This is a genomic window from Lentibacillus persicus, from assembly GCF_900112705.1.
Classification (GTDB): Bacteria; Bacillota; Bacilli; order Bacillales; family Amphibacillaceae; genus Lentibacillus; species Lentibacillus persicus.
The window spans coordinates 113,460-171,130 of the sequence record NZ_FOMR01000001.1; the positions used below are offsets into that span (position 1 = coordinate 113,460).

Sequence of the window (57,671 nt, forward strand, 5' to 3'; positions counted from 1 at the left end):
CATGTGTGATGACCGCTTTCGAGCTCGTGATAAATGTAATCTGCGCCTTTATTGTCCAACAGCTTATGCAAATGACGGTTAGGTTCCAGGAAGTCTGAAACACCCCCATCTGTTGTCTCCACAGCGGTTTCTTCTGTTCCGATGGTATGATATATGGCAATCGAGTGAAGATTTTTAGCTTCACGGACAGCCTCGATAACCGTATCATTTACGTATGGCGACTGCATGATGACTTTCCCGAAAGTGTGCGGGTATTTTAAAGCTGTGATGAGAGCCAGCGTACCTGCCAGCGAGTCACCGACAAGCGTACGGGACTGGCCCATATGATACGTCGGGAACAAATCATCGAGCAAGGGGGCGGCCTCATGCACAAGAAATTTGCTGTAGGCGATGCGCTGTTCACCATCAGGATGATACTTTCGGCGCCGGTCATGCTTATCCTGGTACTGAATGCCCACTAAAATCGTATTGGAAATCGTCGCGTTTTCATGGAGGCGGTCTGATAAGGTTGCAGCCCGCCCCAGCTGGTAATAGTCGTCGCCATCCTGCATAATACAAATCTGGTACTTATAGAGCGGTGAAAATGATTCCGGCTGATAAATTTTCAGTGTCATCGTTTCATTTAAATAGCTGCTGTTTAGCTGCTTTTCAAACATCGTCCCTTTGCGTCCGATTGTTTACACCTCATTTTCAAAAATTTATTATATTCATTTGCTATGCACGCTTTTTCAACTGTTCCTTGTATAAATTATAATACTTTCCGTGCTGGTGTATTAACGATTCATGCGATCCCTGTTCGATGATTTCGCCATTTTCCAGCATGATAATATTATCCGCTTCCTGGATTGTGTTGAGGCGATGGGCAATTACAAAACTTGTTCGGCCTTGCATAAGCCGCTTAAGCGCATCTTGAATCTGCAATTCCGTGACGGTATCGATGTTACTTGTCGCTTCATCCAAAACAAGAATGGAAGGATCTGCGAGAATCGCGCGTGCAATCGTGATCAGTTGTTTCTGTCCTTGACTGATGCCGCTGCCTTCCTGGTCAAGAACGGTGTTATACCCGCTGGGCAGCCGGTCGATAAACGAATGGGCGTTAGCATTTTTCGCGGCTTCGACAACCTCTTCATCTGTTGCATCAAGCCTGCCGTACCGTATATTTTCTTTGATCGTAGCATGGAACAGAAAGGCGTCCTGCAGTACAAACGCCATCTGTTTGCGGAGACTGTCCCGGGTTATAGATTTTAAATCGATGCCATCAAGAGTGATTGAGCCGCTGTCGTAATTGTAAAAACGTGAAATTAAATTGATGATCGTCGTTTTGCCTGCGCCGGTGTGACCGACAAACGCCACCGTCTGCCCCGGTTCTGTTGTAAAGTTGATATTTTTCAATATAGGTGTGTTTTCATAGGCAAATGAGACACTGTTAAAATCAACACGGCCATCTGTCGTTGTTATCGCGCGCGCATCTTTTTCATCCGTTTCTTCCTGTTCCTGATCAATAATGTTAAATACACGCTCAGCACCCGCCACAGCCGAAAGCAGAATATTGAACTGGTTTGACAACTCATTGAGCGGGCGGGTAAATTGCCGTGCATACTCGGTGAAAATGACGATGACACCGACTGTAATAACCCCTTGGATTGCAAGGATACCGCCGGCAAGTCCGATCAGACCAAAACTTAAAAAGTTCAGCATGTTCATGACTTTTGGAATAAAACCGGCAAACGTTTGCGCCCAGAATCCTGCGTGCTGAAGGTTCGCATTATGCTCGCGGAACTCTGAAATAACCCGTTTCTCCTGTGAAAACGTTTTGATAACGTGCTGGCCTGAGACCGTTTCTTCGACATAACCATTCAGATTGCCGAGGTGTTGCTGCTGCAATTTGTACAGCGGCCCGGTGCGATGTGTGATCCAGCGAATTGCCATAAACATCACTGGCACAATCCCCATCGTAATCAGGGTCAGTAATGGACTGAGAACAAGCATGACAACGACTGTGCCGGTTAAGGTCAGGATACTTGTGAAAATTTGGATAACCGACTGGTTCAGGGTGTTGTTAATGTTGTCAATATCGTTGGTGATCCGGCTCATCAACTCACCATGCTGCCGTTTATCGAAAAATGCAATCGGCAGTCTGTGGAATTGGCGAAACAGATCTTCTCTTAATGAGTAGACCGTATTTTGGGCAATGCCGATCATCCAATAGTTCTGGAAAAAAACAGCCAATGAATGCAGCACATAAATAACCAAAAGCCATATGAGCAGCATGCCAAGCCCGGATGGCTCCTGGGTCACGATAAAATCATCGATTGCCATACCAACCATGAATGGACCGGCCAGACTCATGGCTGAACTGAGAACAACCATGAGAATGACAAGAAGCAGCATCCCTTTTTCACGTGCCAAATAGGACCAAATGCGTTTCACTGTACCTGCTGTGTTGCGGGCACGATCGGTCTTATTTTCTTCCTGCTTGTTGCGGAGCTCGTCGATTGGTATCCTGTCGTATTGAAAAGGGGTTTTAACGTGTCTGGTCTGCATAGGTGTACTCCTTTCCGAACTGTGATGCGACAATCTCCTTGTAAAGATCAGATTCTTCTACAAGCATATCGTGTGATCCAATCGCAAGCGTCCGGCCATAGTTAAGCAGTAAAATTCGATCGGCGCTTATAGCAGTCGCAATTTTTTGCGTAATAATCAACGTTGTACAATTATATTGATGGATTGCTTCAAGCAGCTTTGCCTCAGTAGCGAGATCCAGTGCACTCGTGCTGTCATCAAGCATTAAAATTTTGGGCTTGCGGATTAAAGCTCGGGCAATTGAAATCCGCTGCTTCTGCCCGCCTGATAGGTTAACCCCTTTCTGACCGATTTTTGTTTCATAGCCATCCGGGAGATTCATGATCGTATCATGTATTTGGGCGTCTTTAGCTGCTTGAATGATTTCTTCTTTTGAAGCATTCGCTTTCCCCCAGGCGATGTTATCGGTGACAGATCCGGTGAATAGAAGCGGATTTTGCGGCACATAGCCTATGCCTTGTCTTAGGTTCTCCAATTTGTAATACTGAATCGGCGCCTCATCAATATAGACTGTGCCTTCATATGTATCATATAACCGCGGAATCAGCTGAAATAAAGACGTTTTGCCGGAACCGGTCGCGCCCATCACGGCCAATTTTTCACCGGGCTGAACGGTAAACGAGATGGATTCCAGCGCTTTGCCAGGCATCATAGGGTAACTGAATGAGACATTTTCAAACGTGATTTTTCCCTTCCGGACACGTGCGTGATCCCGGGCATCTTTGTTATCAGTCAGATCAGATTTCACATGCAGGACGTCTTCAAGCCGTTCGGCCGATGCTTTTGCCCGGGAGAAACCCATGATAATGAATGTAAACATCGAAATCGCCATGGACACGCGCATGGCGTAATTGACAATCGCCACCACATCACCGGTATTCGTTTCACCGGCAACCGACAACGTATTACCGTACCAAATAATGAAAATAAGACTAACGTTCATGACAAACAATAGTATCGGCATGGATGCTTCGATAAACCGAAACGTCTTACGCATCGTATTGGCCAGTGCTTCATTCGCATCCATAAAGCGCCTTTCTTCATGATCCCGCCTTAAAAAAGCTTTAATCAGCCGCATGCCTGCAAGGTTTTCCTGCATAACCTGGTTGACGTTATCAACATAGTGCTGGACCCGGTCGAACAGTCGGGTCGCCACTTTCAACACCCACAGAATGAAACCGACAAGCAGCGGCACCGTTACGAGAAATATAAGTGCCAGTCTGGGACTGACGATAAATGACATGATAACACCGCCGACAGCAATGAGCGGGGCCTTCGCCATAATTCTCAGTGCCATGAATATCGTGTTCTGCAGCTGCCGGACATCGTTGGAAAAGCGGGTGACAAGTCCTGACGCCGGAAATCGGTTTAAATTTGCAAACGAGAAATCCTGAATTTTATTAAACAGTTCTTTACGCATATCATAGGCAAACCCGAGGCCGGTATGGGCAGCATAAAAGGAGTTGACAATCCCTGCTATAAAAGCAACAAATGCCATTGCGATCATAATACCGCCCCACATGATGATGTTGTCCATATCCTGATTGGCAACGCCGTCATTAATCATTTTTCCGAGGAAAAACGGCAGCAGCAGTTCGACCATCAGTTCTATTAATGTTAGCGTATACGCTAGCGTGATGGGGATTTTATAGGGTTTTAAAAACGATAAAACATGCTTCAAGCCGGTGACCTCCGATGTTTATTTACAACGTTATAAATTAAACGTCGACATACGCTCCAAAATGAGTGAATGCCGAATTTTAAAAATTTCCTTCTATTATTATAAAGGCAACTAACGGATTAGCCAATGCATTTACTTCGGAAACAGAAATAATTGCCGGATGGCTCTGCGAATGTGACGTTTTGAGCCAAAAATTTGTGAACTTGAGCCGATTGTGTGACATCTTGAGCCGATTGTGTGACCATTTCAGCCAAATACCGGGACACCACTTATAAAGTGAATCTTCAATCAGTGGAGGATCTCCCCACTGATTGTTAGATGAACGAATCGGACATTTACTGGCAGTTGAACCCCACCTTATCACCATCGTATACTCGACCATTTGAGATGGGGTCATACTGCCAGTTACATGTGGGATAAATCCGATCAACAAGGAAGATACTATGGATAAAGTGAGGGGTTCTCATGCTGCTTTTCATAGGGAAAACACTTCTTTTATATTTTATTACGATTACCATTATTCGCCTCATGGGGAAGTCGGCATTTGCGCAGTTAACAGCACACGATTTGGCGGGGATCTTTTTTGTCATTACGCTTGCTTCGGGGCCAATCATTACAGACGACGTTGTCCGGACAGTGGCCGGTCTCGCTGTTGTTGTGTTGGCGCATATCGGCTTCTCGCGAATGATGCTTATTAATCGGTTAAGAAAAATGTTTATTGGTGAGCCGACGATTGTTATTAAGCACGGAAAAATTGTCAGAAAGAATTTAAAGCGAACGCATTTTACACTTTCCGAACTGTTATCTGAAGTGAGGGAGAAAGGGTATCCGGATATTTCGTCAATTGATTATGCTATCATTGAACCGAATGGCGGTATTGGTGTTGTGCCATCACAGGTACACGCTCCGGTAACACCTGAGCAGTTGCAAATAGACACATCTTACGCAGGGATACCTGTCGCAGTCATTATTGAGGGGAAAATAATGCAGCAGAATCTTAAACTTATAAATAAAGATGAGGGATGGCTGAAACGAAAGTTAGGTGAAGCCGGGTGCCCTGATCAAAACAGAATTTTTTATGCCGCTGTACGCGAGCGTGATTATTCGCTGATTATCGATACAGGCGAGGGGAGCATTCAAGATTGAGTGTTGCCCTCTTATAAAAAAAATCTATTGACATAACGCGTAAAATTTTATATAGTAATACTTGTCGAAAAAACATCTATAACTATACGATTCCGTAGCTCAGCTGGGAGAGCGCATGCTTGACAGGCATGAGGTCAGTGGTTCGAGCCCACTCGGAATCATTAAAAAAATGGCACCATGTTAAATGGTGTCATTTTTTTGCGTTGACCTCAAATTTTAAGTGACTGCACTGTATCGGTGATTAATGATTGCATAGATTACCTTTTTGGCGATACCTTTCATTTGCGAAGTTTCCCTGTATTGGACATAAACTTTGTTCGGGATATTGTCAATTTCAGTTATTTTTCTTACGGCTATCTCCGGTTTGCAGTAGTTATCGATTCCCAATCGAGGTATAATGCCAATGCCTATACCGTCCTCAACCGCTTTGAGGAGCATCTCGTTATTATCAACATCGACCCGTGTGATATTTTTGGCTCCGAGCAGTTGTTTATCAATCATACGCCATAACGTCGAATTGCGTTTATAGCTTAGCACTGTTTCGCCCTTCAAATCGCTTGTGGAAAGTATGTGTTTATTGCTTAGCCTGTGATCGCTTGGGAGGACGCATACAAGATTATTGTCAAACAGATATTCCGATGTGATATCAGGCGTGTTAGTCAGGATTTCACGTGTGAAAATTAAATCGATTTCGCCGGCCAGGGCTCTTTCATTCAGACTGACAGAGTCGTGGCCTTCAATTATTTGAATGTCGATATCTTTGACCGCTTGGATTGTTTTTAATACCTCAGTAATAAATGAATACGAATACCCCGGTGTGAACCCGATTTTTATACTTGGGTTTTTGAGCATTTTTGGGATTTCTCTTGAATAATCCATATAGCTTAAAATATTGTGCGCGTAATCCGTAAAGAGTTCGCCTTCCCTCGTGAGAATGATTTCATGGCCATTGCGCTCAAAAAGGCTGCAATCGAGAATTTCCTCTAATGTTTTTATACGTGAAGTGATTGTCGGCTGCGTGACTTCCAACATAATCGCAGCTTTGGAATAACTTTTGTATTGGGCGACAGTTAAAAAGGTTACTAACTGACTTTCATTCATTCAATTCCCTCCAGAATTTACGTGTATATGGTAAGCGGTTAATTAAGAAAACGTTTGCAAATAAATTTACATCTAATCTTAGTTCAATTGAAAACACTATGTCAATAGTGTTAATGCAAAAGTAAAAATATAAGATGTTTTCTGATATGTTATAAAAATATTTTTAGTATTAATAGGAAAATAAAAAAAATTCAATTGGAATCATAAAAAATACGCCTTTATAATACTTGTAAGCCTTTTCAGCCTAGGCAAATTTAAAATGGTGCAGACAGCAAGGAGATGATTCTTTCTTAGATGCTATTTGAAAGTGCTTACAAATGTTTGATGAAAAGGAAGGACAGACATGGAAGACAAAAGATTGAGTGAATCATTAAATGGAAAAGTTGCAATTGTAACAGGTTCTGCAAGAGGCATATAATGCTGCAAAAGGCGGCGTACATGCCATGACGACAGGACTGGCAAGAGAATTTGCAGCCCATGATATTACAGTTAATACCGTTGCGCCGCCTGCTGTTGACTGCGACGCATTGGATCGAATCCGGGAGCGGGATTCTGAAATGGTTGATAAGTATATCGATATCATTCCAAAAGGAAGAGCTGCTGAAGTGGAAGAGGTTGCGGACGCCATATGGTTCCTGTCAACAGAAGGTGCTTCGTTCATTACGGGACAGGTGGTCAGTGTAAACGGTGGAAGCAACATGCTTTAAACTTGCTATTAACTTTATGAAAATGGAGGGCTTGAAATGAATCGTTATATTCATGATGACATTGATAAAAATGAATTTTTGGTTCACCGAAGTGTATTTACCGATCGTGAAATCCTGGCAAGAGAACGTGCTGAAATTTTCAGCAAGTGCTGGCTGTTTATCGGGCACGAGTCAGAAGTCCCTGAAAAAGGCGATTTTAAACGGAAAAAAGTGGGTGGCCGAAATCTGGTGCTGGTTCATAGTCAGGATGGTGTCATAAGAGCGTTTTTTAACACCTGTCCGCACCGTGGCGCATTGCTTTGCAGGGATGATGAAGGCAACTCCAGAGTATTTCGCTGCTTTTATCATGCATGGACCTTTAAAAATGACGGCAGTTTAACCGGTATGCCGGGAAGAGACGGTTTTCCGGATGATTTTAATGATGATGGTTCAAAAGATATGAAAGCAGTTAATCGCCTGGAAAGCTATCGCGGGTTCATGTTTGTCAATTTTGATGATGATGCTATTTCGCTGTATGACTATTTGGCTGATGCAAAAGAGTATCTCGACCTGGTTGCCGACCAGAGCGAAACGGGCATGGAAGTGCTTGGAGGTGCACAGGAATACAGCGTCAGAGCTAATTGGAAGCTGCTGACGGAAAACAGTGCCGACCTTTATCATGGGCTGCCAACACATAAAACGTATTTTGACATTAAGAAACAGCAGGACCCTGATCTTAAAAAAGTCGGTCTTGACGGTGTCGGGAAATCCTTGGGGAACGGCCATGCAGTTGTCGAGTATACAGCACCATGGGGCAGACCTGTTGCACAGTGGACCCCAATCTGGGATGAAGATCTGAAACGGGATATGGAAAAAATGAAAGAAAGATTAACTGAACGGTTTGGCGAGGAACGCGCCGATCGGATCGCTAATCACAACAGGAACATCATCATTTTTCCGAATTTGGTCATTAACGACATTATGGCTGTCACGGCCAGAACGTATTATCCGACTTCACCCGGCTATCTCGAAGCGACGGCATATGCGCTAGCTCCGAAAGATGAAGATTTGGCGCATCGAATGGCGCGAAATAATAACTTCTTGGAGTTCCTTGGACCAGGCGGTTTCGCAACACCTGATGATAATGAGGCGCTGGAATTATGTCAGGAAGCCTATAACAACAATCAGGAAGTTGAATGGAACGATGTCTCCCGTGGAATGGTTCGCGGCGAAGAAAATGCATTGGGAACAGATGAGCTGCAAATGCGCAGTTTCTGGCGGGAGTTTGATGCACGGATGAGTAAGTCATTTGAGAAGGAGGTTGCACGGTCATGACGGTCAAAACGCTGGAGCGACAAGAGGTTGTCGATTTTCTGTATGAAGAAGCACTTTTGCTCGATGAATGGAAATTAATGGAGTGGGCGGAACTGTTCACAGATGATGCCACGTATAAGGTCCCGCCTTTGGGCGAGCCGGATGCGGATGCCCGGACATCCTTATTTTATATTCATGATGACAGAACCCGAATTCAAGACAGGGCGGAAAGGCTGCTGAAAAAAGAAGCCCATGTGGAATACCCGCATTCAACGACTGTACGAAACTATCATAATATCATGTTGAAAGATCTGGATTCGGACATCATCAAGGCAGCCTGTAATTTCACACTTCACCGTACTAAACGGGAAGTGGTCGATACCTTTATCGGCAGGCACACGTATGATTTAGTTCAGCAGGACGGCGAACTTCGTATTAAAAACAAAAAAGCCGTCTTAAAACTGGATAGTCTGAGACCGCACGGGAAAATCAGCCTGATTCTATAGCAGCTTTGCATTGGAGGTTTTGACGAATGAATTATAACAGCGACGTTTATGATATTACCATCATCGGCGGAGGACCGGTCGGTATGTTCACTGCTTTTTATGCAGGAATGCGGCAGATGAGCGTTAAAATAATTGAAAGCCTCCCGCATCTGGGCGGCCAGCTCGAAGCGTTATATCCAGAAAAATATGTCTATGATGTTGCCGGACTGCCGAAGATAACTGGAAGTGACCTGGTAAACGGGTTAGAGGAACAGATGAATCAATTTGAAAATGACGTCTGCCTGAATGAAGAAGTGCGGGAAGTAACAAAAGAAGACGGCATTTTCGAAATAACGACAAACGCACAGACGCATTACTCAAAAACAATTATCATAACCGCCGGCAATGGCGCTTTTAAGCCAAAAACTATGAAACTTGAAAATGAAGAACACTATGAAGGTAAAAATCTTCATTACAAGATTGAACGTCTTGAAGACTTTAAAAATAAAGATGTATGCGTGTTCGGGGGCGGTGATTCAGCGGTCGACTGGGCATTGATGCTGAAAGATATTGCGTCCAACGTCTCCATTATTCATCGTCGGGACAAGTTCAGGGCACACGATTACAGCGTTAAAATGATGCAGGAGTCATCGATTAACGTCCTGACCCCATATGTCCCTGTCGAGTTAAATGGAGAAAAACACATTGAAAACATCAAGCTCAAACAGCCAAAAGGTGAAGAAACACTGCACGTTGAGGCTGACGATTATATTGTCAATTACGGGTTTATTTCCAACCTTGGTCCGATTAATGATTGGGGTCTGGAAATCGAGAAAAATCAGATTGTTGTCAACTCAAAAGCCGAAACGAACATTCCGGGCATCTATGCGGTTGGCGATATTTCAACGTATGAGGGCAAGGTGCGCTTAATGGCAACAGGGTTTGGTGAAGCACCGATTGCCGTAAGCAGTGCAAAAGTATTTATCGATCCGAAAGCATCTTTCACCACCGCACACAGTACAACGATTATGGAAAAGAAAGCGAAGAAAGAAAAGAAAGCGAAAGAAGAAAAGAAAGAGAAAGTGGCTGCACAATAAACAGCTTGCGAGGCCGCTTATTGTGTCAATAGCGGCTTCGTCAGAACTAAAAATAAAATACAGATTCAACAGGAGGTTATGCAAGGTGTCAAAGGTTACAGAAGACGTGCAAACTAAACAAACCGTTCAAGAGAGATTGGAAGAACAGCTGCGGGCAGTGGCGCATATCGGCCACGTTGAAATTGGTGTTACTAAATTTGAAGATTCACTATGGTTTTATACAGACGTTTTGGGACTTGTTTTATCAGAAAAAGAAGAAGGCCGCGCCTATTTGCGCGCTTGGCAGGATTTTGATCATTATACCCTGGTTCTCCAGGAATCGGAGAAGTCTGAAGTGAATCGCATGAGCTGGCGTGTCGCCTCAGAGGAAGCCCTGGACTTATTCGAAAAGTACTTGAAAGATACAGGTATTGATGTTGAGCGCATCGAAGCCGGCCAAAAGAAAGCGCTGGGAGACACGCTTCATTTCAAATCACCATCAGGCTTGCCGATTGAATTATATTGGGAAAAAGAACTGTTTGAAACGGATGACCCTCAATTGAAGTCAAAATTACCAAGCCATCCGAGCAAATCACATCTTAAGGGTGTCTCACCGCGTCGCTTTGATCATGTTAATATCATGGTTAATGACGTTAAACAGGAACAGGAATGGTGGACTGATTTACTGGGGATTCACCATCGTTACTTTGTTCAGAACAAAGAAGATGAACGGTTGGGTTCATGGCTGAGCAAAACGAATATTGCGCATGAAGTCGCATTTATGCGGAATGCCAATCAGAATGGCGCGGCATTTCACCATTTGGCTTATTTTCTTGATTCCCCGGACGAATTAGTTCGTGCTGCCAACATAATGGCCGAAAATGGCATCGAGATTGAATGGGGTCCAGGTAAGCATGGCACAAGTGGGGCACAATTCATTTATGTATTTGAACCATCAGGACATCGTGTGGAACTATGGACCGGAGGCTTTCTTATTTTTTCCCCGGATTGGAAACCGATTGAATGGAAGTCAGATGTCGGTGAATTAGGTATGGAAATGTGGGGAAGCAACCCGCCCGAAACCTATTATACATACGGTGTTGATATCGGGGAGTGACGGCGTAAAAGGGGCTGGGGCATATATAAAAGGCGAACAATAATGAAGGTTAGCGAAGTATATTTCCGGAGCGGAGTATCACGCTCCCCTCTCAATAGTCGTTCGTCATTTCATTTACTATAAATCTTTTTGCCCCAACCCCATCAAACTATGAATGCTGGGAGAGTTCGTATTGACACAAAACTTAAAAGTGGATTTTCATACGCATGTGATATCAGAGGATTTTTTGAATTTAGCTGAAAAATATGGCGATGACCGCTGGCCCGTTTTGGAAAAAACGTGCGATTGCGGGGCGAATATCATGATAGCCGGCAAGAAATTCAGGGAAATTACCAATCATACGTGGGACCCTGAAGAACGCATCAAGGATATGGACGAAGAAGGCATTGATGTTCAAGTATTATCGCCGATCCCGGTAACATTCAGTTACTGGGCTGAGGCTGAACAAGGGCTGGAAATGGCCCGTTTTCAAAATGATTTTATCGCGACAACCGCCCGGAATTATCCAACCCGATTTGTTGGGTTAGGAACGGTCCCTCTGCAGGATGTTGACTCAGCCATTGAGGAAATGGACAGAGCAATCCATGAATTAGGGCTTAAAGGGATCGAACTGGGGAGTAATGTTAACGGTAATAATTTAGATGATCCATCATTACGGAAATTTTTCCAGTATGCTGAGCAATGGGAAGTGCCGTTGTTTATTCACCCATGGGCGACAGTTGGCCGTGAGCGTATGCCGCGTCATAATTTCATGTATATGGTTGGGATGCCTTCTGAAACGGCATTAGCGGCTGGAAGCATTATAATGAGCGGAATGCTGGATGAGTTTCCAGCTTTAAAAATATGTTTTGCACACGGTGGCGGTTCACTGCCATATTTGCTGCCACGCATGGATAAAGGCTGGAACGTCTGGCCGCACATTCGCAAGACCGAGCATCCGCCAAGTTATTACGCCAAACAACTCTATTATGATTCACTTGTTTACGAGCCGGAGAATTTACAGTTTATGGTGGACAAGTTTGGGGTGGATCAAATTATGGTCGGCACAGACTACCCGTTTTTATTACGCGAGGCTCCAGCTGGGGACATTGTCAGAAAAATGACGTCATTGAACAACGATGAACAAGATAAAATCAGAGGTTTAAATGCTTTGGAGTTTTTGAATCTCGATAAAGAACAATTTCAGCAAGAACCGGATGCGAGTAAACAACACTCGTAACATAAAGGAGGAGATTGACATGGCATTTGTTATTACATCACCTTGCCTGAATGAAAAGTCTGCAGAATGTGTTGAAGTTTGTCCCGTTGATTGTATAGAAGAAGGCAAAGACATGTTCTACATTGATCCTGATGTCTGTATCGACTGTGGTGCGTGTGAAGCTGCATGCCCGGTCGAAGCGATCTATATGGAAGAGGAAGTACCTGAAGAAGAAGAAAAATATATCGATCTGAATCGCCAGTTTTTTGGCTGACTTTGGATGAGCAGCCGTAACCCAACATTGGGTGCGGCTGCTCATGTTTTTGTTAATGGAGATAATTATTTAACATTACTTGTCTTCAGCGATTTTCTTTCGGTTTGGAGCCAATGGCGGCTGTTCAAGCCATTTATTCTTGGTCATTAAATTGAACCATTCCTTTTTAACCATCAGATTTTTTAAAATGATTTTTTCATAAGCGGTAACAAGGTCTGTCCGCATGGCAGATGCAAGTCCGGCCCCATGGTAGGACTGTGATGATTCTAATAAGAAACCGATATGATGCAACATCAGCTTGTCTGAAAAGGGGGTGCTCTGTGAATTGGTTACTTCGGTCTCCCATGAGGTTGGTACAGGTAAATTATCGCTTTTGAGTATTTTGGTTAATGATTGAATGTGCTTATCCGCCGTTTGCTGTGCTTTTCTCAAAAACTTCCGGCCCTCTTGTGACTGGGTTACTTGGCAGAACCCGATGATTAGCGATTTCTCCAATATTTTCTTTTTTATATTCATTGACAGTGCAATAATTTCCGTTGCGGCTAAAGGTCTGTTATCGCCAAGCTTGCTGTTGATGAATTGCTGCCCGGTGATAAATTCAGGGTTTTCCTCCGGGTAGAAGTAAGGGTCTCTTTGAAACATTCCTTTTTCAAGAAGCAAGTTGGTTGTCCGGTGGTACATCGACATTCCATCCCTGATGCAGGCATCATAAAAGTCTCTTAAATCTTGCCGTACAGAGGAACTGAGTGATGTAGTGTGGCCTAATAAACCGTGAAGCGTCATAATATGTAAATAATGCAAACAGAACGTATCTGTAAACAGTCTTTTGGCGTTGTTCGTAAGGTCTGACTCGTTAAAGCCGATAGGCAGCGGGAACGACTCGTTTTCAATGAACGCTCCAATCTGGCTTTTTTGCGCATTAAATATCTTGATGGCGTCGCTGAACAGTTCTTTAATGTTTTTATCTTCTATAATGGAAAGCATATATTTATTTACCATATCCACAGCAGTTCCATTGACATATTCGCCCCACAATGTCCCTATTTCAGAAGATGTGAGTTTTAATTTTTCTTTATCCATATTATCACCTCAAGTACATGTTTCCCTGGGGCGGGGCATTTTATTAGGGGAATCGTCCAGCAAAAATTTATGTTAAGCAGGTTAAGTAAGGCATAAATATGGGAAAAGACAGGCAAATGTTATTTAATTAACAACGAATTTGAACGGGGGAGGCGGGTTAAGATGAAAGAAATGACGGGTTTTATTTGTGACGAAAGCTATTTTTGGCATCAGACTGGAAATGGTGCGCTTAATTTGAGTTCGGGCGGCTGGATACAGGCGGACACACATGCGGAAAATCCGGAAACGAAGCGCCGTGTCAAAAATTTGCTTGAAGCTTCAAAATATATGGATGAATTACATCAGATTTCTCCGAGATCAGCATCCCGCACTGAAATAAGTATGAATCATGAAACGCATTATATTGACAAAATTAAAGAATTAAGCGATGCCGGCGGTGGTGATGCAGGTGTGCATGCGATTGTCGGACCGGATTCGTTTGAAATTGCTTTAAAATCAACCGGCGGTACATTGACGGCGGTTGAAGCGGTGATGGAAGAGAAAGTGCAAAATGCTTATGCGCTCGTCAGGCCGCCCGGTCATCATGCTGAACCGGAGGAAGGCATGGGCTTTTGTCTGTTCAATAATGTGGCGATTGCGGCAAAATACGCCCGTCAAAAGTATGGTCTGAAACGTATTGCGATTTTGGATTGGGACGTTCATCATGGGAACGGGACGGAAACCGCATTTGAAAACGATAATGACGTATTGTTTATATCGGTGCATCAGGAAAATATTTTCCCGAAAAATCGCGGCGACATAACGTTCACTGGAAAAGGTGACGGCGAAGGATATAATGTTAATGTTGAATTGCCGGCCGGAACTGGTGATGAAGGTTATTTGCATGCATTTGAAGAATTGATTGAGCCGATTATTGGCCAATTTGCGCCGGAATTGATTTTTATCTCTGCCGGACAGGACGCAAGCCGATTCGATCCGATTGGACGGATGCTGGTGACATCTAACGGCTATTTTGAGATGAGTCAGCGGATTAAAAAATTGGCTGAGAAGCATTGTGAAGGTCGGTTGATCGCTTGTCATGAAGGCGGATACAGTACGGCTTACGTACCATTTTGCACGCTGCGGATAATCGAAGCAATGCGCGGAAAAAATAGCCAGGTCAATGATCCGTTTAAACTCGGGTTTCATGAAGGGCCGATCTATCCTCACCAGCGGGAAGCCGTCAAACGAGCAGTTGATATTCAACGGTCTTATTGGGAATTGTAATTGGCAGTTTTGGCAAAGGCTATTAACTACATTTTGATGTTTTGCCTTCACAAATGGTGTGAAGTGCGACATAGAAAGTAAGTGCTATGACACAGCTCCGGAAATAAACGTGGGTGCTCGTCGTGTTGCCAGCTTTTCGGTGAAGCAGCACTCCTCACAGGTCGCAGCGGGTTCGGTGAGGACTTGCTTTTGTGCTCGTCGTGTTGCCACTTTTCGGTGAAGCAGCACTCCTCGCAGGTCGCAGTGGGTTCGGTGGATGTTTTACTCATCGCTTTCCGCGGGTATGCTCTCCGGCCCATATTTGTGCTTTCCGGCTCATTTTACCGTTCACCGGCTCATATTTCCGCTCTCCGGCCCATATTTCTGTTTTCAGGCCCATGTGTCCGCTTCTCCGGCTTTTTTCAGGTAGCGATCTGTCTATCCGTGAATATCATCGCAAGATATTTTGCAGTTTATTGATTTTGCCTTTTGTAAACGCAGTTAATAAATAACAATGCGCCAAACGCTTTAGGCTATTAAAAATTATGATACAATAAGACAATCAATGGATAATACTAACTAAACTGCTGGCAAAGGAGAAGTACGTTGAAGATAGGAATCGATAAAATAGGCTTTTATGCCCCCCACTTATACTTAGATATGACAAAACTGGCTGAAACCAGAAACGTAGACCCTGATAAATTCACAATCGGCATAGGTCAGGAAAAAATGGCGGTTCCGCCGATGACACAAGATGCTGTGACACTGGCGGCGAACGCAGCATTAAAAATACTCGATGAAGCGGATAAACAAGCGATCGACTTTGTCATATTTGGCACCGAAACGGGCGTTGACAGTTCCAAATCGGCTGCCGTCTATGTGCACGAGCTCCTTGGGTTAAATCCATACGCCCGGGCGATTGAAGTCAAGCAAGCCTGCTATGGCGCGACTGCAGGCATTCAAATGGCAAAAGGCCACATTGCAATGAATCCAGAGAGTAAGGTGCTTGTATTGGGTTCAGATATAGCCCGCTATGGACTCTCCACTCCGGGGGAAGCAACTCAAGGAGCAGGAGCCGCAGCACTCTTAATTAGCGCAGATCCCCATATCATGGCACTGGAAGACGAAAGTGTTTATTTTACTGCCGATGTTATGGATTTTTGGCGGCCGGTATACTCTGATGAGGCTTTTGCGGATGGAAAGCTTTCCAATGAACAATATATCGCCTTCTTTTCCGAAATCTGGAGCCGGTATAAAGAAAAATCCGGTCTCGATTTGAAGGATTTTGAGGCCATCACATTCCACCTGCCGTACACGAAAATGGGCAAAAAAGCACTCAAACCAGTCCTGGAAGAAGCCGATGCGAATATTCAGGAGCGGCTGAAGACAAACTATCAGGTTAGCACCGGATATAACAGGATTATCGGGAATGTTTACACCGGCTCGCTTTATTTAAGCCTGCTTTCGCTGCTTGAACAGCAAAATGATCTTGAAGCTGGTTCGCGAATCGGGATGTTTAGTTACGGTTCAGGCGCAGTGGGTGAGTTTTTCACCGGTATTCTGCAGGATGGTTTCAGAGAACACCTCCAGGTTAAGCAGCATCATGACATGTTCACGTCCCGAAAAGAAGTGACGGTCCCGGAGTATGAAGCCATTTTTGAAGAAAAGCTGCCGACAGACGGGTCAACCATTAAGCTGGATATTAATAATGATCCCGCAGCGATTTGTTTGGGAGGTATCAGTGATGATAAACGGCAATATGTGAACAAATTACAATAGAAGAAAGTCGAAGCGCCGCCAGTTTTTGTTCAGGAAAACTGGCGGTTATTTTACGTCTGAAAATAATCTTTAGTTCTTGTCATTTTGGACACACTATTTTCAGGTGATAATGATGAAAGCAAACGAGGTTGAAACAAAGCGTTTCGATAAAGCTCTGGATGAAATTCTTGATTTGTTTAATAATCTTGAAGATGATAAACCGGTTATCAACTTTAACACGGAAGTTTTGCAAAATATCGAACGCGCCAAACGGAAATATGGCAGCGGCATGGTTGATGAAAAGATTAATACGGTCGTTCATGAAATGCTCTCCTGGCTTGATCTTGAAGATGCCCCGACGCCTGATGAAGAAACAGAGGCGAAAGACGAGTAGAAGCTGATTCGGTTGCTTTTAACTGCAACAATGTGTCACGCTATACCTAATAATAAAAAGCAGGGGGCGTTAGCGATGAAAGGTATTCTTGTTAAAGAAGGTGAGAAACGGAACACGCTGGAATTGACCGATATGCCGAATCCTGATATTGGTGCCGGAGATCTACTGGTAAGGGTCGACCATGCGGCTGTGAATCGGACCGATATTTTGAACAGAGAAGGGAAGTCAGGCTATGCGGCGAACCCGATTTTGGGCGTGGAAGCAGCTGGGATTGTAGTTGATCCCAATGGTCATGAGTCCTTTTCGGATGGTGACCGAGTGATGGGGCTTGTCAATGGTGGCGGTTACGCTGAATACGTACCGATGCCGGCAGACCGTGCGATGAAGATTCCGTCAGCCCTCTCATTCGCTGATGCAGCTGCTATCCCGGAAGTTTTTTTGACAGCTTATCAGACGCTTTATTGGATCGGGAAGCTGCAGAAGCACGAAACGGTACTTATTCATGCCGGAGCCAGCGGTGTCGGGACAGCAGCCATTCAAATGGCAAATCAGCTATCTGAGGCTCAAGTCATTGTTACTGCGGGTTCAGCGCGGAAATTGACATTCTGCCAGGAGATTGGTGCTGATGTCGTGGTTAATTATAAAGAACAGGCGTTTGACGAAGAAGTGTTAAAAGCGACCGCTAATGAAGGTGTCGATCTCATTCTTGATTTCATCGGTGCCGATTATTGGGACAAAAATTTTAAGAGCATCAAAAAAGGCGGCCGCTGGGTGCTGATTGGTATGCTTGGCGGTGCCGAGTTGAAAAATTTCAATCTCATGACGCTTATGTCAAAGTATATTCAGCTGACAGGGACGTTGCTAACACCGCGAAGTGATGTATATAAAGCCGAATTAAGCAATGAATTTACCCAGGCTGTTATGCCGTATATGGAGGAAGGCAAAATTCGTCCAATTGTTGACACGGTCTTTCCGATTGAAAAAGCAAATGAGGCTCATGAACATATGGAAAACAACCGGAACATCGGAAAAATCTTGTTGAATATGAACAGGCAGTAAAATTGAATCGGTCTATTTGTAACAAGCTGTGAATCTTTTCTGGGTTCACAGCTTTTTTAAATAAAACAGGCGAACACCTGTTTTATTATTATTTAGTGTGGTATAATAAGAACAACAGTTCCTGTGGAGGGTGATCGATTTGGAGCGATTGCTATTAAAGGCAGTTCAAACGCGTCAAAAGATTGAAATGATTTATCTTAACAGCGATCAACGGGCAAGTCATCGAATTATTCGTGTGCTGAGTTTTAGTGAAACGATGGTGACAGCATTTTGTTTTAAACGCGGTCAAATAAGAACGTTTAAAAAAGACAGAATATTATCAATTCAACCATATTACGCAAGACGTCCCGGAGCTTAAAGGCCTAAAATAGAAGCATTCGGGCGTAATTCTTATCATATGCTCGCATAATAGCGTACAAGCTGTTTATTTTGAATAAACGCCCTGAATTTAAGTGAATACCAAATTTTCAAAATAATGTGTTTGCTGGTAATATTGTTTTATGTTAGATAAATAGAACTATTTTTAGGAGGGGACTTTTAGTGTTCAGAAGCAGATGGAAGCAACTTAGTATTGTATTATTTTTATTCGCTTTGATTGGCTTGCTTGCAGCTTGCGGCTCTGACGGCGGTGAGGCTGACGGTTCAAGTGACAGCGAAAGTGGCGGGAGCGGTGATGAATCAAGTGGCGAATTAAAAGATTCATATGTTCTTGCAACAGACTCTTCATTTGTTCCATTTGAATTCAAAGAAGATGGGGAGTATGTCGGGTTTGATATCGACTTGATTAACGCCATAGCTGATGAAGCAGGCTTTGACCTCGAAATGGAAGTAACCAACTTCGATGGTATTATCCCAGGGTTGCAGACAGGCTCTTTTGACCTTGCTATTGCCGGGATCGGTATTACAGAAGAACGTGCAAAAAAAATAGATTACAGTGATCCATATTTTGAATCCGGTCTGGCAATTGGTGTATCGGAAGACAATGAAGACATACAGGGGATTGAAGACCTTGAAGGGAAAACAATAGCCACCCGCCTTGGTTCAACAAGTGCAGCTTATATTGATGAAAATATCGATGGGGCAGAAGCAAGTCAATTCGAGCAGCTTGATCAGGCGTACTTAGCTGTTGAGAACGGCAGTGCGGATGCCATTCTGTATGATGATCCGAACGTCAGGTATTATATTCAGACGCAAGGTGACAGTCTGAAAGTCGTGGGTGACCTTTATCAGGCAGAAGATTATGGTATTGCCATTTCCAAAGGGAATGACGCACTTGTTTCCGCAATCAACGATGCATTGGCGGAAATTAGAGACAACGGTACGTACGATGAAATATACGCAAAATGGTTTGGTGAAAAAACTGAATAATACCAACCTCATCAATGAATATCAATTTTAAAAGAACTAAGGCTTATCGCCGTTAGGATTGATAGGCCTTAGTTCTTCTATTTTAGTGCACAAAAATTGTAAAAACAACTGTGGCCATCGCTGTCGGCATAGCGATGTGTCTCGTTTTAGAGGAAGGTGATAGTATGATCGGGCAGTTTGACTTTACATCTGTCGTCGAGTTTTTTCCGCAGTTATTTACCGGTTTATATTATACGCTATTGATATCGGTTGTCGGTCTCATCATTGGTTTTGTTCTTGGGGCCATTTTTGGTCTGGGACGGATATCACGAGTAAAAATAACACAGTATTTATCGATATTTTATATTGAAATTATTCGCGGCACACCGGTGCTTGTTCAAGCAATCTGGATTTACTTTGCCCTGCCGCTGATTATCCAGTTTGAGATTGAATCGATTGTAGCGGGTATTATTGTCATTGCACTTAATTCAGGCGCTTACATAGCAGAAATTGTGCGCGGCGCCGTTCAGTCGATTGACAAAGGACAAATGGAAGCAGGCCGCTCATTAGGGCTTAATCATAGGCAGACAATGCGTCACATTGTTTGGCCACAGGCGTTTAAACGCATGATTCCGCCACTTGGCAACCAGTTTATTATCAGTATTAAGGATACCTCGCTATTATCCGTTATCCTTGTGCCGGAGTTGATTTTTCAGGGGCGTCTGATTGCAGCGAACCATTTTAATGCCGTTGAAATTTATACAACGGTTGCTGTCTTTTATCTTGCTATAACATTGACGTTATCCTTAGTTCTGCAGCGGCTGGAAAGGAGACTGGATATCTGATGATTGAAGTAAAAGATTTACACAAAAGTTTTGGTGATACAGAAGTTCTTAAAGGCATCGATTGCATAATTGAGCCGTCTGAAGTGGTATGTGTTATCGGACCAAGTGGGTCTGGAAAAAGTACGTTCCTGCGCTGTTTAAACATGCTGGAGCCGATTACAGGCGGCGAAGTGATCGTAGACGGTTATAACCTGAGTGATCCGAAAACGGATATAAATATGGTCCGGACTGAAGTGGGCATGGTATTTCAGCAATTTAATCTTTTCCCGCACAAAAAAGTCATTGAAAATCTTATGCTCGCTCCTCAAAAGGTGCGTAAACTTTCTGCTGAGGAAGCGCGCGATCGCTGTATGAAATTGTTGGAAAAAGTCGGAATGGCTGAAAAAGCTGACCAGTACCCGCAGCAGTTATCCGGCGGCCAGCAGCAGCGCGTTGCCATTGCCCGTGCCTTAGCGATGGAACCTAAAATGATGCTGTTTGATGAACCGACATCAGCTCTCGATCCGGAACTCGTTGGCGAAGTGCTCGAGGTTATGAAACAGCTGGCCAATGAAGGTATGACGATGTTCGTTGTAACACACGAAATGGGTTTTGCCCGTGAAGTTGGTGACAGGGTTTTGTTTATGGATGATGGCGTAATTGTGGAAGAAAATAAGCCGGAAGAATTATTTTCCAATCCTCAGTCGGAGCGTACGCAGGAATTTTTAAATAAAATTTTGTAATTTTAATCATTGTGAAAGGCTTAAGGACAGGCTTTGAAGGCCTGTTCTTTTTCGTTGAACCACAAATGTTTTGAGTGCCTATATGTTTGAACGGCCGTCTATTTTGATTTATTCCGGAGCTTTTTTTAATTTAGTCGCTGTTTTATCACGCTAATACCAATTAAAGGTGATTAAATAGCGTTCATACTGATTAATCCATTTTGACGAATACTGGAATTCTCTTTATTCTTAATAAGAATGTTTTTTTAAAAACTTAGGAGGTGGAATCATCTTAAACGGCAATAGTAGTGTCATGACGAAAACGAGGGAACAAGAAGGGGTACATTATTTTCGCAAACCAACCAAAGAGGATGGCGCAGACGTTTGGGAGTTGATTAAACAGACAGGGGTATTGGATCTTAATTCATCATACAGCTACCTTATGTGGTGTGAGATATTTTCCGAGACATCAATCGTGGTTGAGCGTGAAGGTAATAAAGTTGGATTCATTTCAGGGTTTATCCACCCTGACCAGCCGGATACGCTGTTCATTTGGCAAGTAGCTGTCGATGAATCCGAACGTGGTAATGGATTGGCAACCCGTATGTTGTATCAACTGCTTAAACGGGAAGGTTGTGAAGAAGTTGACAATGTGGAAGCAACCGTCTCGCCTTCAAATAAAGCTTCACAGCAATTATTTAAAGGCCTTGCGAAAAAATTAAATACAAAATGTGTGATTCATGACTATTTTACATCTGATGATTTTCCAAAAGAAGGTCATGAAGATGAACTATTGTTTAAGATAGGACCAATTCAAAAAGATAAAATTACGGTGGAAGGGTGAAATGGTGACCACAACAGTATTAGAACATGACAAAATGAAGACTTTTGAGGAACTGGAATCAACAGTAAGGAGTTACAGCCGAGGCTGGCCGACTGTTTTTGAAAAAGGAAAAGGTTACAAAATCTGGGATACGGATGGAAAAGAATATATTGATTTCTTTGCGGGCGCAGGGGCTCTGAACTATGGCCATAATGATGATACGATTCAGGAAAAAATGATCGAATATATCCGTGATAATGGTATTATTCATAGTCTTGATATGGGAACGACTCCGCGAAAAGAGTTTCTTGAGACGTTCAAGAAAACGATTCTCTCACCGCGTAACCTTGATTATAAAGTCATGTTCCCGGGGCCAACAGGCACGAATTCGGTTGAAAGCGCACTGAAAATAGCCCGTAAAGTAACCGGGCGTGATTCGGTTATCAGCTTCACAAATGCGTTTCACGGCATGACAATTGGGTCGCTCTCTGTGACGGCTAACTCATTTAAGCGTCATGGTGCAGGTGTTCCGCTCCATCACTCAGTGTCCATGCCATTTGATGACTATGTTGAAGATCAGAATACGATTGCTTATCTGGAAAGATTTCTCGAAGACCGGGGAAGCGGTGTCGCGCTGCCGGCAGCGATTATCCTTGAAACAGTCCAGGGAGAAGGCGGCATTAATGCAGCGAGTATGGAATGGCTTAAAAAAGTAGAAGAACTTTGCAAGCAATGGGACATTCTTTTGATTATCGATGATGTTCAAGCTGGATGCGGCCGGACCGGCACATTCTTCAGCTTTGAACCGGCGGGTATCGATCCTGATATTGTCTGCTTGTCAAAATCAATCGGCGGTGCTGGCTTGCCAATGGCGCTGACACTTATTAAACCGGAATACGACCAGTGGGGACCGGGCGAGCATAATGGTACTTTCCGCGGTAACAATCTGGCGTTTATCGGTGCAACACAAGCACTGACATTTTGGGAAAACGATGAATTTTCCAAAGACGTTCTGGAAAAAGGTGACGTGCTGCGTAAACGAATCGAAGAACTGGTTGAAAAGTACCCTGAACTCGATGCGCACCATCGCGGAAGGGGGCTGATGCAAGGGATTGCCCTTGGCAAACACGAATTAACGGATGACATTTGTGCTGAAGCATTTGAGCGTGGCCTTATCGTTGAAACGTCAGGTCCGAACGATGAAGTCATCAAATTCCTGCCACCGCTTATTATCGATAAAGAAGGTCTCGACCAAGGGATGACAATCCTGGACGAGAGTATAAAGGCAGTTCTTGCCAAGTAGTAGACCATTTCAGCAGAGTTTTGCTCTGCTGAAATGAGCGTTTACATATAAGCTAGTATTTGTGTGTTTATAGACGTTTTTTCTTTACTAAAATGGGTAATTTAAAAATGTAACTTATACCAAGAAATGAAAGAGGGGCTAAAACATGATTGTAAAATCACTTGAAGATTTAATCGGAACAGAAGATGAAACGTATGATGAGAATTGGTCGAGCCGCCGCTTTATCCTGAAAAAAGACGGTGTAGGCTTCAGCATGAACGATACGATTATTAAAGCCGGAACCGAAAACTACTTCTGGTATAAGAATCATATTGAAGCTGTTTATTGCATTGAAGGCGAAGGAACACTGGAAAAAGTCGAAACCGGCGATGTTTATGATATTAAAGCAGGCACGATGTATTTGTTGGATGAACACGATAAACATATCCTCCGTGCCAAAACGCAAATGCGGATGGTCTGTGTGTTCAACCCGCCGCTTGTCGGTAGGGAAACACATAACGAAGAGGGCTATTACCCGCTATTGACTGAATAGGCAGGCTCATATACCCGGATTATGGTGATTATCCATAATCCGGGTTTTTTGGCAGTTAAGAAGAAGCTGGGACATAACTTATAATTTCAATATAAAAGACGAACTATACGGGGCTTAGCGGAGCAAATGTCTACAGCGGGGTATCCCGCCTCCTCTTGCTGATAATAGTTCGTCTTTTCATTTATCTAACTTTTTTTGTCCCTTACTGCATAAGTGCAACTTAGGCGTTCGCCATTATAACTTGGCGATACGTGAAGTTTTCTAATGAATGTATTTCATTTTGCGCTAGGAATCGCTGTAGTTTGCAGCGGTCAGCTGTAGTTAAGCGAATAATCGCTGTAGAATGCGCGGGAATCGCTGAAGAATGAAAGAGAATCGCTATAGTTTGGACCATAATCGCTATAGGTTTATAATAAAGCCTCTTATCGCCGTGGGGGGGTCGTTTTTGCGGTGGATTTTTTGTATTCGTGGTCGTATACGCTATTTCCGTCCAGTTCATTGAAGTGAAGTATGGGTTGCTTATCTGTTACAATAATGTTGAAAACGAAGCCAATAGAGGATACGGAAAAGTGATATAGAGGTGAATAAAGTGACAAAACATATACCTTTAAACGTGCTTGATCTTGTCAGCATATCAGAAGGACAAACAAAAAGTGAGGCGATTAACCAAGCTCTGGAAGCGGCTCAATTGATAGATAAACTTGGGTTTAAGCGGCTCTGGTTTGCAGAGCACCATAACTCGAAAAATTTGGCATCCATGGCAACTTCCATCCTTATTGCCCAGGCTGCAAAGGTGACGGAAAAAATTCGTGTTGGCTCCGGCGGTATTATGCTGCCCAACCATGCTCCGCTTCAGGTAGCTGAGAACTTTGGCACACTTGCACAATTGTTTCCTGACAGAATTGATTTAGGCCTCGGGCGGGCGCCGGGGACCGATGGCCGGACGGCTCAGCTGCTTACGCGTTCAGGTGGTGACCCGCAATCGTTTGCTAATTCTATTCTGGATCTCACTGGATGGTTCAGTGATGAGGGTTTGGCGCATAGTACACCAATAACTTCCAATGTAGGGACGGGAACGAATATACCAATGTGGGTCTTAGGTTCAAGTATGAATGGTGCCTCGATTGCCGGCCAGCTGGGTTTGCCTTTTTCGATTGCTTCACATTTTACCCCGGACAATTATAGAGAGAAGATTGATCTGTATCGTTCGACATTCAAATCGACCGCACCAACGGCACAAATTGAAGAGCCTTATGTCATGGCGGGGATTAACGTGGTTGTTGCGCCAACGGATGAGGAAGCACAGCGAATTTGGACCACGACACAGATGATGTTATTGGACTTGCAAACCGGGAAACAGCGATTAATGCAGCCGCCTGTGAATCCTGAAGAGCTTGGAACAGAACAGGAAAGAGCATTTATGGAGTCGATGTTCAGTGTCAAAGCGGTCGGTTCTCCGGAAACAGTGCGTAAGAAATTGGAAGAATTTACTGACCAGAGTGGGGCTGATGAACTGATTGTTATAACTTACGCTTACGATCCGGAAGACAGGAAGCGGTCGATGAAAATGCTCGCCGATCTCTGGTTCTAAGCCAGTGACCCACAAATTAGGTGATTTTTAATAGAAGCCTATTTATATCAAACAAAAATGACTATCGAATCAATCTATAATTTGATAGTCATTTTTGTTTGATGTTATAAACTGCTAGTCATCCGACCTAAGCCTTTTCCAGACCATACAAAATCCATGGCGACGGCAGCTCAAACTGGTGATTTTCGGGCAGGGTCTCCGCTTCCTCTTTCGTCAAGTCCATCCATATATATGTTTCGTCATCCGTCTGCGGTATGAGTTTCGTGTAGTCATTAGCGATCGTCTCCCACAACCCGGCCTGGGACACCATGTCGCTCCAAGGATACACAGTATGTAAATAATGATATTTTTTTTGATCGTGTTTGGTGAGGACGAAACGTGTTTTGTCCGCGTTTTCGAAAAAAGCCCACTGTTTCAGCTTATCTTCCGGGAACAAATCTGCTGAACCGGGGAATGGATAATAGCATTCGTATGGAAAAACCGCACCTGTCTGAATGTATGCTTCGTTCACCCATTCTTTTTTCCGTTCAAGGTCTGTAACAGGTGTCCACAGCTTATCCCCCGATTCGAGTGCTGAGGTGTCTTTTGTGAGAGCTCCGTGCAGTGTTATGTGTGGTGTAAGACCAATTTTCTCCAGAACTCGCTGAGCCGAGATATTATGCTCCTGTGTATTGGCCCCAACCCATTGGATACCATCGAGTTTCTGGACTTCCGACAATACATGATTCATCACGTCAGTGGAGAAGCCATTGCCGAGAAACCGGCAGTCGCTTCGCAATCGTCCCAGCATGGCATAGCTTTTGGCATAAATCGAATACCCGCCGACACTGACTAATTGGCCATCAAGGAATAAACCGTACAGTCGGTTGTTGCCGGAGGTCAGTCGGTCAAATATGCGTCCAACGTAATCAAACTCAATGCCGGTGTCCATCTGTTCATAATCGTAATAGTCGTTTTCATTCAAGATACGGATTGTCTTAGTCATCTGGTGCACACTCCCTGGTATTTTCTCAAATAACAGATTAACAGAATATTAGACGCTCGTTAAACATTTTATCCCAGAAACCTTCAGCTGAACCATTTTAGTATATGGCGGTGGGACATTTTTAACGCTTGTATCAATTTTCAAACAGAATGGGTTGCCACGTGTTTGATAGCGTTCTATAATGAAGGATATATTTATAATTGAGGAGATGGTGTCAGTTGCCAATTAATGTGCCACAGGAATTGCCTGCGAGCGATGCACTGAAGCAGGAGAAAATTTTTGTTATGGATGAGGACCGTGCCCGGACGCAGGATATCCGTCCTCTTAATATATTAATCTTGAATTTGATGCCGGAAAAAGAGCGCACGGAATTGCAGCTGCTGCGGTTATTGGGGAACACGCCGCTTCAGGTGAACATCAGCTTTCTCCGAACTGCAACACACCGTCCGACGCATGTGAGCCCGCATCATCTGGAAAATTTTTATACGACATTTGAAGACGTTAAAAATCGTCGTTATGATGGTTTGATTATTACCGGAGCGCCCATAGAGCATCTTGAATTTGAGGATGTTGCCTACTGGGATGAACTGACCGAAATTATGGACTGGGCCGATCGGAATGTGACGTCAACGTTCCATATTTGCTGGGGCGCACAAGCCGGGTTGTATTATCATTATGTTGTGGAAAAATTCGAGCTTCCGGAAAAGTGCTTTGGCATTTATGAGCATAATATTTCAGATCAGACGGTTAAACTGGTGCGCGGCTTTGATGACGTTTTTCAGGCACCGCACTCACGGTATACAACCGTCTCAAGAGAAGCGATTGAAGCCCGGCCCGATTTAACGCTTTTATCCGTGTCTGAGCAAGGGGCTCCGTTCATCATCATGTCTGAAGACGGTAAAAATATTATGATTACCGGCCATATGGAATATGACGCAGCAACACTTGCAGAGGAATATGAACGGGATCACAGCAAAGGGCTTGAAACGGCAATGCCGGAAAATTATTTTCCTGATGATGATGTGACAAAGGATCCACCTCATAAATGGCGTTCACACAGCCATTTGCTGTTTTCAAACTGGCTCAACTACTATGTTTATCAGGAGACCCCATTTGAATGGGATTAAATTGAAAATTGCTTTAAGCCCGTGAGTTGCGGGTTTACAGCAATTTGTTTATCTGATGGTCGTTGGTGTAACCGGTTTGCGCGTTAATCCAGTGACGATTCCAGCAGGATGCCTTTATCTTTAAGCATCTGACACGCTTTATCAAGTTGTTGTTCCGTCTCAGCTTCAATGGTATGCAAGTGAACGCCGGCGGTGAGCTTGGACAGCAGAGACGCCCCGGTTTGGTTTATCTTCTTGAGAAACGCGTCCACATCAAGCCGGTTTTTAATCATCAACGAGCCGGTTAAATCACCGTAAACCGGGTGCTCAACCATTACATTCCGGACGGTGACGCCATGATCCACAAGCGTATAAAGCTCATTTCCCGTTTCCTCGAATTTGTGCGATACGGCAATGACGCGGGAAAATTTCTGATTTTCATTGGTTTCCTCATAGTAAACATATCCGCGGGAGGTCGCGATAATCGGTTCACCTTTTGCTTTTAACAGCGAAATATCCTGAACAATTGCTTGCCGGCTCACATTCATTTGCCGTGCCAACATGCTGCCTGAGTGCGGGTCACTGCTCGCTTTCAGCACGTTCAATATTTTCTTGCGTCGCTTTTCGCCTAACACTTTGTTTCGTTCTTCCACATCCAGCACCTCAATGTAGCCTTTTGTTCATTATATCAAATCAGCATCATGGATACAGCATTCTATAAAAAAGTTCTTGATTTGTTCGGTTACATGTGTAATTATATGTGTAAAGACACATGTAAAGTTTTGTTTTTGGTGCGTTGTTATTTTAAAACACTTTACTATGTTCAATACCTCACAATTAAGGAGTGGAGAAATGGTATGGAAAAACAGGTGTCAAAATTTGGATGGGGGCTGCTGATTATCGCCTTAATTCTATCAGCTTATATTCTTCCATATACGATTCTATCAGACGTACAAGCCTGGTACGGCAGCTTTCTAGTATGGGGAATCATCGGTGTTTTAATTATCATAGCCAATATCATGATCACAAGGGATTGGGGGAAGTAGAATGAGTACGAATCTTGTAATATGGGGAATTATTATTTATTTTATTATCGCTTTAGGCATTGCGATCATGTCAAGAAAGGGCGATCGCTCGGATATGGCGGGTTTCTTTCTCGGCGGGCGGAACATGAATGGTATTCTGTCAGCACTTAGCTACAGCGCAACAACGTATAGCGCATTTATGATGGTTGGCCTTGCGGGGCTTACGTATCAGGGCGGTGTTGGGGCACTCGGTTTTGAGATCGTTTATTTTACCGGGGTCTCATTAGTTATTTTGTTCGGTCCGCGTTTTTGGCGGGCGGGTAAAAAATATGGCTATGTATCACCGTCGGAAATGATCGGCGGGCGGTATGAAAGCAAAACGGCGGCCGCAGCTGTGTCACTGGTCAGTTGTTTGTTTTTGATTCCATACAGTGCTGTACAGCTTGCCGGTGTTGGGTATCTGCTTCAGGGTATTACCAATAATGCGATACCATTTACAGCAGGTGTGGTGTTTGCAACCGTTATGGCGATTTTATTTTCCTATACGGCTGGCATTCGTTCTGTCATTTGGACCGATTCATTGCAGGCGATTATTATGATTATCACATCTACGATTGTTGTTATAATGGTTGTTCAGGGGCTTGGCGGATTTGGACAATTTTTTGGCAATCTTGAGATAAGCCGTCCGGAATCGCTCTCAGTACCGGGTAATGGTTATTTTGATTTTCTGACGTTCCTCGGGCTGACGCTGCCGTGGTTTTTCTTCAGTTTATCCAACCCGCAGGTGAGCCAGCGGTTGTTTATGCCAAAATCGCTGAAAGGGTTGCGGCAAATGCTGATCGGCTTTTTGATATTTGGTTTCATTTATACGTTCGTATCTGTCTTATGGGGCTTTTCGGCCATGCAGATGTTCCCGAATCTCGAAACAGCAGACCTGGCTACACCCCAGCTTTTATCGTCTGAACTGGTACCGCCGCTGCTTGGGGTTATCGTTATGATTGGTATTATTGCTGCAGCGGTATCAACAATTGATTCGATCATGCTGACTTTATCGTCAATGTTTGCCCGTGACGTGTACGGCAATACGAAAGGGAAGCCAAGTGATCGAAAGCAATTAAAGGTAGCCAAAATGGTTATTCCGGTTATTGCAGTATTGGCTTTCGCATTTGCCGAACTCGAGCTTAACCTTATTGCAGTGCTTTCTGTTGCTGCCTCATCCGGATTGATCGTGACGGTGCCGTCATTTTTCGGGACGTTTTTCTGGAAACGCGGCACCGCTGCAGGCGTTATCAGCAGTGTCTCAATCGGTGCGGTGCTTGTTCTGTTGATTGAGTTTTCATCTATCAAACCGCTGGGGCTTGCATCCGGTATATGGGGGCTTCTCGTATCGACGACGATTTTTGTCGTTGTCAGTTTGGCTACCAGGAAACCTAACGAAAATGCCGATGCGTTTATAAAAATAATGAAAGAAGAACGTAAAGCTTCATGAACCTGAGTATCACGCCAATTCGGAGAGGATCACGCGAAATTTTAAGGAGACCAATCGAAATCGGGGAAGAACCAACCGAAATTTCAAAGAGACCAACCGAATTCGGGACAGGACCACGCGAAATCCTCCACACACCACGCGAATGAGTGTCTGATTCGGGCTTGCCGTGTACAAAGCAGTCTGAAAAGCCATTAATATGGAAAAAGATCGGCCTTAAGCAGATTTTTAAAAAATTTGCTTAGGCCGATCTTTTTTGAATTCTCACTTGAAAATAACCGAATCGTATAAAAAGACGCATTATGAAACAACCTAAGATGTGTTCAACCAGCTGCAGCAGAAAGGATGCACCCGAATGAAAAATGGGCAAAAGGGGAGACTGCCACTGAAAAGAAGGCGGCTGAAACAGCAAAAAGCCAAACAAGCTGATAAAACTGCCAAGCTTGAACCGTCAGTTGACAGCAAGGCGCCGCTTTCTGACAGCTTACGTGCTAATGAGAACACATTTCGGTCGATATATGACAACAGTTCTGATGTAATATTCCGGCCGTTTTACATAGGCGAACAGGTTAAAGCGCTGCTTATTTATATCGAAGGTTTGTCAAATATTGAAGAAATCGATGACAGTGTGCTTTCCCCGCTCATCAAATCAAAAGCTGATGGTGACACGACTGTCGACACATTAATTAATAAAAAAGTGGCAGTCTCTGACGTGAAAAAAGTTACGACGTTTTCGGACAGTGTAAAAGAGATTGCATCCGGCAGTCCGGTAATCATTGTTGATCAGCAAACGAGCGGTTTTGCACTGGGGCTTTCCAAATGGGAAAATCGTTCGGTTGAGGAACCCCAGGCGGAAATGGTGGTCAGAGGACCGCGTGAAGGATTTGTTGAAACGATTGGTGTCAACACGTCACTTATTCGGCGGCGAATCAGAAGTCCTAAACTGAAAATGAAAGCGATGGAAGCCGGCGAATATACTAAGACAGCGATTAAAATTGCTTACATTGATGGCGTTGCAGATCAATCAGTCATAAAAGAAGCTGCAAGCCGAATAAACCGGATAGACGTGGACGGTATTCTGGATAGCGGCGTTTTGGAAGAGTATATCGAAGACCACCCACAGTCACCATTCCCACAGGTGTTGTCAACCGAACGCCCCGATATCGTTTCCGCAAACTTGCTGGAAGGCCGTGTCGCCATTTTGGTTGACGGGTCACCATTTGTCTTAATAGTTCCTGCGACCTTTTATTCATTGCTTCAGTCTAGTGAGGATTACTACGGACGTTTCTTAATCGGCACATCGATTCGCTGGCTGCGTTATTTTTTTCTTCTGATTTCGCTGTTTTTGCCTTCATTATATGTTGCATTGCTGACGTATCATCAGGAAATGGTGCCGACCACGCTATTATTCAGTATTGCAGCTTCACGCGCCCAGGTTCCCTTCCCGGCACTGATCGAAGCGCTCATGATGGAAATTACGTTTGAAGCGTTGCGCGAGGCCGGTCTGCGTCTGCCGAAACAAGTGGGCTCTGCTGTTAGTATTGTTGGCGCGCTGGTCATTGGAGAAGCAGCCGTTTCAGCAGGTATTGTGTCTGCCCCGATGGTGATTGTGGTTGCATTGACGGGCGTGGCATCATTTACGATACCGCGTTATTCAGCATCGGCCGCCGTTCGCATGCTCCGATTTCCAATGATTTTTCTTGCAGGAACACTCGGTCTTTTGGGGATTATGCTCGGAATTATTGGCATTATTGTCCATATGGCAACGATACGTTCATTCGGTGAACCTTATCTCAGTCCAATGGCCCCAATGAAATGGCGGGGCATGAAGGATGTTCTGATTCGTGCCCCTTGGTGGAAGCTGAACACAAGACCCCGCTTTACAGGGGAAACAAATGATTATCGGCAAGCTGATAATCAAAAACCATCACCGATAAGAGGTAAAGACTAATCGGCGGCTAAGATGGAGGTGACAAACGTGATTGAGAATGGAAGAATAAGTGTCTTGCAAATGGCGATTCTTGTTTATCCAACGATCATTGCCACAGCAATCCTGCTTCTTCCGGCCATAACAGGGGATCAGGCTAAACAGGATATGTGGCTGTCACCAATTTGGGCATCTGCTGCAGGTTTTTTGGCAGTCTTTCTTGCTATCAGGCTGAATAATCGCTTCCCTGACATGACAATTATTCAATACAGTGAAGTGATAGTGGGTAAATTTTTAGGAAAAGCAATCGGGCTGTTATTCATCCTTTTTTTAGCCCATAATTGCGGGGTTACTTTAAGAGAGTATGGTGAGTTTGTCAAAGGAAACTTTCTCGAAGATACTCCGCTCGCCGTTATTATTGGAAGCATGATTTTTATATGTGCACTTGCCGTAAGAGGCGGAATTGAAGTAATGGCCAGAAGCGCGCAAGTGTTTGTGCCTGTGGTGACCGTGTTATTTATCGTGGTCCTACTCTTACTCATACCGGATATAACCCCGGGCAATGTGCAGCCCGTCTTTAAAGATGGCATAATGCCTTCTTTAAAAGGTGCAACTGTGGCAGCAGGCTGGTTTCTTGAGTTTTTTGTGATAGCGTTTATGCTTCCTTTTCTGAGAAATCGGAAAAAAAGCGCGAAATGGAGCATCATTACGGTTGTTGCCGTTATAATTACCATGGTTGTTACCAATCTTGTGACGTTGTTTATCTTCGGTGCGCTCACCCCGACATTCACCTATCCCGTCATGGAAGCTGCCCGGTATATCAGCATCGCTGAATTTATTCAGCATATGGAATCGGTTGTTATGGCAATCTGGGTGGGCGGTATTTTTATAAAAATATCAGTGCTTTTGTATATCACCGTCTTGAGCACTGCACAATGGGTGAGGTTAAGCGATTATCGTCCGATTGTTTTTCCGTATGCGTTTATTATTGGCGTGCTCGGACATTGGTCTGCAGAAAATGTCCAGGAACTTGAGAAATTCCTGAAAGAAACGTTTCCAATATATGCACTTCTATTTCTGGCCCTCCTGCCAACAATGCTGTTGGTGACTGCAGCGGCAAGGGGATTGAGGTCACAAAACACCGATAATCGAACCAGCAGTGATGCCTCAGCAGGAAAGGACAGGTCTAAATGAGACGGCTTATGGTAATGAAAAAATGGCTGATAACACCCGTCGCTATTCTTCTGATGCTATTGCTTGCAGGGTGCTGGGATCGGACGGAAATAAATGATTTAGCGATTATTGTCGGTCTCGGCCTGCATGAAACAGAGGATGAAGAGGTTCAACTATCAGTGCAGATAGTTAATCCTAGTTCAATGGCAAGTGGGCAGAGCGGTAATAGCGGACAGCAAGGGACAGGTCAGCTGACAACAATGGAAAAAGAAGTCGGTAAAACAACTTTTGATGCCAGGTCAAAACTGCAGGAGAAAGTTTCACGAGAGTTGTTTTCCGGCCATAATAGAGTAGTGTTCATTAGTGAAAAATTAGCTGAAAAAGGAATACGCGATCATATCGATTTTCTCGCTCGCTATACCAGACCGCGCTTGAGATCGTATGTTTATGTTACAAAGGGTGTTCCGGCCGACTTCTTTAAAGTGATGCCTGATCTGGAATCCAGCTCGGCTGAAACAGCCCGGGAACTTGCAGATTTAAGAATCGGGATGAGTGTTGAAGTCAAAGAATTACTGCAAATGACAGCTGACGCGAGTGAGAATGCGGCACTGCCAATTATCACAATCGAGGGAGAACCGCCCCACTCGTATGGGTTAAGAGTCCAGGGAGCAGCTGTATTTAAACACGGAAAAATGGTTGGACAGCTGGATGACAGTGCTACGAGGGGTGTCATGTGGATTCGTGACGAAATTGAAGAAGCTACCATCATGGTGCAGCCCGAGGGCGAAACCGGTTATATTTCTTTCCTCGTTTTAGATGCAACGACGAAGCTTGTTCCCGAAATTAAGGGGGACAATTGGACAATGACCGTGCAAATTAATGCGATCGATGATGCGGTTGAAAATCACACCACGTTGGATTTAATGAAGCCGGATACGATAAAAAGACTTGAAAAACAATTGGAAGAAAAGGTCGAACAACGTATTCACATTGCGCTGGAACAAGTCCAGAAAGATATGAAGGCAGACATTCTTGGATTCGGTGAATCATTTGACAGCAAGTATCCGGATAAATGGGAAGCGGTTAAAGACAATTGGGATGAAAAGTTTTCCGAAGTAACCGTTAATATTGAAAGTGATGTGGAAATAAAACGGCCCGGCAGGTCCACATCACCACCGGCACTGCCAGAAGATGAGGTCACAAACGAATGAAAATAATAAGCATCATTTTAACGGCTGTGGTTGTTATTTTAATAACATTGTATGAATGGCCAAGCACAAATGAGGACATGAAAAAGGAGAGACGAACCTTTATCGTTTTAACAGGGGGCGGGTTTCTTCTGGCGGTTGTGCTGATCATTTTCCCGAATCTTTCCGGACCCACCGAATTTGTCAGTTGGCTGTTTAAATCGGTGGGCGGATGGATGACGGGGGAATGACCTTTTCAGGTTTTTCGCTTAAAAGACCAGCAAATCGGCTCAAAAAGAACTGAAATGGGCTCAAGTTGGTACGGATTTCGCTCAAGTCGACAAATTTTTCGCTGAAGTTGGTAGTCGTTGGGTCGCAGGCGTTTCCGCGGAGCAGCACTCCCCGTCGGTCGATACTGCTTCGATGCAGGAACGTTTTGTTGCTCACAAGTATTTCCGGATGCGCTGGAAGTTTTGCTAAGCGCTGGAGATTACAATTTGTGCGCCTCCGAATTAATCAAAAAAATTTTAAAGGATTTTGCCCAATCGTGTCGAATGTATTATTATGGTCGAAAATTTAATACGAAAGGTTGTGTGCTATTGTATGTTAAACCACTGACGTTTCCGCTCCACATCCACAAGGCGCTCGCTCTTGATAGGCGTATTGCTGCAACCCATCCGCAGAAACCTGCCATCAGTAAGGCCGCTGCCAATCTTCTCTCGGGCCACAGGGGTGAGGAATCCCTCCTCTACCATTTGAACTTTCTACCTGAAGATGACTTCCGAATCTACCACTACTTAAGAATTCCTGACGAGAACGGCCATTTTCAAATGGACTTCCTTCTTTTATCACTTTACTTTTTCCTGATTATTGAGGTTAAAAATATATATGATCACGTGAATTTTGACGAGATGGGACAGGCCTACCGTGAATCCGCGGATAAAGTGGAGGTCTTTGGAAATCCCGTAGATCAAGTTTATTTGCAACAAAGAAGGTTGTTATCATGGCTGCGTGCGGGGAATTTCCCCGCCGTGCCAATCGAAAAGGTTGTTGTTTTCAGCCAGGATAGTACGTATTTGAGAAATCTTACCAACAATTCAACGATTTCCGAGACGGTCATGCATCGTCATAAATTCCTTCCAATGATTGATTTGTTCAGCAAAAAATATACGATGAAATGCTTTTCTAATGATCAGTTAATAGAGCTGTCTCAATGTTTGCTTGAAGCTCACACACCTGAGGTTTATGGCGGGGTTGAAAAATTTGGAATAACAATGGAGGATCTCGTCAAAGGTGTGGCTTGTCCGGCGTGCAGCGGCGTCCCAATGCAGTGGAAAAGTGGTAAATGGGTGTGCATGGGTTGCCAATTTAAATCAAAAACAGCACACTGGCAGGCATTGACAGATTATCGCTTGCTGATTGGTGAGTCGATCAATAACCGGGAAGCCCGGGCCTTTTTGAAGCTTAATTCCAACAGTGTCACAAGGAAGTTGCTGCATTCGCAAGGGTTGAAAAAGTTTGGCACCGGGAGTGGGTTGCGCTATCGGCTGGGTGAAGAGTAACTATTAAAATAGCATTTTCGCTTAAAGGATCAGCGAATCGGCTTAAAAAGCTCTGAAATCGGCTCAAGTTCACGTGAATTTCGCTCAAGTCGACAAATTTTTCGCTGAAGTTAGTGCTCTCCGGGTGGCAGGCGTTTCCGCGGAGCACTTCTCGCCGGTTAATGCTGATACGGTGCCACTCACATATTTATAACCCACGATATACTTATTTTGTACTATAATAGAGAAAGATAGAATTTGCCGTAAAAGGGGAGAGCGGTATGAAATTATTCCATACGGCGGACTGGCACCTGGGGAAGCTTGTTCAGGGCGTCTATATGACGGAGGACCAGCGTTACGTGCTGGAACAGTTCGCACAAGCAGTAGAAGAGGAAAAGCCGGATGCGGTAATAATTGCCGGGGATTTATATGACCGGGCGGTGCCGCCGACTGAGGCAGTGCATTTGCTGGACGAGACGCTGAGTAAAATCGTGCTGGAGTTAAACATACCCGTGTTGGCGGTGGCAGGCAATCATGACAGTCCGGCGAGGCTTGATTTTGGCAGTAATATTATGAAGCAAAACGGGTTTTACATGGCAGGTCACTTCGATCCTGAATTTAAGCCTGTTGAACTCTTTGATGAACATGGACCGGTTCATTTCCACCTGGTGCCGTATTGTGATCCAAGTGTTGTGCGCACGATGACTGACGATGATACAATCCGCAGCCATAATGATGCAGCCCGGAAAATCACCGAAATCATTCAGCGGGAGATGGATCCTGACGCGCGGCATGTGTATATTGGTCATGCATTCGTCACACCATTCGGCGAGGAAGAAGCGAATACGAGTGAGTCGGAGCGCCCGCTGTCGATTGGCGGCGCCGAATATGTTGACGCGAGAAACTTTGACGCATTCGATTATACGGCGCTTGGGCATTTGCATCAGGGACACCACGTTAATCATGAAACCATCCGGTATTGCGGATCCATCCTAAAATATTCCATCTCTGAAGAACATCATCAGAAAGGCTATTCGGTTGTAGAACTGGATGAAGACGGCAATGTAACGATTGAAAAACGCACGCTTAAGCCAAAACGGAATATCAGAACGGTTGAAGCGACAATGGAAGAGTTATTAACCCATCCGGCCAGTGACGATTATGTATTTGTGCGGCTGTTGGATGAAGCGCCGGTATTATCGCCAATGGAGCGGATCAGGTCGATTTATCCAAATGCCATGCACGTTGAGCGCGTCAGTTTTAAGACGGCCCATGACCAGTCTGAATCATCGAGCAACACAAAACGCACGGAAATGAGCGATCTCGATTTATTCAGGAACTTTTATAAAGAAGTGAAGGGTTACGAAGCTTCAGCGGATACAGAGTCACTGTTTAAGGACATTCTCGACGAACGCTTAAAAGAAGAACGTGAATCGAAACCGTCCAAAGATATGGTAAAAAATTAGTAAGGGGGGGATAATCAATGCGTCCAATAAAACTGACGATGACAGCATTTGGACCATATAAGCAGACTGAATCGATTGATTTTAATGAGCTCGATGGCAATAATTTGTTTGTGATTGCCGGCAACACCGGGTCAGGTAAAACAACGATTTTCGATGCAATTTGTTTTGCATTATATGGCAGTGCCAGCGGAAGCGACAGAGAAGATAACCGGATGCTTCGGAGCGACTTTGCACCTGATGACACGCATACAGCAATTGAATTGGAATTTGAAATACATGGCCATTACTACCGCGTGCTCCGGCAGCTCGGTCATGTTAAAAAAGGAAATAAATCCAAGACCGGTGAACGATATGAATTTTATGAGAAAGTAGACGGTCAGGAAGTGCCGTGTGTCGACCGGCAGATTGTTTCGGAGATTGATCGTAAGTTAGAATCAATCATTGGGCTTACGCAGGATCAATTCAAGCAAATTGTGATGCTGCCACAGGGTGAATTTCGAAAGCTGTTGACCTCTGAAACGGAAAATAAAGAAGCGATACTGCGACGGCTGTTTAAAACGGAAAGTTATAATGCGATTAATCAACTTCTAAAAGACCGCAAAAGTCAGGCGCAGGAAGCATTTAGGCAGCTGCAGCAATCGCGGGATCATCATATAAACAGCTTACATACAGCACTGCCTGAACGGGAAGATGCTGAATTGTTTGATGTGCTCACGAGCGATTACTACAATACGAATCAGATTATCGATGGTCTTGATAAAGAAATAGCGTATTATACGGATAAAATATCGGCCGATGAGCAAGCGTATCAAACGGCATATCACAAACATGACAAAAAACAGACCGAGCTGAATGAGGCAAAGGCACTGAATAATCAATTCGCCGACCTCGATCAGAAAAAGACCGAATTGAATAATTTGGAGAAACAAGTACCGGCATTCAAGGAAAAAGAAAAACAGCTCGCAAACGCTGAACGGGCAAGTCATCTGGAAATCTATGAAAAGCAGGTCACTGAATGGCAAAACGATGAAAAAACGAAAAATACGGCCTTACAGCAAGCTGAAACGACGGATAGAGACGCACGGGTTAAACTTGATCAAGCCTCGAAGGTCTACCAGCAGGAGGAAGCGAAAAGCAATGAACGTGACGAGGCAGCACGCCAGCTTGAACGATTGAAAGGGTTCCTCCCGACCGTGAAAGAGCTTGATAAAAAGAAAAATGACCTCATAACGCTCGGCGAAAAAGGCAAGCAATCAGCCAAGGATCTTGAAAAAGTTAAATCTGAACACGCGAAACAGACAGAAACCGTCGAAAGCACTGAAAAACAAACGAGCGAACTTGACCAAGCTGTCAGTCAGCTCCCGGATAAACATCAGGCACTGATGGAAGCCCGCGAACAGTATAAAGCAGCACATGAATTTGCCGAACTTGAAACCAAACAATCCGCCTTAAAACAGGATTTGGAACAAAAAGAAAAAGCCTTTATGGCAGCCAAGCGAGCATACAACGCCAAAGAAGACGTCTGGCTGAACAATCAGGCCGTTGTGCTGGCAGGTCATCTGCATGACGGAGAATCCTGTCCTGTGTGCGGGAGTACAGAACATCCGAATAAAGCAAGCCAGCATGGTGAAATGGTTACGCGTGAGGTGCTTAATGCCCTGAAAAAAGACATGGAAGAAAACGAGAAGAATTTTCGCGCAGCCGAAGCTGAATACAAAACAAACGCCGATCATCTTGCACAGAAAAAGCAAGAGCTTGAGCAGTATGACATTCCTGCCGACAAGGCTTTAGAGGTCCGTGACCAGTTATTTGAAAAAGGAACCGGACTCAAGCAAGAAGTCGAATCACTGAAAAAACAACAGGAAAAACTGAAGCAGCAAAAAGAAAAGCTGGAAAAAGCCAGGGAAGCATTAAAAAATCTTGAATCGCAAAAAGATCAGCTCGATAAAGCGCATCAACAACTGCAGTCGGAGTATCAGTCAGCTCATGCTGTTTATAAAGAACAAGTGCGTAACATTCCTGAAGATGTCCAGAAACTTACGGCACTGGAAAAACGGATTACTGAAACGGAAGCGCACAAAGCGAATCTTGAAAAGGCTTGGGAACATGCACAACAAGCGCTCCAGCAGGCAAAAGAAACGGCCGCCAAAACACAAGCGGATTTGACCAACGCAAAAAATCAACTGAGTGAAACAAACGAAAAACGCAAGAAAGCTGAAAAAACATTCCATGAAGCATTGGAAAAGGCAGAGTTCGAATCAGAAGACGCCTACCGTCAGGCCAAAATGATGTCCTCAGCGCGTGAAGAACTGAAAGAGGCGATCAGGCAGTTTAATGACAATCTGACTGCCAAGAAACAGCAGGTACATGAGCTTGCTGAAACTTTGAAAGATCGAAAGCCCGCCGACCTCGAAGCGCTTGAAGAAGAACGGCAGACATTGAAAACGGCGTACGAAGCAGCATACCGAACGCTCAATCAGTCAAAGGATTACCGCGTGCAGGCGATGACGATAAAAGAAAATATTGAAACCGCACATGAACAGGCTGCCGAACGTGAAAAGGAATTCTCCGTTATCGCTGACTTGCATGATGTGCTGCGCGGCCAGAACGATCAGAAGATTTCGTTTGAACGGTATTTGCAGATTGAATATTTGGAGCAGATTATTGACGCTGCCAATATTCGATTAAAACGTTTGTCCAACGGGCAATTCTCATTGCGGCGAAGTGATCGTCAGGAAGCGCACGGGAAGCAAAGCGGCTTGGCACTCGATGTGGATGATGCATACACCGGGCAGCGGCGTGATGTTAAGACCTTATCAGGCGGTGAGAAGTTTAATGCATCGCTCTGTCTCGCCCTCGGTATGTCGGATGTCATCCAAAGTTTCCAAGGCAACGTCGTAATCGATACAATGTTTATCGATGAAGGTTTCGGCACACTTGATGAAGAATCGCTGAATAAAGCAATTGACACATTAATCGATTTGCAGCAGTCAGGCCGAATGATCGGTGTTATCTCACACGTGCAGGAGCTGAAGACCATCTTTCCGGCAATGCTGGAAGTTCAAAAGACAAAAGAAGGCCACAGCAGAACCGAATTTGTAGTAAAATAAAACCCGGCTTAAATGGAGAAGCACTGCTTCTCAGAAAACACTTGCCACACGACGAGCACCGTGGTAATTGTGAACTTTAAGGAAAATTGTGTAGATTTGAGCGGAAATCGTGTGAACTTGAGCCGATTTCACTGCTATTTGAGCCAAATCTGTGCCCGTTTGAGCCGATTCCGTTACATCATCAGCCAATCGAGTCGCTAACGAGCATGACGGCAGGAATCGGTGTACCGATCAACCCCCCTTTATGCTTTCACGCATAAAGGGGGTTTTTTGGTGTGTCAACCCTGTCTGATTTAAATAAATTACAAAAGTTTTGTGTTTTCTGATAAAATGAGGATATAGACTCAGAAAATAACCGCAATCCATGAAAAAAGAACGGCAACGATTAGCATTCCTTCATTTGACTGCAATAGTTTGTATACCCTGTTCGTTATGATGAAACTGAGCATGCTTGAATTGTTAAGTATTTGCTTTAAGGGGGTGGTTCCAATTGGTTATGTTAAGCACGATAATGTGCTGATTCACTGCCATTTTATTGAGTCTGAAGACCCGGAGGCGAGTGAAACGCTCATTCTGCTTCATGGGCTCGGACCGGATATGAACAGCTGGAATTTTATACTGCCTTATTTTCGTAAGCACTATCATGTTTTACTCTACGATCTTCGCGGGTTCGGTAAAAGTCAGACAAACGCTGAAAATGTTACATTGACGAAACAGGCTGATGACTTGGCGTTTCTGTTAAGCGAATTCAATATAGGCGATTATCACGTTATTGCCCAGGGTTTTTCGGGCTTTATCGGCGTCAAGCATGCCACTGACTATCAGAATGAAAACCTTCAAACACTGACGCTCATGACGGCACCTGTTTATTTCCCGACACAGCTGGGTAAAAAAATCATTCAGGAACGCAAAGCATTCGTTGATAATGCAGGCTCGCTTTACCCATTGGCAAAGCGGCTCATTGATCAAATTTGTTACCCGCTCACTGAAGAAAAAGCCTCAATTTTACTTGATGGGTATAAGCAAGTGGCGCCGGATGTTTATTTTCAACTGTTCCGGAACCATTTTGCAGGTAACGCAGCGGCGCAGTTAAACCGGATAAATGTTCCGACGCTACTTTTATCAGGTGCTGAAGATTATTTATATCTGCCCGAACTGTTTGGTGCAACGCTGCAATTTTACCGGAATGCGAGGCATTATGTTGTGCCTGATGCGGCGTTTATGATGCAGTTGGACCAGCCGGAGCTGACAGCGGATTGGATTCATAATTTTATCCAAAAAAGTAACGGGCAAACATCACCTGAGCGTGATCAATACCGAAAGACACTTGCCAGTGAACTGTATACGGAAATGCATGATCTTATCTCACAGCATACAACCGCACATCTCCACGTTAATGTAATGGATGGTTTCAGTGTCTATTTAAACGACGAGCGGATATATGGTTTGTGGGGAAAACGCAAAGCGAAACAGCTGCTCGTGTACCTCGCACTGCATCAATCGGCGACAAGAGAAGAATTGTGTGATTTATTCTGGCCGGACAGTGGGTTGCAAAGCGCGAAAAACAGTTTGCGCGTCGCGTTGCACCATTTGAAAAAAGCGTTGGAAGCGGGTAGTAATTATGGAATTCTAATAACTGAAAAAGACATGGTATTTATACGGGGAGAGGTCTCCTCGGATGTGGGCGAACTGATGGAGCAAATTGAAAATGCTCACCTGAACGAAAATGAAGCCGTGAAAACCGCTTTATACAGTCAACTGCTTCGGAATATCCCTGTTAACCCACTTCCCGGTCTGTATGAAGAATGGTTTTTAGAACTCCGAGGTGATCTTGAAAAAGAGTTTGGAATGATGGCGCTGTTTCTCGCAGACTATTATGTGAATCAGAACAACTATACAGAGGCGCGGCATTATTTAAAAATCGCATCCCGGTACAGTCACGACGAAGAACATTTGGAAGAACGTTCTAATAAACTGAGAAAGCGTATTAAATAATACTTAAGCTGGTAATGAATCGGTAATGCTGTTTTTGGTAGGATAAGTCCTACCTATAATTTAACGTCACTGATCAGTAAAAGGCAAACCCATCGAAAGCTGGGGACGCAAAGTCACAGGTCTTCCATGACAGGGTGATGACGGCTGGACTGCCTGCGGTACAATCGTACCAGAAGGAGGGGCATATGAACGAGAAGGTTCAAAATATTTATGATAAAGAATGGGTCCTCCTAATAAAAGAAGCACAGCAGCTGGGGTTTACGATTGAGGAGGTCAGGCGGTTTCTGCAGGGAAATGTCCGGGTGGAAAAGGATATAAAGGAAGCTCATTTGCAGGATTGAGCATATGCTTGTTAACGGAAATCTGTGAATCGTATTCGATGATGAATACGATTTTTTTGTTTGCAATTTTAAATGTTATTCATTTTTAAACGAATTGTAATAATTGTAAAAATAGTCAGCTTATTTAATTTCGAAACGGTATGTTTACAGAAAAACGTCTTTTACAATGACGCGAAGCTTTGTTAAATGATTGGTGAAATTTGGGAGAACATTTAAGCAGCGGTATTAAAAATGTTTGGAAACGATGTGAAAAGGTTATTTGTCTGTAAACATAAAAGAAAGCTTGGTGGTAACTTGGCAGAAAAATCGTATAACAGCAGGAATGATACGAGCACGTCCGCTGGAGAAGGAAACAGTAACCAAACCGCTCAGGCTGAAACGGAAACCTCCAGCAATGGTATGCGCGAAGCAGCTATTGGGAGCGTGATAGGCGCAAGTGTCGGACTGCTGGCGAGCCCGGAAGCCGGGAAGCGGTTTGCTGGAAAACTCGGCCAATCTGAAATGCTGAAAAGCTGCTCCAACGAGCTGCGGCGAACGGCCCAAAGCATGCTGACCGAACAGGCGGCAATGCTGATGCGGCAAGGTGCTGTCACACTTTTCCAGGCTTATCAGACAAAAACAGCTGATAGTGGAGATGACAACGAGAATTACCGGTTGAGCGCGGACCACTATCATGAGCTGAAAGCGGAAAACGATGCGCTTAACGACAGATTCAACCGAATAGAAGATAAATTGAATACATTGCTTGAGAAAATGGACACGTAAGCCGTCCAGCGAAAGAAGGTGAACGATGGCATCAGGACCAATTAAGCGAACAGCCGGAAAGTTAGCCAGTAAAGCAATGGAAAAGGCACCGGATGAGTGGAAAGAACAATTAATAGATGAAGCACACGAGAAGTCGGTTGAAATGATCGAAGAAAAAGCTGAATCTCAGGCGAACGATGCAGCTGAAAATCTTAAAGAAGCGAAAGATGAAACATCAGAAAATGTGCATAAAAAAGCTGAAGAAGCAAAAGAAAAAACGCAAAACGCTTTACTGACGTTACGCGATAAACTGAAAAAAGCAAAAGAAACAGGCGAAGAACTGCAGGAAAAAGTCGGATCTTCCAACAACAGCAGCAAAAAGGTCAAGGGCGTGCACGATATTAAAGGCATTTCAAACATTAAGAGCGCCACAAACATCAAAGGACCTGCGGAAGTGAAGAAATCATCCGACATTAAATCTGCAGCTGATATAAATAAATATTCTGATTAACGCGTTAGAGAGGAGAATGAATCATGGCAGTACAAAAATCAACTGATAGTTCAAGTCTGGCAGAAGTGCTTGACCGTATTCTTGATAAAGGGATTGTAATTGATGCTTATGCACGCGTGTCCGTTGTCGGTATTGAAATATTAACCGTTGAAGCACGTGTGGTAATCGCAAGTGTTGATACGTGGTTGCGTTATGCCGAGGCAGTCGGACTGCTGCGTGACGATGTTGAAGAAGAAGGACTGCCACAGCAACCAAACGAGCGCAGCGCCCAATTCAGTATTTAACAGCAGAGGCAAAAAGAGGGTAGGATATAACTAAAGCGAGTGTGTTGGGAAAGACGAACAAAGCGATGCGTAAGCGGAAGAAATATACGGAGACTTCTGCGGGAGTAAAGGCATAGGTGAGACCCGGAGGGCGCCAGCCCGAGGGGGCTCACCAGCCGCCCGCGAAAAGCGAAGTATATTTCTGGAGCGGATAATTTGCACACCACTTATTTTGTAAGTTTGAAATTCCCTGCTTAACAAAAAAGCTTATGCCCCACCTCTTTCTGCTATTGCTTTACAGGAGGAAGCTTATGGAAATAAAAGAAGTGATGCAGACAGTCAGTGAATTTTTTGAAGCGCATGTTGCACCGCCGCATAAAATCATCTCAGTTGAAGCGGGTGAAAAAAGCGGGTGGCAGCTGACAATCGAAGTCATTGAAGAAAAAGAATACATGAAAAAGTATGCCAAAGATGAAATGGTCGGCGTATACGAAGTTCATGTCAACGGCGACAAAGAAGTCACTTCTTTTAAACGGCTGGAAATTCGCTACCGAAGTAAAGTTGAACAATAACGAAGTGACTGGAGGACGAAACAAATGGACGACGTAAACGAAACAGGCATTTACGTTTTTTGCGGCATCCAAACAACCGAAGAAAAAACGTTCGGCTCGTTCATGCTGGAAGACACCGAATATGAGACGTATACACTGCACTACCGTGACGCCGCCATGGTTGCTGCTGAAGTACCAATGAAAATCTACCACCCCAACAAAGAAAATCTTATGATGCATCAGGAAGTCATTTCACGTGTCATGGAAAAGAGCGATACTGTCATACCGATCAGCTTCGGCAATATTTTTAAATCAAAAGCCGATGTCGAAGTCATGCTGGAAAATCTTTATCCGCAGTTTGAAGAGCTTTTTCCAAAAATCAAAGGCAAAATTGAAGTCGGTTTAAAGGTGATCGGGAAGAAAGAATGGCTGGATGAGCGGGTGAATCAAAACCCACACGTGGAAAAACGTCCAGCAAAAGTCTGAAGCAGCCGGTTACTACGACCGCATTAAATTGGGTGGCGCGGCAAAAGAGATTTTCAGCCAACTTCAGAAAGAAGTGAAGGATGATATCTTCACACCGCTGGAAGAGCTGGCTGAAGCAGCCGTTACTAATGAAGTGCTCAGTGAAACGATGCTGCTCAATGCTTCTTTCTTAATTGATAAAGACAAGGAAGATGAATTTGATGCGTTAGTTAACGAGGCGCATGAACGCTGGAAGGACCATAGCGATTTCAACTATACCGGGCCATGGCCGGCGTATAACTTTATTAATATCCGATTAAGTGTGGAGGCGTCTTAATGCTGCATAAACTGGCAACCGGTCCATTGAAAATGGTGACAAAAGTCGGTGAAAAGGTAAAGGAAGAAGTCGATAAGGAGCTGTATGACCTGCCGACAATCCAAAAGAAACTGGCCCAGTTGCAGATGCGTCACGAACTGGGGGAAATCCCTCAGGATGAATTCCAGGAACAGGAAGAAGAATTGCTGCTTCGCTATGAAACCGCCAAAAGGCGGGAAATCGAACAATGGGAAGAACTGACGAAGAAAGAAGAGTGAGTTTATGACGGCGAAAAAAATTTACGTGTACGGGTTTATACCAACGAGCGAATTAAATAATGACACGTTTCCCGAACATGAAGGCTTTGATGAAGCTGAAAATCTTTATCCATTAACATTCGACAGCATAACGGCAGTCGTCTCAAAACTGGATCCTGACAGCTACACCGAGGAAATTATTGAAGACAAGATAAATAATGACCTTGCCTGGCTTCAAAAAAAAGCGTTCCATCATCATGAAGTGTTGATGATGCTGAACAAGCTTTACACCGTCATTCCTTTATCGTTCTGCACGATTTATAACAGTGAAGAGCGCGTGAATGAGACCGCCTCGTCACAGGCAAGCGATCTCGAGGATTCTTTTAACGAAATCGCAGGACGTGAAGAATGGAATCTGAAAATCTATTACGATGAAGATAAATTGAAAGAAGAAGTCAATGCCAACAACCCGGTTATGCAAGAAAAACGGGATGAAATTGAAAAATTATCGCCCGGCAAGCAATTTTTCGAAAAGAAGAAACTCGATAAATTGGCTGAGAAAGAGATGGAAAAGGAATTAAACACAATTTGTGAGGCAGTGCATCACGATCTTTCCGAATTGGCTGTCAGGGCAGACGTCAAAAAGCTGCTCGGCAAAGATGCGACAGGCCGAAAAGATGCGATGAGCTGGAACAGTGTTTATTTGCTGGAAAAGCCGGATGTCGATGATTTCATCAATACGGTTACTGAGAAAGAAAAAGAGTTGAATCAATCCGGGTTAAAAATGGAAGCGACAGGTCCATGGCCTGCTTACCATTTTTCAAATCTCCAGAAAGCAGAAAAGTGAGGGATACTGGTGCCTTCAGTCAGAGAAACCATTGAAGATAAAGAAGTGGGTTTAATTGATGTATTGGATGTGATTCTCGATAAAGGCGTCGCGATAAAAGGTGATCTCATCATCTCGATCGCCGGCATTGACCTTGTATACCTGGATTTGCGGGTGTTGATTTCAGCGGTTGAAACACTGGTGCAGCAACAGGAAAACGAACGCGGCGGACTCACGTCAGATCGCTTTGACGCGGAAAGGAGAGCGATAGAAGATGCCACAGGACATTCGGGAAAATGGGCAGACTGAACTTGCTCATGAAGAACCGAAAAGCGGCCGCATAAACCTTGATCCGGATAACGCTCAAGATGGGCTTGCCCAGCTTGTCATGACCGTTATCGAGCTTTTGAGACAAATCGTTGAACGGCACGCAATACGGCGTGTTGAAGGCGGGACACTTACTGAACAGCAGATTGAGGATCTCGGTGTTGCGTTAATGGATCTCGAGAATAAAATGGAAGAATTAAAAGACGTTTTTGACCTGGATGATGAGGATTTAAATATCGATCTTGGCCCGCTCGGAAATCTGATGTAATAAGCGGCCGTTTTGAACAAGGAGGCAGTTATAGATGGCAGTTGAGAATCCGGTAGATACAAGCACCATCGTGGACGTACTGGAAAAAGTACTCGACAAAGGTGTCGTCATTGCAGGTGATATCCGGGTCGGAATTGCCGATGTGGAGCTTTTGACAATCAAGATCCGACTAATTGTAGCATCCGTTGATAAAGCAAAAGAAATTGGTCTCGACTGGTGGGAATCCGATCCTTATTTAAGCTCAAAAGCACATGAAAGTTCACAGGTGCTGGAAGAGGAAAACAAACAGCTGAAAGAACGCCTGGAAGCACTCGAAAATCAAATGACACAAACACAGACTGTAAACAACAGTGAAGGAGGCGTTTCAAATGACACAAGAAACCGATAAAAATCAGGCACCCGAAAAAAGCTCCGGCGCAGGGACGATTACCCGTGCAGCAGCCGGTGGTGTGTTAGGTGCCGCAGCCGGCTATATATCTTCAGACAAAAACCGCAAGAAACTGAAAGACTCGATCAGTAAAGAAAAATTAAAAGATACTGGTACGAAAATCAGTGATACGTCCAAACGGCAGCTGAAGCAGCTGAAGGATGCCGGCAAAGAAAAATCCAACCAGGCGATTAATCGCCTTAAATCATCGTCATCCCCGCAAACGGCGGAGAATTTAACGAACGATGACGATGAAAACGAAGGCTATACAACATTGGAGAATGGCACCGATAACGAAAGTGACAGCGATTATGATAACTTGAAGCTGGAGAATGAAGAGCTGCAAAACCGTTTGAACGGTCTTGAGGAAAAAATGGATAAGCTGATTGAATTGCAGAGCAAATCGGCAGATGCTGAAAAGACGCAAGAAACGTCGAACGGGCAAGCTCAGGATGAGTCGAGCGGAAGCCAACCAGAGAAGTCAGCCGGCAAAAGTACGAAAGAAAAATCAACGTCAAACAAGAACGGCAACAGCCAGAAACCCTCTAAAAAGAAGAAGACATCGGAAACGCAAAACAGTAAAACAAAAACCGAGTCTGAAAATGCTGAAGCGGAAGAAGAAACCGGACTGGACAGTGACGATGACACATCAGCTTAAAAAGGGTGAGCAAAATGAGTGAAGAAACGAAAGACAATATATTAGAGTCCTTTGTACGAGCAGCGAACAAATATGATTTCGAGCTGGATATTTCATTGCTCGTCAATGGGGCTATCGTGACAGGCACGCTGATTTCTGCTTCGAATTATTTTGAAGCATTAAGCGAGTCGTTTAAAGACGGAAGCGACGTGGCACAACAGCTTGGCGATATGCTGACGGAAAGCGGTGAAGCTGCCGGTTCAGATAACAGTTCAGAAGTGCACTACATTCATTTGAAAGATACTGGAATCTATTGCGGTGACAATAAGCCGACCCCGTCGAAAGGCAAAATCATATGGCGGGGAAAGTTACAGGAAGTCGACAGCTTCTTTCTCGGAAAAATTTCTGAGACAAAATCCAAATCATCTTCATCCGCGTCTTCAAACAGTAAAAACTCCTGAACGCTTATAACGATAAACAGTTTAGAACGAACTATACGGAGGTTAGCGAAGCATATTTCCGCAGCGGTGTACTGCTTCCCTCCTAAAATAGTTCGTTTTTTCATTTATTTTAAATATTTTTGTTCCAGCCCCGCTGACATTTAGTGTGAATTCAACGATCACCGACGCTGTTGGACATTTTAACGCTGCAGATTATTGAAAAATCGCTGTATATTGCAGCGCATCGCTGTAGATGGCACTATAATCGCTGTAGAATAAGCATGAACCGCTGTAGATCAATTGAAAATCGCCACAGATTTAGCAAGAATCGCTGTAGATACAACCCAACAAGGTATAACGCTCCAATAAAGTTTGCTCGGCGTGTCGATTAATCCAAAGCTTTTGATATATTGCATATTTCATTATTGTATATTTTGATGTATACTGGATTTACATAAAACGATTGTGTGGAAAGGCTGATCGACATGCCAATACCTGTGAACCATTCGAGACCTGTTCGTCAATCTGCGAAAGAAAGCGCTTTTAACCAGATTCAGCAATGGATCATTGATGGGACATTGCTCCCGGGTGAAAAGTTGAATGATACAGAGCTTGCCAACGCCTTGGGGATAAGCAGAACACCGGTCCGTGAATCGCTCCAGCTTCTGGAAGTGCAAGGGTTTGTCAAAATGTATCCGGGCAAAGCGACACAAGTAACTGAAATTGAACGTGAGGCGATTAACGACCTTCTCCCGCCATTGGCAGCACTGCAGTCGTTATCCGCCGAGCTGGCCATTGACCATCTGACCGAGGACCAGTTGGAACAGCTTGAGCGCGTTAATGAACGATTTGCAAAAGCGATCGATTCTCATAATGACTATGCAGCACTAAAAGTAGATGAAGAATTTCACCAGGTAATCGTTGATATAACGCAAAATAGTTATATTCAAAACATCGTCGAGTCTTTGCAAGCCCATGTGCGCAGACATTTCTTTCACAACTCGATTATATTGGCCGAAAAATCGGTTGAAGAACATAAGGCTATTATTAGAGCGATGAAGGATGGAGACAAATCTGACGCATCAGCCATCATGAAACAAAACTGGCTTCGTACATTACAAGATTTTAAGTAAACCCGAAAAAATCCGGCCCCACTCACGATAGAGCGGACCGGATTTTTATTGTCATATTCAAATAGCAACGCCCGTGCTACTTTATGATGCATGGACGGCGGCTGTTTTTTGGAAACGGCTGATAACGCCGGTAACGAAGATAACAACGATTGCCGGAAGGAGCCAGCCAAGGCCTTGATCGTATAATGGCAGTGTTTGTTCATAGAAAGCGAGAACAGGCTGTATCCAGCTGAAATTCTCCATGCCCAGCGATTGAGCGAGTGATTTAAGTCCGTCAAAAATACTAATTAAGAAAGTAACGGCAATCGTTGAGCTGTAAACCATCCGGGAATGATTGAACAATGGTGACAAAAATGTCAGAAGCATCAGGACAATCGCGAGTGGATACAGGAACATCAAAACCGGTACAGAGAACGCGATAATGTTTGCCAATCCGAAATTAGCAATCACAAAAGTGATCGTGGCAAAAAAGATAACCAGTTTCTCGTAACTAATTTTCGGAAACAGTGTATGAAAATATTCAGCGTTGGCTGTTGTCAGCCCGATAGCTGTTGTTAAGCACGCTAATGTAATGGCAACCGCCAGCAGAATAGATCCAAATGTTCCGAAATAATGGGAAGCCGCACTGCTTAGAACGGGCCCGCCGGTTTCAAATATCCCAAAAATTTGTGTGCTTGTTGCACCCAAATAGGCAATTCCAACGTATATTGTACCGAGCAGCAATATGGCAATGCTGCCAGCTTTAATCGTCGTTCTCAATATACCTGTTGTGGACGTGACCCCCATTGAGCGAATGGCATTAATGACAATAATACCGAATACCAATGATGCAAGTGCGTCCATTGTATTGTAACCTTCAAGGAAACCTGTTATAAATGCGCCGCTTTGATACGCTTCTTGTGGAGATTCCACCGCTCCCATTGGGTTCACGATAACCGTCACAAGCAGTACAGCGAGCAAAATAACAAGTCCGGGCGCCAAAAACTTCCCGACGTTATCAACAAGTCTGGCAGGCTTTAATGAAAATAAAAGAACAACTGCAAAAAACAGTAACGTAAAAATAAATAATCCAATTTGCTGTGATGATTCACTTATAAAAGGTGAAATACCAACTTCAAACGCAACCGTGCCTGTACGCGGGGACGCGAAAAATGGCCCAATGGTTAAATAAAGCAGGGACGTGAAAAACACAGCATACACCGGGTGCACCCGGCTTGCAAGTTCCTGCAGATTTGCACTTCCCGAAAAACTCATCGCAATGATACCGAGCAGCGGCAGTCCAACGCCTGTTATGAGAAATCCGATAACCGCAGGCCAAAAGTTGGTTCCTGCGTTTTGACCAAGTTGTGCCGGAAAAATCAGATTTCCAGCTCCAAAAAAGAGTGCGAACAGCATGACACCTATTGCTGCATAAGATGAAAAAGACAATTTATTATTCATGATCTGTACCTCCTGTGATGTTTGTAACGCTATACTTATATGCAATATATCGATGGAATCCATCATACTATCTTCCTATGTAAAATGCAATATATTACTTCAAATTTTTTGACGATTAACGTAAATTAAAAAACATCGCGTTTAACCATTTGTCATTCAGCATATTTCCAATTAAAGTGAACTTAGTGCCATCCAGCCAACCCGTGTTTAATGACATAGAAAAAAAGGGAATTAAGATATTATCTGAACAAGTTTAGCTTATAATATAAAAGCAGGGGGGTGAGAACGAATGATTGGAAGACGAATCCGGCATACAAACCGCTATCGTGAAATTTTAAATGCCTTAATGAAAAACGGATTCAGTCATTTCCTGTTTCGGGTAGGGCTTGCGGATCGCAGCCTTGCGAAAAGTCTGAAGGCCGAAGAAATCGATCCGAGTTTAAAGAATATCGGAAGGCGTCTGCGCTACGCGTTGCAGGAGCTTGGCCCAACTGCCATTAAACTGGGGCAGATTGCAAGCACACGGTATGATACGTTGCCGGATGAGATCACATCTGAATTGGAACAACTGCTTGATCATGCACCTGTTCTTGAATTCGAACATGTTAAACAAACGTTCGAGGTTGAATTCGAAGATACACTCGATAATTTATTCGACTATTTTAATCCGGAACCGATGGCAACAGCCTCTATTGGACAGGTCCATGAAGCGCGGCTTTTCAATGGCGAGGAAGTAGTCGTTAAAATACAGCGCCCGGGTCTGAAACCTAAAATGGAAACCGACCTCGAGATTTTGCGCAACATCGGCGAAATGCTGGAGGAAAGAACCCTTTGGGCCCAGCGTTACCGGGTATGCGATATGATTGATGAGCTTTCTGATATATTGACGAACGAACTCGATTACATAATGGAAGGACGGAGCGGTGAACAAGTCGCCCGGCAATTTGATGATGAGTCGTTTGTTAAATTCCCGCATATTTATTGGGAGCTGACAACGTCGAAAGTACTCACAATGGAGAAAATAACGGGAATCAAGGTGTCGAATATTGATGAACTTGATGAAGCGGGATATGACCGGGAGCTGATTGCAAAACGGCTCTCACACGCCATGCTCAAGCAAATCCTTAAAAATGGCTTTTTCCACGCTGACCCGCATTCAGGGAACATTCATGTGCTGCCTAAAAACACAATTGCATTTTTGGATTTCGGGGAGACAGGACATGTCAGTAATAAACTGAAGCAAAATTTCGGCTCAATCATTGTGAACCTTTACGAGGGTGACAGCCGCGCTATGGTCAAAACCTTTTCAAAGATGGACCTTATAGATGAAAAAACCGACATTGATGCGCTTGAGCGTGATCTGGATAAGCTCCATATGCAATACGAAAATGTTAAAATGCGCGAACTCAGTCTCGGTAACGTCATTGTTCGAATATTTGAAGTCGTGTATCAGCACCACATTAAAATTCCAATGGAAATGGTGATGATCAGTAAAACCATTCTGACGCTTGAAGGGGTGCTGGGCAGACTTGATCCTGAATTCAGTTTGATGAGTGAAGCGGAGCCTTTTGCCCGCCGGCTCGTCCTTAAACGTTTTCATCCAAATGAAATGATTCGTAAAACGATTCGGGAGCTCAGTGACAACTTTGAAATCCTGACAGGTCTGCCGGAAGACGTTAAAGATGTGATGTCTGTATTGAAACGCGGCAGGGTCGGTTTGGATATTAACGTCAAGCATGTTAATGAGGTCATGCGGCGATTGGATAAAATCAGCAACCGAATCGCGTTCAGTATTCTAATGCTTGCATTCAGCATTATTATGGCCGGGCTGATCGTCGGCCTCGCTCTTGTCGGTCAAAGCACCGTGATCTGGGAACTGCCTATCATTGAAATCGGAGCAGTCATTGCCTTAATGATGTTTATTCTGATGGTGATTATCATTATAAGGTCGAACCGAATGTGACAGAGGTTTAGAGCGTTGTCACAAAGGCAATAGCACAAACAGATACATGATGAAGGAGTGGTTTTATAATGAAAATCTTAGTGGCAGGCGCGAATGGCCATACAGGCCGGTTATTGATAAAATTTTTAAATGAAGATGGCCACGAGCCATATGGCATGGTCCGTAAAGAAGAACAAAAGCAAGGCATTGAAGAACTGGGCGGCACACCGGTCCTTGCAGACTTGGAAAGCGACGTCGGTTATGCTGTTAAAGGAATGGATGCCGTTATATTTGCTGCAGGGTCGGGGAGCAGCACCGGTCCGGAAAAAACGACCGATGTCGATCGTGACGGTGCCATCAATTTAGTCAAGGCAACTGAAAACTTAGGCATCAAAAAGTTCGTCATGTTAAGCAGTATCGGTGCAGGCCGTGACGTGAAGAAATTGGCACCTGACAATGAGCGCATGCAGCACTATCTGCAAATGAAAAAAGAAGCAGATGAGTACCTGATGAGCACCGAGCTTGATTATACCATTGTACGGCCGGGCGGTCTGACGCATGATCCGGGCACAAGCAAAATTGAAGTGGCGGACGAAGTGGAATTCGGCAACATCCCACGCGCTGACGTCGCCAAGACCATGATTGCTTCCATCCAGGAACCGAATGCTTATCACAAAGCATTCGAAATGATTTCCGGAGACACCCAAATCGAAGAAGCACTGAAAAGTTTATAGCAATCAATTAAGTGGGGTCTGTCCCCCACCGCGTTAGCGCGGTGGGGGACAGACCCCTATACAATGTTATTTGCAAATCGACTGTAAGTATTGTCTGATTTCGGCTTCAATTGCTTGTGCATCGTATAAGTCTGTATAAATAACAGATTCGAATACTAAACCGTGGATGAACACTGTTAACGAGTTGGCAATTCTGTCAATATCGGCGTCGTCATCAAGGTAGCCGTTTGCCTGAAGCATTTTTAAGACATCTTTGGCAAAGTTGACGTTAATTGTGCGCAGCCTGTCCTTTGTTTCGCGGTACTCCTTGTTCATTGTGGCCATGATGGAAAATTTCATCCAAATATCATTCTCCATGCGCTCTTCGGCTGTATCCGCCTGAACAATCTGCTTTATCATACGAACGCCATTATCAAATGTCTCCGCATCTTTCTGTATGACATTCTGCATTCGATCCTCAAATCGTTCATAGACCACATCCATTGCAAGTACATAAATATCTTTTTGTTTTGGAAAAAAATGCTGAACGGAGCCCAACGACAAATCGGCTTCTTTTGCAATTTGCCGTAATGTTGCATTTTCAAAACCAGCCTCATGAATGATACGAAACATCGCTTCAACAATTTCATCTCTGCGTTCAGAGTGGTCAATTTTTTTTGGCATATGTAAAAAACTCCTTTGATTTTTTAAGTCGGTTGTATTATAATGGTTTTGGGTCAACTGACTTATAATAAAGGCGGGTGTTAATATGGAAAATGTTCTGTTGCAAAGTCTTTTTATATTTTTTACGAGTATGGTGCCTTTCGTGGAAGTATTTTTAACCGTCCCGGTGGGCATTATTGTTTTTAACTTTCCGCCTTTGACAGCCTTATTGCTGGCGGTTGCCGGGAATGCTGTCAGTGTTTTGCTGTTTGTATTTTTTGGAACGCAAATTAACAAATTTGTTACGATTATGATGAACAAATTCAGAAAGCATGATAGGGTCTATAAGCCGATAAACCCCCGTATTAAACACATGTTCAACCGGTGGGGGCCAATGGCGGTTTGTTTTATGTCATCGTTGCTCTTCAGCAGCCAGGTTGGTGCCAGTGCCATTTCAACGCTCGGTGCCCCGAGAAAAAAGGTGTTTATTTGGACAACGCTCGGTGTGAGTACAGTGGCAGTTGTTATGGCAACGTTGTCGGTAACTGCAGAAGGCTTTGTGGCCGCATTGGTCAATATTTCATAACGATGATTTAACGTGAAACGCATCAGTCGCTCAATAAGGTGTTATGAGGGACTGATTTTTTAATCCCTGAATAACGTTATCTCATCCAAATTTCCTTATAGCGGTTGGGCTATAGGTATGGCATAATATTATCATAAATAAGTCTCGCTTTTAACGATAACCCTTATACAATGTCATATCAAATTTAAACAGCTGAACTGCAGCTTTTATTGCTTTGGAGGATCTGTGATGAGATTGATCAAATTCATCTTGGCACTTACAGTTGTTCTGCTTTCGGGTTATAGTTTAATAACCGGTGAATATGGAAGCTTACCCTACACCCAAATGCTTCTCGGGCTCATGCTGTTAGTGATGGGGATGAGCGAAATGCAGGAAAATCGAAAAGTAATTGCTATTCTGCTTTACCTTGCAGGAAGTTTTAGTTTATTTGTAAGTGTTTATATATTATTCATATAACGGGAGGTTGCCAATGACCATAACATTTCAACCTATGGATGAAGAACAATTTAACGCGTATTATGCGACCAAACTGCATGCGTATGCCCGTGAACATGTTAAAGCAGGCAACTGGGATAAAGGCGAAGCACTGGAAAAAGCCGAGAAGCAGTTTAAGCTGCTGCTGCCTGAAGGTGTGGAAACGGAGGATCACCACCTGTTTATAATAAAGAATGATGACGAATCAATCGGGACTATCTGGCTCTATGTTAAACAAACCGGCCAGGATAAGCAGGCGTTTATTTATGATGTTGAGCTCGATGAGAACCAGCGCGGCAAAGGCTATGGCACGAGGACTATGGCTGCGCTGGAAGAATACGCCAAGTCACAGAGCATCAGCCGAATTGGTTTGCATGTATTTGCACACAACGAACGGGCGTTGAAGTTGTATCAAAAAATGGGTTATGAAACGAAAAGTTATCAAATGTCGAAAACCATATTCTTTTAGCCAATTAAATTGGCGGAGTTTTTTGCTGTTATAGTGGCAGCGACTTGTTGCATATACATGAATAAGGGACAAGAGCAGCGGTGTATCGACATGCCGGATGTCCCATTTAATGTTGAGGGAGGAGAGTTGATGAGTCAATTTCAATCAACAATGGATGAGGAAAAATTGGCACGTTACCCGCAGCAGCCACATGGGAAGAAATTAGTCAATCGTGTGCTGACGGAAAAAGCGCGCAAGGATGCAATGGAGAGAGCACGCAAGCTTCCGATGATTGTGGTCGATCTGGAAGCTGTCATCACGCTGGAAATGATAGCTACGGGGGTTCTATCTCCGAATGAAGGATTTATGACCGAGGCCGATTACAAATCAGTTTTGACAGAAGGGCGACTGACGAACGGAGTGATCTGGCCGGTCCCGTTAAGTTTTGCCCCGACCGGCGAGCGTAACGAACACGTCATCAAAACGCTTTCCGTTGGAGATGAAGTGGCACTCGCAGATGATACAAAGGAGCCGGTTGCCATTCTCAAGCTGGATGACATCTTCCATTACGACCGGGAATTCCGGGCGTCACATCTTTTTGGCACCACCGATCGCAGCCATCCCGGCGTTGATTCCATTTACCGGCGTATGGGGGACACTGCACTCGGCGGACCGATTCAATTACTGCGGCGTGTACATTGGGGGCCGTTTGAAAACATCCGAATGGAACCGAAAGATACATGGAAACTGTTTTACGAGGATAAGCAATTTAACTCAGTTGGGGGCTTTATAACAGGAGCGAACCCGCTGCATCGGGGGCACGAATATATTCACCGTAATGCGCTTGAAGAGATGGACGGCTTGTTTGTCCAGCCGCTTGTCGAAATGGCAAAACGTGAATACACCCGACATGAATTCAGGATGCTGTCTTACCGCAGTGTGCTGGATAACTATTATCCAAAAGACCGAACAATGCTTGCGCCGCTTAGAGTGACCTACATTTTCGCCGGACCGCGTGAAGCCGTTCTGCATGCCATTATTATGAAAAATTACGGTTGTACGCATGCGCTGATCGGCCGGGACCATGCAGGAATCGGGGACTTCTACGATAAATATGCCGCCCATACGATTTTTGATGAATTTACGACAGATGAATTAGGCATTGATATCCGGCTGTTTCATGAAGTGTTCTATTGCACGCGCTGTGATCATCCGGCAACCGATATGACCTGTCCGCACGATAAGCGTTATCGCATCAATATCTCCGGAACAGGTATCCGTGAACTGCTGCGTTACGGCGTTCTGCCACCTAAAGAAATTGTGCGGCCGGAATCTGCCCGCATAGCGATGCAGGGTGTTCAGCCAAAAGGTGTTGATGCCAGCCGGAAAGCGATCAACCCGGTCGGCAAAACCATCAAGAGTATTTTTCCGTATTACTTGGAGCGGTCAAGGCTTGGCGGCTCAAAGCGGGAGGCCCCCCTTGAAGCAGAAGAGCTGACGATAGAAGACTTGGAAGCGGCGATTTTGGATGTTCGATCAAACGCTGATCGTGTTTATAA

Annotated in this window: 59 protein-coding genes, 1 tRNA gene, 1 pseudogene and 1 riboswitch (2 of these 62 cut by a window edge); of the genes and pseudogenes, 52 read left to right on the top strand and 9 right to left on the bottom strand. The window is 44.2% G+C overall.

Annotated features, from left to right (window positions below):
• The 3 genes in view from BMZ22_RS00620 to BMZ22_RS00630 are tightly spaced (at most 40 nt apart) and all read right to left on the bottom strand, a layout consistent with a single transcriptional unit that may run on beyond the window.
• Window positions 1-674, bottom strand: partial view of an alpha/beta hydrolase gene (locus BMZ22_RS00620; protein ID WP_090079973.1) — the 5' portion only. The gene continues 58 nt to the left of window position 1, outside the view; 674 of the gene's 732 nt are visible here — the first part of the coding sequence; its start codon is at window positions 672-674; the stop codon falls past the left edge of the window.
• 40 nt (window positions 675-714) lie between these two features.
• Window positions 715-2,544 carry an ABC transporter ATP-binding protein gene (locus tag BMZ22_RS00625; protein WP_090079975.1) on the bottom strand — a complete coding sequence of 610 codons (1,830 nt, stop codon included), beginning with the start codon at window positions 2,542-2,544 and terminating at the stop codon, window positions 715-717.
• Window positions 2,525-4,264 (bottom strand): ABC transporter ATP-binding protein, encoded by a 1,740-nt coding sequence (locus tag BMZ22_RS00630; RefSeq protein WP_090079977.1) that lies wholly within the window; start codon window positions 4,262-4,264, stop codon window positions 2,525-2,527. Before BMZ22_RS00630 ends, BMZ22_RS00625 begins: the two co-directional genes overlap by 20 nt.
• Window positions 4,265-4,729: 465 nt before the next feature.
• On the opposite strand from BMZ22_RS00630, the gene BMZ22_RS00640 reads away from it, so the two are divergent.
• Window positions 4,730-5,410 (top strand): DUF421 domain-containing protein, encoded by a 681-nt coding sequence (locus BMZ22_RS00640; protein WP_090079982.1) that lies wholly within the window; start codon window positions 4,730-4,732, stop codon window positions 5,408-5,410.
• Window positions 5,411-5,498: 88 nt separating this feature from the next.
• Window positions 5,499-5,571 (top strand) — tRNA-Val (locus BMZ22_RS00645).
• 55 nt (window positions 5,572-5,626) lie between these two features.
• On the opposite strand, the gene BMZ22_RS00650 is transcribed toward BMZ22_RS00645, so the two are convergent.
• Complete coding sequence (locus BMZ22_RS00650; protein ID WP_090079984.1) at window positions 5,627-6,511, bottom strand: LysR family transcriptional regulator; 885 nt, start codon at window positions 6,509-6,511, stop codon at window positions 5,627-5,629.
• A gap of 401 nt (window positions 6,512-6,912) precedes the next feature.
• Here BMZ22_RS00650 and BMZ22_RS00655 point away from each other — a divergent pair, with 401 nt between their 5' ends.
• From BMZ22_RS00655 to BMZ22_RS00685, 7 genes are all read left to right on the top strand, one after another.
• Complete coding sequence (locus tag BMZ22_RS00655; RefSeq protein ID WP_281242063.1) at window positions 6,913-7,218, top strand: SDR family NAD(P)-dependent oxidoreductase; 306 nt, start codon at window positions 6,913-6,915, stop codon at window positions 7,216-7,218.
• Window positions 7,219-7,254: 36 nt separating this feature from the next.
• On the top strand, window positions 7,255-8,532 hold the full coding sequence (locus tag BMZ22_RS00660) for an aromatic ring-hydroxylating oxygenase subunit alpha (protein WP_090079986.1): 1,278 nt from the start codon (window positions 7,255-7,257) through the stop codon (window positions 8,530-8,532).
• Window positions 8,529-9,017: an aromatic-ring-hydroxylating dioxygenase subunit beta gene (locus BMZ22_RS00665; RefSeq protein WP_090079989.1), complete on the top strand. Its 489-nt coding sequence runs from the start codon at window positions 8,529-8,531 to the stop codon at window positions 9,015-9,017. Before BMZ22_RS00660 ends, BMZ22_RS00665 begins: the two co-directional genes overlap by 4 nt.
• 26 nt (window positions 9,018-9,043) lie before the next feature.
• Window positions 9,044-10,093 (top strand): NAD(P)/FAD-dependent oxidoreductase, encoded by a 1,050-nt coding sequence (locus tag BMZ22_RS00670; RefSeq protein ID WP_090079991.1) that lies wholly within the window; start codon window positions 9,044-9,046, stop codon window positions 10,091-10,093.
• An 85-nt stretch (window positions 10,094-10,178) separates the two neighbouring features.
• Window positions 10,179-11,189: a VOC family protein gene (locus BMZ22_RS00675; RefSeq protein ID WP_177183310.1), complete on the top strand. Its 1,011-nt coding sequence runs from the start codon at window positions 10,179-10,181 to the stop codon at window positions 11,187-11,189.
• Window positions 11,190-11,361: 172 nt separating this feature from the next.
• The gene (locus BMZ22_RS00680) at window positions 11,362-12,408 is read left to right on the top strand and encodes an amidohydrolase family protein (protein ID WP_245745106.1); all 1,047 of its coding nucleotides are present in this window, start codon (window positions 11,362-11,364) and stop codon (window positions 12,406-12,408) included.
• A 19-nt stretch (window positions 12,409-12,427) separates the two neighbouring features.
• The gene (locus tag BMZ22_RS00685; protein ID WP_090079997.1) at window positions 12,428-12,661 is read left to right on the top strand and encodes a DUF362 domain-containing protein; all 234 of its coding nucleotides are present in this window, start codon (window positions 12,428-12,430) and stop codon (window positions 12,659-12,661) included.
• Between the two features lie 75 nt (window positions 12,662-12,736).
• On the opposite strand, the gene BMZ22_RS00690 is transcribed toward BMZ22_RS00685, so the two are convergent.
• Window positions 12,737-13,741 carry a DUF3231 family protein gene (locus BMZ22_RS00690; protein WP_090079999.1) on the bottom strand — a complete coding sequence of 335 codons (1,005 nt, stop codon included), beginning with the start codon at window positions 13,739-13,741 and terminating at the stop codon, window positions 12,737-12,739.
• 162 nt (window positions 13,742-13,903) lie between these two features.
• Between BMZ22_RS00690 and BMZ22_RS00695 the strand changes: the two genes are divergently transcribed.
• The 12 genes from BMZ22_RS00695 to BMZ22_RS00750 all read left to right on the top strand — a co-directional run bounded on the left by BMZ22_RS00695 (window position 13,904) and on the right by BMZ22_RS00750 (window position 25,339).
• On the top strand, window positions 13,904-15,007 hold the full coding sequence (locus BMZ22_RS00695; RefSeq protein WP_090080001.1) for a class II histone deacetylase: 1,104 nt from the start codon (window positions 13,904-13,906) through the stop codon (window positions 15,005-15,007).
• 585 nt (window positions 15,008-15,592) lie between these two features.
• Window positions 15,593-16,765 carry a hydroxymethylglutaryl-CoA synthase gene (locus tag BMZ22_RS00700; protein ID WP_090080004.1) on the top strand — a complete coding sequence of 391 codons (1,173 nt, stop codon included), beginning with the start codon at window positions 15,593-15,595 and terminating at the stop codon, window positions 16,763-16,765.
• Window positions 16,766-16,877: 112 nt separating this feature from the next.
• Complete coding sequence (locus BMZ22_RS00705; RefSeq protein ID WP_090080006.1) at window positions 16,878-17,138, top strand: hypothetical protein; 261 nt, start codon at window positions 16,878-16,880, stop codon at window positions 17,136-17,138.
• Between the two features lie 75 nt (window positions 17,139-17,213).
• Window positions 17,214-18,197: an NAD(P)H-quinone oxidoreductase gene (locus BMZ22_RS00710; RefSeq protein WP_090080008.1), complete on the top strand. Its 984-nt coding sequence runs from the start codon at window positions 17,214-17,216 to the stop codon at window positions 18,195-18,197.
• Window positions 18,198-18,336: 139 nt separating this feature from the next.
• Complete coding sequence (locus BMZ22_RS00715; protein WP_090080010.1) at window positions 18,337-18,555, top strand: WYL domain-containing protein; 219 nt, start codon at window positions 18,337-18,339, stop codon at window positions 18,553-18,555.
• A 182-nt stretch (window positions 18,556-18,737) separates the two neighbouring features.
• A complete protein-coding gene (locus BMZ22_RS00720) occupies window positions 18,738-19,565 on the top strand; it encodes a transporter substrate-binding domain-containing protein (protein ID WP_090080012.1) in 828 nt (275 codons plus the stop codon).
• Between the two features lie 164 nt (window positions 19,566-19,729).
• Complete coding sequence (locus BMZ22_RS00725) at window positions 19,730-20,389, top strand: amino acid ABC transporter permease (protein WP_090080013.1); 660 nt, start codon at window positions 19,730-19,732, stop codon at window positions 20,387-20,389.
• The gene (locus BMZ22_RS00730) at window positions 20,389-21,111 is read left to right on the top strand and encodes an amino acid ABC transporter ATP-binding protein (RefSeq protein ID WP_090080014.1); all 723 of its coding nucleotides are present in this window, start codon (window positions 20,389-20,391) and stop codon (window positions 21,109-21,111) included. Before BMZ22_RS00725 ends, BMZ22_RS00730 begins: the two co-directional genes overlap by 1 nt.
• 292 nt (window positions 21,112-21,403) lie before the next feature.
• The gene (ectA, locus tag BMZ22_RS00735) at window positions 21,404-21,934 is read left to right on the top strand and encodes a diaminobutyrate acetyltransferase (RefSeq protein WP_090080017.1); all 531 of its coding nucleotides are present in this window, start codon (window positions 21,404-21,406) and stop codon (window positions 21,932-21,934) included.
• Between the two features lies 1 nt (window position 21,935).
• Window positions 21,936-23,216: a diaminobutyrate--2-oxoglutarate transaminase gene (gene ectB, locus BMZ22_RS00740; protein ID WP_090080019.1), complete on the top strand. Its 1,281-nt coding sequence runs from the start codon at window positions 21,936-21,938 to the stop codon at window positions 23,214-23,216.
• 145 nt (window positions 23,217-23,361) lie between these two features.
• Window positions 23,362-23,748 carry an ectoine synthase gene (locus tag BMZ22_RS00745; protein WP_090080021.1) on the top strand — a complete coding sequence of 129 codons (387 nt, stop codon included), beginning with the start codon at window positions 23,362-23,364 and terminating at the stop codon, window positions 23,746-23,748.
• 580 nt (window positions 23,749-24,328) lie between these two features.
• On the top strand, window positions 24,329-25,339 hold the full coding sequence (locus BMZ22_RS00750; protein WP_245745107.1) for an LLM class flavin-dependent oxidoreductase: 1,011 nt from the start codon (window positions 24,329-24,331) through the stop codon (window positions 25,337-25,339).
• Between the two features lie 127 nt (window positions 25,340-25,466).
• On the opposite strand, the gene BMZ22_RS00755 is transcribed toward BMZ22_RS00750, so the two are convergent.
• Window positions 25,467-26,324 (bottom strand): GNAT family N-acetyltransferase, encoded by an 858-nt coding sequence (locus BMZ22_RS00755; RefSeq protein WP_090080025.1) that lies wholly within the window; start codon window positions 26,322-26,324, stop codon window positions 25,467-25,469.
• 218 nt (window positions 26,325-26,542) lie between these two features.
• Between BMZ22_RS00755 and metA the strand changes: the two genes are divergently transcribed.
• Window positions 26,543-27,451 (top strand): homoserine O-acetyltransferase MetA, encoded by a 909-nt coding sequence (gene metA, locus BMZ22_RS00760; protein ID WP_090080028.1) that lies wholly within the window; start codon window positions 26,543-26,545, stop codon window positions 27,449-27,451.
• Between the two features lie 83 nt (window positions 27,452-27,534).
• On the opposite strand, the gene BMZ22_RS00765 is transcribed toward metA, so the two are convergent.
• Window positions 27,535-28,083 carry a transcription repressor NadR gene (locus tag BMZ22_RS00765; RefSeq protein WP_143069941.1) on the bottom strand — a complete coding sequence of 183 codons (549 nt, stop codon included), beginning with the start codon at window positions 28,081-28,083 and terminating at the stop codon, window positions 27,535-27,537.
• A 204-nt stretch (window positions 28,084-28,287) separates the two neighbouring features.
• Here BMZ22_RS00765 and BMZ22_RS00770 point away from each other — a divergent pair, with 204 nt between their 5' ends.
• From BMZ22_RS00770 to BMZ22_RS00885, 24 genes and pseudogenes are all read left to right on the top strand, one after another.
• A complete protein-coding gene (locus BMZ22_RS00770; RefSeq protein ID WP_090080030.1) occupies window positions 28,288-28,476 on the top strand; it encodes a hypothetical protein in 189 nt (62 codons plus the stop codon).
• A 1-nt stretch (window position 28,477) separates the two neighbouring features.
• Complete coding sequence (locus BMZ22_RS00775) at window positions 28,478-29,944, top strand: sodium:solute symporter family protein (protein ID WP_177183311.1); 1,467 nt, start codon at window positions 28,478-28,480, stop codon at window positions 29,942-29,944.
• Between the two features lie 352 nt (window positions 29,945-30,296).
• Window positions 30,297-31,892 carry a spore germination protein gene (locus BMZ22_RS00780; RefSeq protein WP_090080033.1) on the top strand — a complete coding sequence of 532 codons (1,596 nt, stop codon included), beginning with the start codon at window positions 30,297-30,299 and terminating at the stop codon, window positions 31,890-31,892.
• A 27-nt stretch (window positions 31,893-31,919) separates the two neighbouring features.
• Window positions 31,920-33,062: a GerAB/ArcD/ProY family transporter gene (locus BMZ22_RS00785; protein WP_090080036.1), complete on the top strand. Its 1,143-nt coding sequence runs from the start codon at window positions 31,920-31,922 to the stop codon at window positions 33,060-33,062.
• Window positions 33,063-33,076: 14 nt separating this feature from the next.
• Window positions 33,077-34,252, top strand: coding sequence for a Ger(x)C family spore germination protein (locus BMZ22_RS00790; protein WP_218144011.1), 1,176 nt, complete (start codon window positions 33,077-33,079; stop codon window positions 34,250-34,252).
• On the top strand, window positions 34,249-34,479 hold the full coding sequence (locus tag BMZ22_RS00795) for a hypothetical protein (RefSeq protein WP_090080040.1): 231 nt from the start codon (window positions 34,249-34,251) through the stop codon (window positions 34,477-34,479). The genes BMZ22_RS00790 and BMZ22_RS00795 overlap by 4 nt, the downstream gene beginning before the upstream one ends.
• 348 nt (window positions 34,480-34,827) lie before the next feature.
• Window positions 34,828-35,790 (top strand): nuclease-related domain-containing protein, encoded by a 963-nt coding sequence (locus BMZ22_RS00800; protein WP_177183312.1) that lies wholly within the window; start codon window positions 34,828-34,830, stop codon window positions 35,788-35,790.
• 260 nt (window positions 35,791-36,050) lie between these two features.
• Window positions 36,051-37,235, top strand: coding sequence for an exonuclease SbcCD subunit D (locus tag BMZ22_RS00805; protein WP_090080045.1), 1,185 nt, complete (start codon window positions 36,051-36,053; stop codon window positions 37,233-37,235).
• 17 nt (window positions 37,236-37,252) lie between these two features.
• On the top strand, window positions 37,253-40,345 hold the full coding sequence (locus BMZ22_RS00810; RefSeq protein WP_090080047.1) for an AAA family ATPase: 3,093 nt from the start codon (window positions 37,253-37,255) through the stop codon (window positions 40,343-40,345).
• A gap of 447 nt (window positions 40,346-40,792) precedes the next feature.
• Complete coding sequence (locus tag BMZ22_RS00815; protein ID WP_177183313.1) at window positions 40,793-42,340, top strand: alpha/beta hydrolase; 1,548 nt, start codon at window positions 40,793-40,795, stop codon at window positions 42,338-42,340.
• A gap of 72 nt (window positions 42,341-42,412) precedes the next feature.
• Window positions 42,413-42,497, top strand: a riboswitch (cyclic di-GMP riboswitch).
• Between the two features lie 28 nt (window positions 42,498-42,525).
• Window positions 42,526-42,681 carry an anti-repressor SinI family protein gene (locus BMZ22_RS00820; protein ID WP_090080050.1) on the top strand — a complete coding sequence of 52 codons (156 nt, stop codon included), beginning with the start codon at window positions 42,526-42,528 and terminating at the stop codon, window positions 42,679-42,681.
• Window positions 42,682-42,912: 231 nt separating this feature from the next.
• Window positions 42,913-43,446, top strand: a complete 534-nt coding sequence (locus tag BMZ22_RS00825; protein WP_090080052.1) for a hypothetical protein — start codon at window positions 42,913-42,915, stop codon at window positions 43,444-43,446.
• A 25-nt stretch (window positions 43,447-43,471) separates the two neighbouring features.
• Window positions 43,472-43,936: a gas vesicle protein GvpQ gene (gvpQ, locus tag BMZ22_RS00830; RefSeq protein ID WP_090080054.1), complete on the top strand. Its 465-nt coding sequence runs from the start codon at window positions 43,472-43,474 to the stop codon at window positions 43,934-43,936.
• Between the two features lie 23 nt (window positions 43,937-43,959).
• Complete coding sequence (gene gvpJ, locus BMZ22_RS00835) at window positions 43,960-44,220, top strand: gas vesicle protein GvpJ (protein WP_090080058.1); 261 nt, start codon at window positions 43,960-43,962, stop codon at window positions 44,218-44,220.
• Window positions 44,221-44,510: 290 nt separating this feature from the next.
• Window positions 44,511-44,771 carry a gas vesicle protein GvpO gene (gene gvpO / locus BMZ22_RS00840; protein ID WP_090080060.1) on the top strand — a complete coding sequence of 87 codons (261 nt, stop codon included), beginning with the start codon at window positions 44,511-44,513 and terminating at the stop codon, window positions 44,769-44,771.
• Window positions 44,772-44,795: 24 nt separating this feature from the next.
• Window positions 44,796-45,552 (top strand): annotated as a pseudogene (locus BMZ22_RS00845) (GvpL/GvpF family gas vesicle protein).
• Window positions 45,552-45,809, top strand: a complete 258-nt coding sequence (locus BMZ22_RS00850; protein WP_090080062.1) for a gas vesicle protein GvpG — start codon at window positions 45,552-45,554, stop codon at window positions 45,807-45,809. The pseudogene BMZ22_RS00845 and the gene BMZ22_RS00850 overlap by 1 nt, the downstream one beginning before the upstream one ends.
• A 4-nt stretch (window positions 45,810-45,813) precedes the next feature.
• Entirely contained in the window at window positions 45,814-46,635 is an 822-nt protein-coding gene (locus BMZ22_RS00855) for a GvpL/GvpF family gas vesicle protein (protein ID WP_090080065.1), read from the top strand.
• 9 nt (window positions 46,636-46,644) lie between these two features.
• Entirely contained in the window at window positions 46,645-46,923 is a 279-nt protein-coding gene (locus BMZ22_RS00860) for a gas vesicle protein (protein ID WP_090080066.1), read from the top strand.
• Entirely contained in the window at window positions 46,889-47,209 is a 321-nt protein-coding gene (locus BMZ22_RS00865) for a gas vesicle protein K (RefSeq protein WP_090080068.1), read from the top strand. Before BMZ22_RS00860 ends, BMZ22_RS00865 begins: the two co-directional genes overlap by 35 nt.
• A gap of 34 nt (window positions 47,210-47,243) precedes the next feature.
• The gene (locus BMZ22_RS00870; RefSeq protein WP_090080069.1) at window positions 47,244-47,597 is read left to right on the top strand and encodes a gas vesicle protein; all 354 of its coding nucleotides are present in this window, start codon (window positions 47,244-47,246) and stop codon (window positions 47,595-47,597) included.
• Window positions 47,578-48,294, top strand: coding sequence for a GvpT/GvpP family gas vesicle accessory protein (gvpT, locus tag BMZ22_RS00875; protein WP_090080070.1), 717 nt, complete (start codon window positions 47,578-47,580; stop codon window positions 48,292-48,294). The genes BMZ22_RS00870 and gvpT overlap by 20 nt, the downstream gene beginning before the upstream one ends.
• A 14-nt stretch (window positions 48,295-48,308) precedes the next feature.
• Complete coding sequence (gene gvpU, locus BMZ22_RS00880) at window positions 48,309-48,734, top strand: gas vesicle accessory protein GvpU (protein WP_090080071.1); 426 nt, start codon at window positions 48,309-48,311, stop codon at window positions 48,732-48,734.
• A 464-nt stretch (window positions 48,735-49,198) separates the two neighbouring features.
• Entirely contained in the window at window positions 49,199-49,846 is a 648-nt protein-coding gene (locus BMZ22_RS00885) for a GntR family transcriptional regulator (RefSeq protein ID WP_090080072.1), read from the top strand.
• Between the two features lie 81 nt (window positions 49,847-49,927).
• On the opposite strand, the gene brnQ is transcribed toward BMZ22_RS00885, so the two are convergent.
• Window positions 49,928-51,286 carry a branched-chain amino acid transport system II carrier protein gene (gene brnQ, locus BMZ22_RS00890; RefSeq protein WP_090080073.1) on the bottom strand — a complete coding sequence of 453 codons (1,359 nt, stop codon included), beginning with the start codon at window positions 51,284-51,286 and terminating at the stop codon, window positions 49,928-49,930.
• 289 nt (window positions 51,287-51,575) lie between these two features.
• Here brnQ and BMZ22_RS00895 point away from each other — a divergent pair, with 289 nt between their 5' ends.
• Together BMZ22_RS00895 and BMZ22_RS00900 are read left to right on the top strand one after the other, a co-directional pair.
• On the top strand, window positions 51,576-53,249 hold the full coding sequence (locus BMZ22_RS00895) for an ABC1 kinase family protein (RefSeq protein WP_090080075.1): 1,674 nt from the start codon (window positions 51,576-51,578) through the stop codon (window positions 53,247-53,249).
• Window positions 53,250-53,317: 68 nt separating this feature from the next.
• The gene (locus BMZ22_RS00900; RefSeq protein WP_090080077.1) at window positions 53,318-53,962 is read left to right on the top strand and encodes an SDR family oxidoreductase; all 645 of its coding nucleotides are present in this window, start codon (window positions 53,318-53,320) and stop codon (window positions 53,960-53,962) included.
• A gap of 66 nt (window positions 53,963-54,028) precedes the next feature.
• On the opposite strand, the gene BMZ22_RS00905 is transcribed toward BMZ22_RS00900, so the two are convergent.
• A complete protein-coding gene (locus BMZ22_RS00905) occupies window positions 54,029-54,625 on the bottom strand; it encodes a TetR/AcrR family transcriptional regulator (protein ID WP_177183314.1) in 597 nt (198 codons plus the stop codon).
• Between the two features lie 85 nt (window positions 54,626-54,710).
• On the opposite strand from BMZ22_RS00905, the gene BMZ22_RS00910 reads away from it, so the two are divergent.
• From BMZ22_RS00910 to BMZ22_RS00925, 4 genes are all read left to right on the top strand, one after another.
• Complete coding sequence (locus BMZ22_RS00910) at window positions 54,711-55,190, top strand: small multi-drug export protein (RefSeq protein WP_143069943.1); 480 nt, start codon at window positions 54,711-54,713, stop codon at window positions 55,188-55,190.
• 228 nt (window positions 55,191-55,418) lie between these two features.
• Complete coding sequence (locus BMZ22_RS00915) at window positions 55,419-55,646, top strand: DUF3953 domain-containing protein (RefSeq protein WP_090080084.1); 228 nt, start codon at window positions 55,419-55,421, stop codon at window positions 55,644-55,646.
• A gap of 13 nt (window positions 55,647-55,659) precedes the next feature.
• Complete coding sequence (locus BMZ22_RS00920; protein ID WP_090080086.1) at window positions 55,660-56,133, top strand: GNAT family N-acetyltransferase; 474 nt, start codon at window positions 55,660-55,662, stop codon at window positions 56,131-56,133.
• 129 nt (window positions 56,134-56,262) lie between these two features.
• On the top strand, window positions 56,263-57,671 hold the 5' portion of the coding sequence (locus BMZ22_RS00925; protein ID WP_090080089.1) for a sulfate adenylyltransferase. The gene runs 304 nt beyond the window's last position; only the first 1,409 of its 1,713 coding nucleotides appear in the window; it begins with the start codon at window positions 56,263-56,265; its stop codon lies off the right edge, out of view.

Bases quoted from the DNA above. Each gene is read 5' to 3' on its own strand.
- BMZ22_RS00745 (WP_090080021.1), top strand. From the start codon at position 23,362: ATGATTGTAAAATCACTTGAAGATTTAATCGGAACAGAAGATGAAACG.
- BMZ22_RS00915 (WP_090080084.1), top strand. From the start codon at position 55,419: ATGAGATTGATCAAATTCATCTTGGCACTTACAGTTGTTCTGCTTTCG.
- BMZ22_RS00870 (WP_090080069.1), top strand. From the start codon at position 47,244: ATGGCAGTTGAGAATCCGGTAGATACAAGCACCATCGTGGACGTACTG.
- BMZ22_RS00795 (WP_090080040.1), top strand. From the start codon at position 34,249: ATGAAAATAATAAGCATCATTTTAACGGCTGTGGTTGTTATTTTAATA.
- BMZ22_RS00685 (WP_090079997.1), top strand. From the start codon at position 12,428: ATGGCATTTGTTATTACATCACCTTGCCTGAATGAAAAGTCTGCAGAA.
- BMZ22_RS00730 (WP_090080014.1), top strand. From the start codon at position 20,389: ATGATTGAAGTAAAAGATTTACACAAAAGTTTTGGTGATACAGAAGTT.
- BMZ22_RS00625 (WP_090079975.1), bottom strand. From the start codon at position 2,544: ATGCAGACCAGACACGTTAAAACCCCTTTTCAATACGACAGGATACCA.
- BMZ22_RS00640 (WP_090079982.1), top strand. From the start codon at position 4,730: ATGCTGCTTTTCATAGGGAAAACACTTCTTTTATATTTTATTACGATT.
- BMZ22_RS00710 (WP_090080008.1), top strand. From the start codon at position 17,214: ATGAAAGGTATTCTTGTTAAAGAAGGTGAGAAACGGAACACGCTGGAA.
- BMZ22_RS00805 (WP_090080045.1), top strand. From the start codon at position 36,051: ATGAAATTATTCCATACGGCGGACTGGCACCTGGGGAAGCTTGTTCAG.
- BMZ22_RS00910 (WP_143069943.1), top strand. From the start codon at position 54,711: ATGGAAAATGTTCTGTTGCAAAGTCTTTTTATATTTTTTACGAGTATG.
- BMZ22_RS00690 (WP_090079999.1), bottom strand. From the start codon at position 13,741: ATGGATAAAGAAAAATTAAAACTCACATCTTCTGAAATAGGGACATTG.
- BMZ22_RS00780 (WP_090080033.1), top strand. From the start codon at position 30,297: ATGAAAAATGGGCAAAAGGGGAGACTGCCACTGAAAAGAAGGCGGCTG.
- ectB (WP_090080019.1), top strand. From the start codon at position 21,936: ATGGTGACCACAACAGTATTAGAACATGACAAAATGAAGACTTTTGAG.
- BMZ22_RS00665 (WP_090079989.1), top strand. From the start codon at position 8,529: ATGACGGTCAAAACGCTGGAGCGACAAGAGGTTGTCGATTTTCTGTAT.
- BMZ22_RS00820 (WP_090080050.1), top strand. From the start codon at position 42,526: ATGAACGAGAAGGTTCAAAATATTTATGATAAAGAATGGGTCCTCCTA.
- BMZ22_RS00770 (WP_090080030.1), top strand. From the start codon at position 28,288: ATGGAAAAACAGGTGTCAAAATTTGGATGGGGGCTGCTGATTATCGCC.
- BMZ22_RS00895 (WP_090080075.1), top strand. From the start codon at position 51,576: ATGATTGGAAGACGAATCCGGCATACAAACCGCTATCGTGAAATTTTA.
- BMZ22_RS00670 (WP_090079991.1), top strand. From the start codon at position 9,044: ATGAATTATAACAGCGACGTTTATGATATTACCATCATCGGCGGAGGA.
- BMZ22_RS00900 (WP_090080077.1), top strand. From the start codon at position 53,318: ATGAAAATCTTAGTGGCAGGCGCGAATGGCCATACAGGCCGGTTATTG.
- gvpO (WP_090080060.1), top strand. From the start codon at position 44,511: ATGGAAATAAAAGAAGTGATGCAGACAGTCAGTGAATTTTTTGAAGCG.
- BMZ22_RS00825 (WP_090080052.1), top strand. From the start codon at position 42,913: ATGTTTGGAAACGATGTGAAAAGGTTATTTGTCTGTAAACATAAAAGA.
- BMZ22_RS00650 (WP_090079984.1), bottom strand. From the start codon at position 6,511: ATGAATGAAAGTCAGTTAGTAACCTTTTTAACTGTCGCCCAATACAAA.
- BMZ22_RS00815 (WP_177183313.1), top strand. From the start codon at position 40,793: ATGCTTGAATTGTTAAGTATTTGCTTTAAGGGGGTGGTTCCAATTGGT.
- BMZ22_RS00850 (WP_090080062.1), top strand. From the start codon at position 45,552: ATGCTGCATAAACTGGCAACCGGTCCATTGAAAATGGTGACAAAAGTC.
- BMZ22_RS00725 (WP_090080013.1), top strand. From the start codon at position 19,730: ATGATCGGGCAGTTTGACTTTACATCTGTCGTCGAGTTTTTTCCGCAG.
- BMZ22_RS00855 (WP_090080065.1), top strand. From the start codon at position 45,814: ATGACGGCGAAAAAAATTTACGTGTACGGGTTTATACCAACGAGCGAA.
- gvpU (WP_090080071.1), top strand. From the start codon at position 48,309: ATGAGTGAAGAAACGAAAGACAATATATTAGAGTCCTTTGTACGAGCA.
- BMZ22_RS00920 (WP_090080086.1), top strand. From the start codon at position 55,660: ATGACCATAACATTTCAACCTATGGATGAAGAACAATTTAACGCGTAT.
- BMZ22_RS00705 (WP_090080006.1), top strand. From the start codon at position 16,878: ATGAAAGCAAACGAGGTTGAAACAAAGCGTTTCGATAAAGCTCTGGAT.
- BMZ22_RS00790 (WP_218144011.1), top strand. From the start codon at position 33,077: ATGAAAAAATGGCTGATAACACCCGTCGCTATTCTTCTGATGCTATTG.
- BMZ22_RS00695 (WP_090080001.1), top strand. From the start codon at position 13,904: ATGAAAGAAATGACGGGTTTTATTTGTGACGAAAGCTATTTTTGGCAT.
- BMZ22_RS00660 (WP_090079986.1), top strand. From the start codon at position 7,255: ATGAATCGTTATATTCATGATGACATTGATAAAAATGAATTTTTGGTT.
- gvpQ (WP_090080054.1), top strand. From the start codon at position 43,472: ATGGCATCAGGACCAATTAAGCGAACAGCCGGAAAGTTAGCCAGTAAA.
- BMZ22_RS00885 (WP_090080072.1), top strand. From the start codon at position 49,199: ATGCCAATACCTGTGAACCATTCGAGACCTGTTCGTCAATCTGCGAAA.
- gvpJ (WP_090080058.1), top strand. From the start codon at position 43,960: ATGGCAGTACAAAAATCAACTGATAGTTCAAGTCTGGCAGAAGTGCTT.
- gvpT (WP_090080070.1), top strand. From the start codon at position 47,578: ATGACACAAGAAACCGATAAAAATCAGGCACCCGAAAAAAGCTCCGGC.
- BMZ22_RS00865 (WP_090080068.1), top strand. From the start codon at position 46,889: ATGCCACAGGACATTCGGGAAAATGGGCAGACTGAACTTGCTCATGAA.
- ectA (WP_090080017.1), top strand. From the start codon at position 21,404: ATGACGAAAACGAGGGAACAAGAAGGGGTACATTATTTTCGCAAACCA.
- brnQ (WP_090080073.1), bottom strand. From the start codon at position 51,286: ATGAATAATAAATTGTCTTTTTCATCTTATGCAGCAATAGGTGTCATG.
- BMZ22_RS00775 (WP_177183311.1), top strand. From the start codon at position 28,478: ATGAGTACGAATCTTGTAATATGGGGAATTATTATTTATTTTATTATC.
- BMZ22_RS00905 (WP_177183314.1), bottom strand. From the start codon at position 54,625: ATGCCAAAAAAAATTGACCACTCTGAACGCAGAGATGAAATTGTTGAA.
- BMZ22_RS00810 (WP_090080047.1), top strand. From the start codon at position 37,253: ATGCGTCCAATAAAACTGACGATGACAGCATTTGGACCATATAAGCAG.
- BMZ22_RS00755 (WP_090080025.1), bottom strand. From the start codon at position 26,324: ATGACTAAGACAATCCGTATCTTGAATGAAAACGACTATTACGATTAT.